The 57,671-nt window shown below is 60.7% G+C and carries 29 protein-coding genes and 2 riboswitches (2 of these 31 cut by a window edge); of the genes, 14 read left to right on the forward strand and 15 right to left on the reverse strand.

Annotated features, from left to right (window positions below; translation table 11 throughout):
* The 5 genes from FW764_RS20680 to cobW form a co-directional block, all read right to left on the reverse strand.
* Positions 1 to 11,095 carry the 5' portion of an amino acid adenylation domain-containing protein gene (locus FW764_RS20680; RefSeq protein ID WP_446435469.1) on the reverse strand. The gene continues 1,817 nt to the left of window position 1, outside the view, so the window shows 11,095 of its 12,912 coding nt (coding positions 1-11,095); its start codon is at positions 11,093 to 11,095; its stop codon lies off the left edge, out of view.
* A gap of 215 nt (positions 11,096 to 11,310) precedes the next feature.
* On the reverse strand, positions 11,311 to 11,913 hold the full coding sequence (locus tag FW764_RS20685; RefSeq protein WP_446435581.1) for a vWA domain-containing protein: 603 nt from the start codon (positions 11,911 to 11,913) through the stop codon (positions 11,311 to 11,313).
* 53 nt (positions 11,914 to 11,966) lie between these two features.
* Positions 11,967 to 12,965: an ATP-binding protein gene (locus tag FW764_RS20690; protein ID WP_446435470.1), complete on the reverse strand. Its 999-nt coding sequence runs from the start codon at positions 12,963 to 12,965 to the stop codon at positions 11,967 to 11,969.
* A 103-nt stretch (positions 12,966 to 13,068) separates the two neighbouring features.
* The gene (cobN, locus tag FW764_RS20695) at positions 13,069 to 16,830 is read right to left on the reverse strand and encodes a cobaltochelatase subunit CobN (RefSeq protein WP_446435471.1); all 3,762 of its coding nucleotides are present in this window, start codon (positions 16,828 to 16,830) and stop codon (positions 13,069 to 13,071) included.
* Positions 16,831 to 16,833: 3 nt separating this feature from the next.
* A complete protein-coding gene (gene cobW, locus FW764_RS20700; RefSeq protein WP_446435472.1) occupies positions 16,834 to 17,901 on the reverse strand; it encodes a cobalamin biosynthesis protein CobW in 1,068 nt (355 codons plus the stop codon).
* Between the two features lie 93 nt (positions 17,902 to 17,994).
* Positions 17,995 to 18,194: riboswitch (cobalamin riboswitch) on the reverse strand.
* 876 nt (positions 18,195 to 19,070) lie between these two features.
* Positions 19,071 to 19,275, forward strand: a riboswitch (cobalamin riboswitch).
* Between the two features lie 96 nt (positions 19,276 to 19,371).
* Here cobW and FW764_RS20705 point away from each other — a divergent pair.
* From FW764_RS20705 to cobM, 4 genes are all read left to right on the forward strand, one after another.
* Positions 19,372 to 19,560, forward strand: a complete 189-nt coding sequence (locus tag FW764_RS20705) for a CbtB domain-containing protein (RefSeq protein ID WP_242155723.1) — start codon at positions 19,372 to 19,374, stop codon at positions 19,558 to 19,560.
* A gap of 11 nt (positions 19,561 to 19,571) precedes the next feature.
* Positions 19,572 to 20,279: a CbtA family protein gene (locus tag FW764_RS20710; RefSeq protein ID WP_446435473.1), complete on the forward strand. Its 708-nt coding sequence runs from the start codon at positions 19,572 to 19,574 to the stop codon at positions 20,277 to 20,279.
* Positions 20,276 to 20,668, forward strand: a complete 393-nt coding sequence (locus tag FW764_RS20715; protein WP_446435474.1) for a cobalamin biosynthesis protein — start codon at positions 20,276 to 20,278, stop codon at positions 20,666 to 20,668. The genes FW764_RS20710 and FW764_RS20715 overlap by 4 nt, the downstream gene beginning before the upstream one ends.
* Positions 20,669 to 20,738: 70 nt before the next feature.
* The gene (gene cobM / locus FW764_RS20720; protein ID WP_446435475.1) at positions 20,739 to 21,485 is read left to right on the forward strand and encodes a precorrin-4 C(11)-methyltransferase; all 747 of its coding nucleotides are present in this window, start codon (positions 20,739 to 20,741) and stop codon (positions 21,483 to 21,485) included.
* A gap of 117 nt (positions 21,486 to 21,602) precedes the next feature.
* Here cobM and nfuA read toward each other — a convergent pair whose 3' ends face one another.
* Complete coding sequence (nfuA, locus tag FW764_RS20725) at positions 21,603 to 22,187, reverse strand: Fe-S biogenesis protein NfuA (RefSeq protein WP_017136914.1); 585 nt, start codon at positions 22,185 to 22,187, stop codon at positions 21,603 to 21,605.
* 213 nt (positions 22,188 to 22,400) lie between these two features.
* Between nfuA and FW764_RS20730 the strand changes: the two genes are divergently transcribed.
* Positions 22,401 to 26,777, forward strand: coding sequence for an SET domain-containing protein-lysine N-methyltransferase (locus FW764_RS20730; RefSeq protein ID WP_446435476.1), 4,377 nt, complete (start codon positions 22,401 to 22,403; stop codon positions 26,775 to 26,777).
* A 70-nt stretch (positions 26,778 to 26,847) separates the two neighbouring features.
* Here the strand turns inward: FW764_RS20730 and FW764_RS20735 are convergent, their stop codons facing one another.
* Positions 26,848 to 29,154 carry a fatty acid cis/trans isomerase gene (locus FW764_RS20735; RefSeq protein WP_446435477.1) on the reverse strand — a complete coding sequence of 769 codons (2,307 nt, stop codon included), beginning with the start codon at positions 29,152 to 29,154 and terminating at the stop codon, positions 26,848 to 26,850.
* A gap of 166 nt (positions 29,155 to 29,320) precedes the next feature.
* On the opposite strand from FW764_RS20735, the gene metH reads away from it, so the two are divergent.
* A complete protein-coding gene (gene metH, locus FW764_RS20740; protein WP_446435478.1) occupies positions 29,321 to 33,031 on the forward strand; it encodes a methionine synthase in 3,711 nt (1,236 codons plus the stop codon).
* Between the two features lie 156 nt (positions 33,032 to 33,187).
* On the opposite strand, the gene FW764_RS20745 is transcribed toward metH, so the two are convergent.
* Together FW764_RS20745 and FW764_RS20750 are read right to left on the reverse strand one after the other, a co-directional pair.
* Positions 33,188 to 36,229, reverse strand: coding sequence for an NEL-type E3 ubiquitin ligase domain-containing protein (locus tag FW764_RS20745; protein ID WP_446435479.1), 3,042 nt, complete (start codon positions 36,227 to 36,229; stop codon positions 33,188 to 33,190).
* An 87-nt stretch (positions 36,230 to 36,316) separates the two neighbouring features.
* Positions 36,317 to 40,435: a dermonecrotic toxin domain-containing protein gene (locus FW764_RS20750; protein WP_446435480.1), complete on the reverse strand. Its 4,119-nt coding sequence runs from the start codon at positions 40,433 to 40,435 to the stop codon at positions 36,317 to 36,319.
* 423 nt (positions 40,436 to 40,858) lie between these two features.
* On the opposite strand from FW764_RS20750, the gene FW764_RS20755 reads away from it, so the two are divergent.
* Together FW764_RS20755 and FW764_RS20760 are read left to right on the forward strand one after the other, a co-directional pair.
* Positions 40,859 to 45,511 carry a dermonecrotic toxin domain-containing protein gene (locus FW764_RS20755; protein WP_446435481.1) on the forward strand — a complete coding sequence of 1,551 codons (4,653 nt, stop codon included), beginning with the start codon at positions 40,859 to 40,861 and terminating at the stop codon, positions 45,509 to 45,511.
* A 50-nt stretch (positions 45,512 to 45,561) separates the two neighbouring features.
* Positions 45,562 to 45,780: a DUF2970 domain-containing protein gene (locus FW764_RS20760; protein WP_446435482.1), complete on the forward strand. Its 219-nt coding sequence runs from the start codon at positions 45,562 to 45,564 to the stop codon at positions 45,778 to 45,780.
* Here FW764_RS20760 and FW764_RS20765 read toward each other — a convergent pair.
* Positions 45,777 to 46,844, reverse strand: coding sequence for an ABC transporter substrate-binding protein (locus FW764_RS20765; RefSeq protein ID WP_446435483.1), 1,068 nt, complete (start codon positions 46,842 to 46,844; stop codon positions 45,777 to 45,779). The two genes, FW764_RS20760 and FW764_RS20765, sit on opposite strands and share 4 nt — an antisense overlap.
* A 421-nt stretch (positions 46,845 to 47,265) precedes the next feature.
* Between FW764_RS20765 and FW764_RS20770 the strand changes: the two genes are divergently transcribed.
* Both FW764_RS20770 and FW764_RS20775 read left to right on the forward strand, forming a co-directional pair.
* Complete coding sequence (locus FW764_RS20770; RefSeq protein WP_446435484.1) at positions 47,266 to 48,924, forward strand: nitrite/sulfite reductase; 1,659 nt, start codon at positions 47,266 to 47,268, stop codon at positions 48,922 to 48,924.
* Positions 48,908 to 49,402: a DUF934 domain-containing protein gene (locus tag FW764_RS20775; protein WP_058421468.1), complete on the forward strand. Its 495-nt coding sequence runs from the start codon at positions 48,908 to 48,910 to the stop codon at positions 49,400 to 49,402. The genes FW764_RS20770 and FW764_RS20775 overlap by 17 nt, the downstream gene beginning before the upstream one ends.
* Before the next feature lie 108 nt (positions 49,403 to 49,510).
* Here FW764_RS20775 and FW764_RS20780 read toward each other — a convergent pair whose 3' ends face one another.
* Positions 49,511 to 49,915, reverse strand: coding sequence for a MerR family transcriptional regulator (locus FW764_RS20780; protein WP_446435485.1), 405 nt, complete (start codon positions 49,913 to 49,915; stop codon positions 49,511 to 49,513).
* Between the two features lie 72 nt (positions 49,916 to 49,987).
* On the opposite strand from FW764_RS20780, the gene FW764_RS20785 reads away from it, so the two are divergent.
* Positions 49,988 to 51,220, forward strand: coding sequence for an NADH:flavin oxidoreductase/NADH oxidase family protein (locus FW764_RS20785; RefSeq protein ID WP_446435486.1), 1,233 nt, complete (start codon positions 49,988 to 49,990; stop codon positions 51,218 to 51,220).
* A gap of 77 nt (positions 51,221 to 51,297) precedes the next feature.
* On the forward strand, positions 51,298 to 53,022 hold the full coding sequence (gene poxB / locus FW764_RS20790) for a ubiquinone-dependent pyruvate dehydrogenase (RefSeq protein WP_446435487.1): 1,725 nt from the start codon (positions 51,298 to 51,300) through the stop codon (positions 53,020 to 53,022).
* Between the two features lie 79 nt (positions 53,023 to 53,101).
* On the opposite strand, the gene FW764_RS20795 is transcribed toward poxB, so the two are convergent.
* A complete protein-coding gene (locus tag FW764_RS20795) occupies positions 53,102 to 53,659 on the reverse strand; it encodes an NADPH-dependent FMN reductase (RefSeq protein WP_446435488.1) in 558 nt (185 codons plus the stop codon).
* Positions 53,660 to 53,886: 227 nt separating this feature from the next.
* Between FW764_RS20795 and FW764_RS20800 the strand changes: the two genes are divergently transcribed.
* Positions 53,887 to 54,123, forward strand: a complete 237-nt coding sequence (locus FW764_RS20800) for a hypothetical protein (RefSeq protein ID WP_083358026.1) — start codon at positions 53,887 to 53,889, stop codon at positions 54,121 to 54,123.
* A 60-nt stretch (positions 54,124 to 54,183) separates the two neighbouring features.
* Here the strand turns inward: FW764_RS20800 and FW764_RS20805 are convergent, their stop codons facing one another.
* Positions 54,184 to 54,528 carry a hypothetical protein gene (locus FW764_RS20805; RefSeq protein ID WP_446435489.1) on the reverse strand — a complete coding sequence of 115 codons (345 nt, stop codon included), beginning with the start codon at positions 54,526 to 54,528 and terminating at the stop codon, positions 54,184 to 54,186.
* Between the two features lie 256 nt (positions 54,529 to 54,784).
* On the opposite strand from FW764_RS20805, the gene FW764_RS20810 reads away from it, so the two are divergent.
* Positions 54,785 to 55,678, forward strand: a complete 894-nt coding sequence (locus FW764_RS20810) for a LysR substrate-binding domain-containing protein (RefSeq protein ID WP_446435490.1) — start codon at positions 54,785 to 54,787, stop codon at positions 55,676 to 55,678.
* Here FW764_RS20810 and FW764_RS20815 read toward each other — a convergent pair.
* Together FW764_RS20815 and FW764_RS20820 are read right to left on the reverse strand one after the other, a co-directional pair.
* Positions 55,675 to 56,256, reverse strand: a complete 582-nt coding sequence (locus tag FW764_RS20815; protein ID WP_446435491.1) for a GNAT family N-acetyltransferase — start codon at positions 56,254 to 56,256, stop codon at positions 55,675 to 55,677. The genes FW764_RS20810 and FW764_RS20815 overlap by 4 nt on opposite strands.
* A gap of 8 nt (positions 56,257 to 56,264) precedes the next feature.
* On the reverse strand, positions 56,265 to 57,671 hold the 3' portion of the coding sequence (locus FW764_RS20820; RefSeq protein ID WP_446435492.1) for an Orn/Lys/Arg family decarboxylase. The gene runs 849 nt beyond the window's last position; only the last 1,407 of its 2,256 coding nucleotides appear in the window; its start codon lies beyond the right edge, outside the window; the stop codon is at positions 56,265 to 56,267.

Raw genomic sequence — 57,671 nt, forward strand, 5'->3', positions numbered from 1 at the left:
GATGCGGCGCCTGCTCCAAGGCTTCGACCAGTCCGGCCAAGGCAATCTGCATATAACCGCACACCCGTTGCGCGTCGACTTGCGCCAGGGCGGTGACGTCGAAACCATCGCCCAGGTCATCCACGTTCAAGGTCAACGGGTAGTTCGTGCGCCCGTTGTTGACCAGCGTCTGCATACCTTCCCAGGCCTGCTGCGCCTGGGCTGATCGCGTGGCGCCGCCGCGATGGCGATAGTTGAGCATCGAGCTGAACAGCGGCGCCGGTGCCGCCACGCCGCTGCAACGTTGGGCCAGCGCCAAGGACGCATGCTCATGCCCGAGCAACGCGGTCAGCCGCGCATGGGTGGCACGTACGGCAGCGCGTGCGCCTTGCGCGTCGATGTCCAGGCGCAGCGGCAAGGTATTGATGAACACGCCGAGCGCACGGTCGGCGCCCTCGCCGCCTTGCATGCGGCCGACCAACACGGTGCCGAACACCACGCTGTGGCGCCCCGACGTAGCCGCCAGCACTTGGCCCCAGGCCAGGTGAAACAGGCTCGCCGTGCTCACGCCGAGCAAGCGCGCCTGGGCGCGCAGGCGGCGGCTGAGATCACTGTCCAGGCGCAGGCTATGTTCTTCAATGGCACTGCCGTCGCCGCGCACATCCTGCAGGCCGAACGGCAAGGTCGGCTCATCGACATCCCCAAGCATCTCGCAAAAGAACGCTTCATGTTCCTGCTCGCTTACGCCAAGACGCGCCTGGGCCACGTAGTTGCGGTACGGCATCGGCGCCGCTGTTGGCGCTGCGTGGCCGAGCAAGTGGCCCTGCATTTCGCGCAACACCACGTCGAATGCAGTGTGGTCGAGGGCGATATGGTGATACAGCAACACCACCACCACACGCTGGTTGGCCGGGTCTTGGGCGTACTTCAGGCAGATCAACGGCGCCTGACTGATATCCAGGCGATAGCGTCGCGCATCGAAACGCGCATGCAGGCCGGCCAGTACATCACCTTGCAGGTGCAGCTCTTCGCGCGGCAATTGAGCCTGGCGCAACACCACTTGCAGCGGTTGTGCCAGGCCCTCCCAGACCACGCCGGTGCGCAGGATGTCATGGCGGTTAATGACCTGTTGCAGCGCCTGGGCGAAGGCGTTCAGGCGCTCGACACTGTCAAACGCCAGGTGCGACTGCAACAGATACGGGTCGCCCTGCTCGGCGCTGATGTAGTGGTAGAGAATGCCCTCCTGCAACGGCGCCAGCGGGTAGATGTCCTGCACATTAGCGGCGCCGCCGGGTATGCGGCTGACGACCTCGTCGAGGGTTGCTGGGTCGAGATCCACTAAAGGCAACATATCCGGGGTGATGCGCTGGCAGTCGGCGGCGATGCGGTTGGCGGGCACCTGCACTTCGCGACCACTGCCCACGGCGGCGGCCAACGCTGCGAGGGTTGGCTGGCTGAATAACACGCGCACATCGGCGCTGAGACCGACCTGGCGCATGCGTTCGATCAGGCTGACGGCCAGCAACGAATGGCCGCCCAGTTCGAAGAAGTGGTCATGGCGGCCGACTTGCTCCACCTGCAACACCTCGGCCCAGATCCGCGCCAGGGTGGTTTCCACCGAACCTTCAGGCGCGGCATAGTCGCGGCTCAGCAACGCGGCCTGATCAGGTTGCGGCAGGGCCTTGCGGTCCAGCTTGCCGTTGGCGGTCAGTGGCAGCGTGTCGAGTTTAACGTAGGCCGCTGGCACCAGCGCCTCGGGCAGTTGCGCTTGCAGTTGCGCCCGCAGGGTTTCAATCGCCAGCGGGCAGTGTTCGGTGAACCAGGCCACCAGACGGCCCTCGCGCACCAGCACCACGGCTTCGGCGATGCCGTCGAGTGCCGTCAGGCAGCTTTCGATTTCGCCGAGTTCAACGCGCACGCCGCGCACTTTGACCTGGTCGTCGTTACGACCCAGGTATTCAATATTGCCGTCGGGCAACCAGCGCGCCAGGTCGCCGGTGCGGTACATGCGCCCGCGGTTGAACGGGTCTTGCAGGAAGCGTTCGGCGGTCAAATCCTCGCGGTTTAAATAACCGCGCGCCACACCGCTGCCGCCCACATATAGCTCACCGGCGACGCCCACCGGCACTGGGCGCAGTTGCGCATCCAGCAAGTAGACGCTGGCATTGGCGATTGGCCTGCCGATATGCAGCGCCTGCCCGGCGCGCACGCGGCCGGAGGTGGCGACCACCGTGGCCTCGGTAGGCCCGTAGTTGTTGACCACTGCAAAGCGCCGCTCCTGGGCAAACTGACGCAGGCGATCACCGCCGATCAACAGGATGCGCAAGGTCGGGTGGTGCAGGTTCTGGCTGAAGGCGTACTCGGCGACGGGTGTGGGCAGAAAGCTTACGTGCAGCGGTTGCGCCATCCACCAGGCGAGCAATTCGTCGATAGTTTCATTGCCGACGTGCGCGGGTGGCAGGTGCAGGGTGGCGCCTGCGCAGAGTGCCGGCCAGACCTCCCAGGCCATCGCGTCAAAACCAAACCCGGCGACGCTGCTGGTGTGGCTGCGCGTGTCCAGGCCGAAGGCTTCGCAGTGCCAGTGCACGAGGTTTTCCACCGTGCGGTGTTCCACCATCACACCTTTGGGCTGGCCGGTGGAGCCGGAGGTGTAGATCACGTAGGCCAGGTGTGCCGGGGTCAGGGTAGCCAGCCGCGGGTTGCTGACGGCGTGGTGTTGCAAGCGCTCGTCGAACAGGTCGACAGCGGCATGCGCGCCCAACAGGTCGCGGGTGCTGGCCTCGGCCACTACCGCTGCCGGAGCGCTGTCCTGCAGCAAGTAGGCGATACGCTCGGCGGGGTAAGCCGGGTCGATGGGCACATAGCCTGCGCCAGCTTTTAGAATGCCCAGCAGGCCCACCAGCATCTGCGGGCCGCGACGGCAGCAGATTGCCACGCGATCATCCGGCTGCACGCCGAGTGCCAGCAGGTGATGGGCCAACTGGTTGGCGCGCTGGTTGAGTTGCTGATAGGTCAGTACTTCGCTGTCTTGTTGCACGGCAATCGCGTGAGGCTGGCGTTCGACCTGGGCTTCGAACGCACCATGCACGGTATGCCCGGTGGGAAAGTCGGCGGCGCTCGCGTTGAATTCGCGCAACAGGGTTTCGCGTTCCGCCTGGGGCAGAACAGGCAGTTGGTTGAGCGCGGTTTTCGCCTGAGTTTCCAATGCCGCAACCAGTTGCTCCACGGCGTTGTGCATGTAGCCACACAGGCGCTGGGCGCCGATCTGCGGCAGCGCCAGCACACTCAGGCCAAAACCTGCGCCAAAGTCATCGACGCTGAGGGTCAGCGGGTAGTTGCTGCGCTCCTCACCGCCCAACAGCTGCACACCTTCCCAGATGCCCTGGCCGTCGCGGGCCATTTCACCGGGCGTGCTGTGGCGGTAATTGAGCAAGGCGCTGAACAACGGCACGGCCGTCGGCACACCGCTGCAACGCTGGGCGAGCGCCAGAGACGCATGCTCGTGACCGAGCAATGCACTCAAACGCGCATGGGTGGCCTTGACCGCCACGGCGGCGCTGGCGGCCACGTCGACGCGCAGCGGCAAGGTGTTGATGAACATGCCCAACGCACGGTCAGCGCCCTCGCCGGCCTGCATGCGGCCCATCAACACGGTGCCGAACACCACGTCGTCACGCCCGGACACCAACCCCAGCACTTGCGCCCAGGCCAGGTGCATCAGGCTGGCCGCGCTGACGCCCAACACCCGCGCCTGTTCACGCACACGCACCGCCAGTGCCGCGTCCAGGTGCTGTTCGGCTTCTTCGATAGCGCGGCCATCGCCCTGCACGTCCTGCACGCCAAACGGCAAGGTCGGCTCATCGACATCAGCAAGCATCTCGCGGAAGAACTGCTCATGCTCGGCCACACTGACACCCAGGCGAGCCTGGGCGACATAGTTGCGAAACGGTGCCGCTGCGGGCAACGCATCGGCCTGGTTGAACAGGAACGCGCGCATCTCCTGGCCGACCACTTCCATGGCGGTATGGTCGAGTGCCAAGTGATGGAACAACAGGATCGCCGCGACGCGGTTATTCGCCGGGTCGTGAGCGTAAACCATGCGCAGCAGTGGCGCCTGGGTGATGTCCAGGCGGTAGTGACGGGCGTCAAAGCGCGCATGCAGCTGTTCGAGGATGCCGCCTTCAGCCGCGTCCAGGGCGATTTCCTGCACCACCAATTGGGCCTCACGCCAAACCACTTGCACCGGGCTGTCCAGGCCTTCCCAGACAACGCCGGTACGCAGGATGTCGTGACGGGCCACGACCTGTTGCAGCGCGCCCATGAACGCGTGCAAACGCTCAAGGCGGTCGAACGCCATGCGCGATTGCAGCAGGTACGGGTCGCCCTGCTCGGCGCTGATATGGTGATAAAGAATGCCTTCCTGCAGCGGCGCCAGCGGGTAGATATCCTGCACATTCGCTGCGCCGCCCGGCACCGTGGCGACAATACGGTCGATAGCTGTCTGGTCGAGCGGCACCAGAGGCAGCATCGACGGCGTGATGTGCGCGCAGCCCGAAGGAATGCCATTTACCGGCACCACCACTTCACGCCCGCTGCCCACCGCCGCCGCCAGCGCCGCCAGGCTTGGCTGGCTGAACAGCGCGCGTACGTCACAGCTCAGGCCGACCTGGCGCATACGCTCGATCAGGCTCACCGCGAGCAGCGAATGCCCACCCAACTCAAAGAAATGATCATGACGCCCGACGCGTTCAAGCTTGAGCACATCCTGCCAGATCCGCGCCAGCAGGGTTTCCACCTCGCCTTCCGGTGCTTCAAACTCGCGACTGCTCAGCGCGTCTGCACTGGGGGCCGGCAACGCTTTACGGTCAATCTTGCCATTGGCTGTCAGCGGCAAATGCGCCAGCGGCACAAAGGCCGACGGCAGCATGTAGTCCGGCAATTGGCCTTGCAGATGCGCGCGCACGCTGTCGATGCCGACGGGTTCGCCAGCCCAGGTGAAATACGCCACCAGGCGCTTGTCGCCCGGCACGTCCTCACGCGCCAGCACCACCACGTCCTGGATGCTCGCAAAGGTCGCCAGGCGCGCTTCGATTTCACCCAACTCAATGCGGAAACCACGAATTTTGACCTGATCGTCATTGCGCCCAAGGCACTCAAGCAAGCCGCCCGCCGTCCAGCGACCGAGGTCGCCGGTGCGGTACATCAAGGCGCCTGGGTTGAACGGGTCTTGCACAAATTTCTCAGCGGTCAGCTCAGGCCGGTTCAGATAGCCCTTGGCCACGCCGTCGCCGCCGATGCAGATTTCACCGCTCACCCCCAGTGGCACCGGCTGCTGCCAAGCATCCAACAGATAGATTTGCGTGTTGGAAATCGGCCGCCCCACGGGCACGCTGTCGGCGTCAGCGGCAATCGCGCGCACCTCATAGGTGGTGGCGTAAGTGGTGGTTTCCGTTGGCCCGTAGCAATGCACCAACCGCAACTCGGGCGCCTGCGCCAACAGACTGCGGAACGCCGCCGGGTCGGCACGCTCACCGCCGCACAGCAGGATTCGCAGGCCAGCCAACGCCTCAGGAATCATCTGCACGTATTGGTTGAACAGCGCCGTGGTGACAAACAGCACCGTCGCACCCTCCAAGGCTTCACCGAATGCCGCCGGGTCGAGCAAGGTGGCATGGTCGATCACCTGCACTTGGCCGCCATTAAGCAACGCGCCCCACACGTCCATGGTGCTGGCGTCGAACGCCGGATTGGAGGCGAAGGCCACGCGGTCACGCTCATTGAAGTCGGCGTAGCCGTTGTTCAGCACCAGCCGCGAGATCGCGCGGTGCGGCACTTGCACACCTTTGGGCGCGCCAGTAGAGCCGGAGGTGTACATGATGTACGCGACGCTTTCCGAGGACTGAGTCAGCTCTGGGTTGCGCGGCGATTGCGCGTCCAGGTTCAGGTCGGCCAGGCTATTAAGCACCCGATGCGCGCCGCTGTCCTGCACGATGAAGGCCTGGCGTTCGGCCGGCGCATTGACGTCCAGCGGCACATACACCGCCGCGCACTTGAGGATCGCCAGTTGGCACACGAGTAAATCCAGGCAGCGCGGCAGAGCAATCGCCACGCTTTCACCCGGCTGCACGCCTTGGTTGATCAGGTGATGAGCCAGGCGATTGGCGCGGCGGTTGAGGTCGCGATAACTCAAGGACAGTGCGCCATGCACCGCCGCCACCGCTTCGGGACGCGCCAGCGCCTGGGCTTCGAACAGTTGCTGCACGGTGAGTTGCGAGGGGTAGTCGCGGGCAGTGGCGTTGAATTCCACCAGCAGTTGGTGGCGTTCGGCGGCCGGCAGAATCGACACCGCCTGCAAGGGCGTGGTGGGCGCTTGTTGCAGCGCGGTCATCAAGTGCTGCAATGCAGTGAGCATGTACTCGCCCACGCGCTGTACATCCAGCATGGCCAGGCCTTGTACCGTCAGCGAAAAACCTGCGCCCAGGTCATCGACGCTGAGCACCAGCGGGTAGTTGCTGCGTTCTTCGGAACTGAGAATCTCGATCCCGGCGGCAGCAAACGGGCTGGCTCCCGGCGCGTCACCCGGCGCGCTGTGACGGTAGTTGAGCAAGGTGCTGAACAACGGCAGCGAGCCCGGTACGCCACTGCAACGCTGGGCCAGTGACAGCGAGGCATGTTCATGCCCGAGCAACTGCGCCAGGCGCGCGTGGGTGGCGCGCACGCCGGCTTGTACGCCGACGGCGCCGAGGCTGACCCGCAGCGGCAAGGTATTGATGAACATCCCCAGCGCCCGGTCGGCGCCCTCGCCGCCGTGCAGGCGGCCCAGCAACACGGTGCCGAACACCACGTCCTGCTGGCCGGAAACCTGCGCCAATACCTGGGCCCAGGCCAGGTGTACCAGGCTGGCGGTGCTCACACCGAGTTGCCGCGCCTGTTCGCGCAGGCCGTGACTGAGCGCCGTTGACAACGGCAAGTGCGCCTCGACGATGCCGCTGCCGTCGCCATTCACATCCTGTAAGCCGAACGCCAACGTCGGCTCGTCGATATCGCCAAGCATCTCGCTGAAGAACGCTTCGTGTTGCGCCTGGGTAACCCCCAGTCGGGCCTGGGCCACGTAGTTGCGATACTGCACTGCGTCCGGCAGGTGCGCGCTGTTTCCGGCCAGGCTGGCGCTCATCTCTTCGACGAGCACCTGCAACGCGGTGTGGTCGAGCAGTATGTGGTGCAGCAGCAGAATACCGACGTAGCCGTTCGCGGCTTGGGCGTAGCCAAAATGCATCAGCGAGGCACGGGACAGGTCGAGGCGAAAGTGGCGTGGGTCGAAGCGTTGTTGCAGCTGTGCCAGCGCGTCAACGCCCGGTACATCAATGCGCTCGACCGCCAATGACGCTTGGCGCAACACCACTTGCACCGGCTCGTCCAGGCCTTCCCAGAGAATGCCGGTACGCAGGATGTCATTGCGTTCGATCACGCTGTGCAGCGCGTGAATAAACGCGTCCACCGCCCTTTGGTCGGCGAAGCTGAACTGCACCTGCAACACATAGGGGTCGCCCTCGGTGGTTGCCAGATGGTGGTAAAGAATGCCCGCCTGCAAGGGCGCCAACCCGTAGATATCCTGCACATTGGCGAGGCCGCCGGGCACGCTGTCGAGGATGTGGTCGATGGCGGCCTGGTCCAGCGCCACCAACGGCAGCATGTCCGGGGTGATGTGCTCGCTCGTCTCAGTGATCAGGTTGGCCGGCACCCGCACGTCCTGCTGCCCGCCCACGGCGGCGGCGAGTGCAGCCAGTGTGGGTTGGCCGAACAGCGCGCGCACGTCGCAGCTCAAGTCCACCTGGCGCATGCGCTCAACCAGCTTGACCGCCAGCAGCGAGTGGCCGCCGAGTTCAAAGAAGTTATCGTCGCGGCCGACCTTGTCGAGCTTCAACAGCGCCTGCCAGATAGCAGCGATGGCGGTTTCCACTGGACCTTCCGGGGCTGTGTAATCACGCCGAGCCAGCGCGTCGGCGTCCGGTGCGGGCAAGGCCTTGCGGTCGAGTTTGCCGTTGGTGGTCAGCGGGAACTTATCCAGCAGCACGAAGGCGCTGGGCACCATGTATTCGGCCAGGCTCAGCAGTAGGTGGCTGCGCAGTTCGCCAGCGCCGAGTTCACCCTCGGCGATCACATAGGCCACCAGGCGCTGGTCGCCTGGGATGTCTTCACGGGCGATCACCACCGCGTCACGCACGCCGCCGGCGGTGAGCAGGCGCGCCTGGATTTCACCCAGTTCGATACGGAAACCACGGATCTTCACTTGGTCGTCATTACGGCCCACGTATTCGACACTGCCGTCGGCCAACAGGCGACCCAGGTCGCCGGTCTTGTACATGCGCAGGCCGGTGGCCGGGTCGGCCAGAAAGCGTTCGGCGTTGAGCGCGTCACGGTTGAGGTAACCGCGCGCCACACCGGCACCGCCGACGTACAGCTCGCCGACCACACCCAGCGGCAGCGGCTCGCGGCGCTCATCGAGCACGTACAGCTGCAGGTCGGGAATGCGCACGCCAATCGGGCTGACGCCGACCAACTGGGTGTCCGCCGCCTCCAGCGCGCGATAGGTCACGTGCACGGTGGTTTCGGTGATGCCGTACATGTTCACCAGTTGCGTACCGGCGTTGATCGCGCGGGCGTACCAGGGTTTGAGCAGGCTCGGCTCGAGGGCTTCGCCGCCAAAAATCACCTGGCGCAAGGAGTGCGCCTGGGTGCTCTGGGCCGCGATCAACTGGCGGAACGCGCTGGGCGTCTGGTTGAGAATGCTGACGCCGGCCTCACAGATCAGCGCGTAGCACTCGTCCGGCGCACGGCTGACCAGCTGCGGCACGATCAGCAATTGGCCGCCGTGCATCAGCGCCCCCCAGATTTCCCACACCGAGAAGTCGAACGCGAAGGAATGGAACAGCGCCCACACGTCATGAGGGTTGAAGCCGAACCAGTGCTGGGTGGCGGTGAACAGCCGCGCCACCTGGCGGTGTTCGATCATCACGCCTTTGGGCAAGCCGGTGGAGCCGGAGGTGTAGATCACATAGGCCAGGCTGGCCGGGCTGAGACTGATGCGCGGGTTGACGATGGACTCGCCGCGCAGGCTGTTGAGGTCGATCTGCGACCGTTCGCCCACCAAATGGCGGGTGTTGGCTTGCACCAGCACGGCCAAGGGTTCGCTGTCGGCCAGGGTGTAGGCGATGCGCTCCAGCGGGTAAGCCGGGTCGATCGGCACATATCCGGCACCGGCCTTGAGGATGCCCAGCAGGCCGATGATCATTTGCGGGCCACGTTCCACACAGATCGCCACGCGGTCATCCGGGCGCACGCCTTGGGCGAGCAGACGATGGGCGACCTGGTTGGCACGTTCGTTGAGTTGGCGGTAGGTGAGGCGCTGGTGTTCGAAGCGCAAGGCGATGGCTTGGGGCTGGGCGGCGGCGTGGGCTTCGACGCAGCAATGGATCAGGGCAGTATCGGCGTAGTGTGCGGGGCTTTGGTTGAGGCTGTGCAGCAGGTAGTGACGCTCGGTGTCTGGCAAGATGTTCAGGCCGCCGAGCGGCTGATCCGGTCGTTGCTCCAGAGCATCGGCCAGGCTTTCCAACGCGGTATGCAAGTAGCCGGCAACGCGCTGCGCGCCGATGCTCGCATCGACCATCACCGTCAGCGCAAAGTCTTCGCCCAGGTCATCCACGTTGACGGTCAGCGGGTAGTTGGTGCGCTCTTCGGCGCCCAGCACCTGGATGCCTTCGGCCACGCTGATGACGGCGGCCATGTCGGCGGCGGCGCTGTGGCGGTAGTTGAGCATGGCGCTGAACAGCGGCGTGGGTGCGGCCACACCACTGCAACGCTGAGCCAGTGCCAGCGAGGCATGCTCGTGATTAAGCAAGGTGGTCAGGCGCTCATGGGTGGCCTTGACCCCGGCGCGCACGCCTTGCTCGCCCATATCCACGCGCAGCGGCAAGGTGTTGATGAACATGCCCAAGGCCCGCTCACCGCCCTCGCCTGCGCCCATGCGGCCAAGCATCACCGTGCCGAACACCACCGACTCACGCCCCGACACCACGCCCAGCACGCGCGCCAGGGCCAGGTGCATCATGCTCGCTACGCTCACGCCCAGTGGGCGCGCCAGGCTGCGCAGACGGCGGCTGAGTGCGCTGTCGACAGGCACGCGCGCTTCGTCGATGCCCTGGCCATCGCCCTGCACATCCTGCAAACCGAACGGCAAGGTTGGCTCATCGATATCCGCCAGCATCTCGCGAAAGAACGCCTCATGGGCCTCCTCACTGACGCCATGGCGCACTTGGGCGATGTAGCTGCGAAACGCAACCGGCTCACCAGCCTGGGCGTGCTCGCCGGCCAGGTACAGCTGGATTTCATGACGCACCACGTCCAGGGCGGTGTGGTCGAGGATGGTGTGGTGGAACAGCAGCATCGCCACCACGCGCTGGTTGGCTGGATCGTCGGCAAACACCAGGCGCAGCAGCGGCGCCTGGCCCAGGTGCATGCGGTAGGCACGGGCGTCGTAGCGCGCCAGCAACTGGGCCAGGACGTCGCCGCCGTGCAAGTGCGCTTCTTCGCACGCCAAGGTTGCGTTGCGCCACACCACTTGCAACGGCTCGTCGAGACACTCCCAGGCCATGGATGTGCGCAGGATATCGTGGCGGTCGATCACCCATTGCAGCGCTTGCGCGAACGCGTCGAGGCGCGCGCGGCTATCGAATACAAACTGCGCGTGCAGCACGTAAGGGTCGCCCTGCTGCGCCGAAAGATGGTGGTAGAGCATGCCTTCTTGCAGCGGCGCCAGCGGGTAGATGTCCTGCACATTCGCCGCGCCGCCGGGGATGGCGGCGACGATGCGGTCGATGGCCGGTTGATCGAGGTTGACCAGTGGCAGCATGTCCGGGGTGATCCGATAGGCCGGGCTCAGCCAGTCGCCGCCGTGCTCGGCCACCCACTCAAGCAGGCGGGGTTTGTGGGCGATCAGTTGGTCCCACAGCGCGTCATCCAGCGCTTCGTCGTCGCCCAGGATGATCAGGTCGCCCTCTTCCAGTTGCAGACGGATCGCGTGGGTGGAAATCGCTGCCAATAATTCGCTGAACTGCATGGGGGTAACCTGCCTGAAAAGTCACGGTTGAGGAGAAAGTCCGTTTTCAGCTGCCGCTTGCATCGGGTGTGCTGGCGCCCTGAAAAAACAGCGGGCGCAGCCGGGGGCCTGGAGAGGCTTCCAGCAGGCTTGGAAAATTAAGGGATTTGGCAGGCGGGGGGTGACATGGGAAGCGGGGACAAGCGGGAATCAGGCAGCGTGCACTTTTATTGCCGCTACGCGGTGTCGATAGGCTGATAATCCAGGTTCAGCGCCAGCGCCAGCTGTTTGGCCCGGCCGAAGTTGATCGGCCCGCGCTCGATGTCCACCAGCACGCCCGGGCAATCGAGCCGGGGCAAGCCGTCGATAGCCTTGAGTCGCCCATCGGTGATCACCAGCAAACGCTGCTGCTCGGCCGGATAACGCTGGCGTCGCGCCCGCAGCCACTGCCCCGCTTCGCACAACGCGGCCAGCAACGGTGTACCGCCGCCTGCACCGAGTTGAGCGAGCCAACCGGCCAAGCTTTTGGCGGCCTTCAGGCCCTGCACTTGCCACGTGGGTGAGTGGCCGCTGGCCGTGAGCAATGCCATGCGCGCGCGTTGCCGGTAAGCATCATCAAACAGTTGAGCGAGCAGGCCTTTGGCATCGGTCAACGCGCCATGGCGCCGCGTGGACGCCGAGGCGTCGACGATTACCAGCCACAACTCGTGGGCCGCGCGGCTGCGCAAGTGGAATACCATGTCTTCACGGCACTGCGGCCGGCCGCCAAGCAAGGTGCCCGGCCAGTTAATCGCGCCTTGTTTTGCGCTGCGCGCCTTGCCGTGCCTGCCTTTGTGCAGTCGCCCCGCCTGGGGCCGGGCATCCGCCCCCGCGTCAGGTCGGGGGCGAATGCCTAGGGCTTTTTTGGCCAGGCGGGTACTTCCCGGCGTGCGCCCGTAGGCAAGGCTGGCGCGGGCATGTCGCCCCACTGGCCCTGGCCGGGGGAGGTGTCTGAAGGCTGAGGCGCCTGGCCCTGATTGGGTGAGCCAGGTGGTGGGGTTTGCGCTTGGCGGCGATGGCGCAAGGCAAATTCGGCCACGGCTTCGATGTCTTCCTCGGTGATGGCTGCAGCACCGCGCCAGGCTGCATGGGCACGTGCGCCGCGCAACCACACCAAGTCCGCACGCAAACCATCAACACCGGCGGCAAAACAACGCTCGGTGATTTGCGCCAAGGCCTGGTCATCCAGCTCAATGCTGTCGAGCCGCGCCCGCGCCTGGGTGCAGCGTTCGCGCAAGGCGGCTTGCTGCTCGGCCCACGCGGCGCAGAACGCGGCGGGGGCGCTGTCGAAATCCAGGCGCCGGCGGATGATTTGCCCGCGCTCGGTGGGCAGCGTTTGCCCGCTTAATGCCACGTTGAAACCGAAGCGGTCGAGCAACTGCGGGCGCAACTCACCCTCCTCGGGGTTCATGGTGCCGATCAATACAAAACGTGCCGAATGGCGATGGGAAATGCCGTCCCGCTCGATCAGGTTGATACCGCTGGCGGCCACGTCCAGCAGCAGGTCCACCAAGTGGTCGGGCAGCAAGTTGACTTCATCGACGTACAGCACGCCGCCATCGGCCTTGGCCAGTACGCCGGGGGAAAACTGCGCACGACCTTCGCCCAGTGCGGCGTCCAGGTCCAGGGTGCCGACCAGGCGCTCTTCGGTGGCGCCCAACGGTAAAGTGACGAACTGACCACTGGCGAGCAGGTCCGCCAGGCCACGTGCCAGGGTGGACTTGGCCATGCCGCGCGGGCCTTCGATCAGCACACCGCCGATTTTCGGGTCGATGGCGGTGAGGCACAGCGCCAGTTTCAGGTTGTCGGCGCCGACCACTGCGGACAGTGGGAAATGTGGAATGTCGCTCATGCACGTTCTCGTTAAATTCTGCGGCACAGGTAATTTCCTGTGGGCGGCCTTGTTGTGGCTAGCCTGCTTGTTGTGGCTGCCGCTTGTTGTAGCGAGCGGCGCGCTAGCCGTCTTCTTCTATGTCCAGCAACAGGTTTTCCAACGCCTCGCGATAGGCCCCCGGTTCTTGCCACAGGCCACGCTGCTGGGCCTCGAGCATGCGCTCGGTCATGTCGCGCAGGGCATCAGGGTTGTGCTGCTGCACAAAGGCGCGGGTGTCAGGGTCGAGCAGGTAAGCGTCGGCAAGCAAGGCGTATTGGTGATCATCAATCAGTGCGGTGGTGGCGTCGAACGCGAACAGGTTGTCCACGGTCGCGGCCATTTCGAACGCACCTTTATAGCCATGACGCTTCACGCCGTCGATCCACTTGGGGTTGGCGGCGCGGGAACGGATAACCCGGTTCAGCTCTTCCTTTAGGGTGCGGATCTTCGGCAGGTCCGGCTGACTGTGGTCGCCATGATAGCTGGCGGCCTTGTCGCCGCTCAGCGTTTCCACAGCGGCGAGCATGCCGCCTTGGAACTGGTAATAGTCATTGGAGTCGAGCAGGTCGTGCTCGCGGTTGTCCTGGTTTTGCAGGACCGCCTGCACCTGGCTCAGGCGCTGGGCGAACTGTTCGCGGGCGGCGGTGCCTTCATCGGAACCACCGTAGGCGTAGCCACCCCAGTTCAAGTAGACCTCGGCCAAGTCCTCGCGGCTCTGCCAGAGACGACCGTCAATCGCGCCCTGCACGCCTGCGCCATAAGCACCGGGCTTGGCGCCAAAGATGCGCCAGCCGGCTTGTTTGGCCGCGGCTTCTTCATCCAGGCCAGACAGGCGTAAGGCCTCGCGCTCACTGCGCACCTTGGCCGCCAGCGGGTTCATGTCATCCGGTTCATCCAGGGCCGCCACCGCCTGCACCGCCGCATCGAACAGGCGGATCAGGTTGGCGAAGGCGTCGCGGAAGAACCCGGACACACGCAGCGTCACGTCGACGCGCGGGCGGTCGAGCAAACTGATCGGCAGGATTTCAAAGTCATCCACCCGTTGGCTGCCCGTGGCCCAGACCGGGCGCACGCCCATCAACGCCATGGCCTGGGCGATGTCGTCGCCGCCGGTACGCATGGTGGCCGTGCCCCATACCGACAGGCCGAGCTGGCGCAAGTGATCGCCATGGTCTTGCAAGTGCCGTTCAAGGATCAGGCTCGCGGATTGGAAGCCAATGCGCCAGGCCGTGGTGGTGGGCAGGTTGCGCACGTCCACGCTGAAGAAATTGCGCCCGGTGGGCAGCACATCCAGGCGCCCGCGACTCGGCGCGCCGCTGGGGCCGGCCGGTACGAAAAGGCCGCTCAAGGCATCCAGCAAACCGCGCATTTCCGCCGGCCCGCACGCGTCCAGGCGTGGCGCGACAACGATGCGAAGGTTCTCAATGACCGATTTCACGTCTTCCCAGCCGGGCTCTTCAAGTTGTTCAAGCGGCCCTTCCAGCGCCTGCTCGATCAAGCGCGCGGCATACAACTCCAGGCGCTCGCGGGTATCACCGGCGGTGCGCCAGCGCTGTTGATCGATTTTCTGCAACACCTCGGGGCGGCGCCCGGTCCAGGGCTCGGCCAACGCGCAATCAAGTGGATCAAAGCCCAGCTCGAAAGCCTTGGCCAATACGCGCAACAAACTCGATTGCGGGCCACGACCATCGCCGCGCGGGATGCGCAGCAAGGCCAACAACGTGTCGATGCGCAAGCGGCCTTGGGGCGACTCGCCAAAGATATGCAGACCGTCGCGGATCTGCGACTCCTTCAAGTCGCACAGATAGGTGTCCAGACGCGGCAACCAAACGGCCGCGTCGGCGTCGTTCTCCAGCTCAAGCTCCTGGTCGATGCGCGTTTCGCGCACCAGCTTGAGGATGTCTTTTTGCAGTTCAAGGGCGCGGCGCGGGTCGAGCAATTGCGCCTCGTAATACTCGTCCGCCAACAGCTCAAGATTACGCAGCGGGCCGTAGGTTTCGGCGCGGGTCAGCGGCGGCATGAGGTGATCGATGATCACCGCCTGGGTGCGCCGCTTGGCCTGGGCGCCCTCACCCGGGTCGTTGACGATAAACGGGTAGATGTTCGGCAGCGGCCCCAGCAACGCATCGGGCCAGCAGTTCTGCGACAGCCCTACGCCTTTGCCCGGCAGCCATTCGAGGTTGCCGTGCTTGCCCACGTGGATCACGCCGTGGGCGCCATAGGTGTGACGCAGCCAGAAATAAAACGCCAGATAGCCGTGCGGCGGCACCAGGTCAGGGTCGTGGTACACCGCGCTGTGGTCGACTTGATAACCACGCGCTGGCTGGATGCCGACGAAGGTCAGGCCAAAACGTAGGCCGGCGATCATCATGCGGCCATCGCGGCACATCGGGTCGTTGTGTGGTGTGCCCCAACGCTCCAGCACGGCTTGGCGATTGGCTTCGGGCAAGCGCTTGAACATCGCCTCGTAATCATCCAGGCCCAGGCTTTGATGGCACGGGCGCAGGTCGAGGCTGTCGAGGTCGTTGGTCACGCCACCGAGCAATTCGTGGATCAAGGCGGTGCCGCTGTGGGGCAACTCACTGGGCAGCGGATAGCCTTCGGCTTGCAGCGCGCGCAGGATATTCAGCGCCGCCGCCGGGGTGTCCAGGCCTACGCCGTTGCCGATGCGGCCGTCACGGGTCGGGTAATTGGCGAGGATCAGCGCGATGCGTTTGTCGGCATTCGGCACCCGCGCCAGTTCGACCCAGCGGCGTGCCAGCTCGGCGACGAAATCCATGCGCTCGGGTGCGGCGCGGTAGCACACCACATCGGACTGGCTGCGCTCACTGCGCCAGGCCAGGTCCTTGAAGCTGATCGGCCGGCTGATGATGCGCCCGTCCAGCTCCGGCAAGGCGATGTGCATCGCCAAGTCGCGCGGGCCGAGGCCTTGTTCGCTGGCGTCCCAGCCGGGTTGGTTGTCCTGGGCGCAAATCGCCTGGATCACCGGGATGTTGCGGCGAAACGGGCGCAGGTGCGGCGCTTCAGGGCTGGATTGGGCGAAGCCGGTGGTGTTCAGAATCACCGCCGCCTGCACTTCATCCAGCAAGTCCTCGACCACCGCCAGGCAGCCGGGCTCTTTCAAACTGGCCACCGCCATCGGCAACGGGTTAAGGCCCGCCGCCTGTAAGCGCTGGCAGAACACATCGATAAAACCAGTATTGGCCGCCTGCCAATGCGAGCGGTAGAACAGCACCGCTGCCACCGGCCAATCGGCATGCCAGTCCGCCTGCCAATCATTCAGGCGTGCGTTGGCTATGTGCGGGTGATAAATCGCGGTGCGCGGCAGGGTTTGCGGCTCGGCCCAGGCGTAGTCGCGGCCCAGGTAGCGGCTTGCCAAACAGCGATAAAAATCCAAAGCATTGCCCAGCCCGCCCTGGCGCAGGAAGTGCCAGAGGCGATCACGATCGTCTATGCCTACGGTGCTGAGGCTGCTGAGTTCCGGGTCCGGGCGGTCATCGCCCGGCACCAGGATCAGTTGCACGCCGCGCTCGGCCAATTCCACCAGGCGCTCGATGCCGTAGCGCCAGTAACCGATGCCGCCGTGCAGCGAAATCAGGATGACCTTGGCATGGCGCAGCACCTCATCGACGTACAGGTCGACCGAGGCGTGGTTTTGCACCTGCATCGGGTTGGCCAGGCGAACGCTTGGGTAGTCGTCGGGCAGCTGTTGAGCCGCTTCGGCTAACAACGCCAGGCTGGAATCACCGCTGCACAGGATCACCAGTTCAGCGGGGGTTTGGCCTAAGTCGGCAATATTGTCGTCGGAGACGAAACCGCCGGGCTGGGTCCTGAGCAGGTGCATGGGTTAAACGCTGAGCGCCGCGCGCAGTTGCGCTTCGAGGCCCGCCGCGTCCAGTTCCTGACCGATCAGCACCAGGCGCGTACTGCGTGCTTCGTCGGCGCCCCAGGCACGGTCGAAGTGCTTGTCGAAACGCGTGCCCACGCCCTGGATCAGCAGGCGCATCGGCTTGTTCGGGATCGCGGCGAAACCTTTGACGCGCAGGATGCCGTGCTGCACCACTAACTGAGTCAAGGCGTCGAGCAGCAACGCTTCGTCGGCTTGCGGCAGGTCGATGGAGATGGAGTCGAAGGCGTCGTGATCGTGGTCATGCTCGCCTTCATCGTCGTGGTGATGGTCGTGGTGGCTGTGGCGGCCGTCGATGTGTTCTTCGGAGCCAGCGCCCAGGCCGATCAGCACGTCCAGCGGCAGGCGACCGCTGCTGGCTTCGATGACTTTCACCGCTGGCGGCAGCTCTTCGGCGACTTCCAGCCGCACGCGGGCCAGGTCTTCAGGGCTGATCAGATCGGCTTTGTTGAGGATCACCAGGTCAGCACTGGCCAGTTGGTCGGCGAACAGCTCGTGCAGTGGCGACTCGTGATCCAGGTTCGGGTCGAGTTTGCGCATGGCGTCGACCTGGTCCGGGAACGCGGCAAAGGTGCCGGCGGCCACGGCTGGGCTGTCGACCACGGTGATCACTGCGTCAACGGTGCAGGCGCTGCGGATTTCCGGCCACTGGAAGGCTTGTACCAGCGGTTTTGGCAGGGCCAGGCCGGAGGTTTCGATGAGGATATGGTCGAGGTCGCCGCGACGGGCAACCAGTTCGCGCATCACCGGGAAGAACTCTTCCTGCACGGTGCAGCACAGGCAGCCGTTGGCCAGTTCGTACACGCGGCCGTTGGCTTCTTCTTCGGTGCAACCGATGGAACACTGCTTGAGAATTTCACCGTCGATGCCCAACTCACCGAACTCGTTGACGATCACGGCGATGCGACGGCCCTGGGCGTTGTCGAGCATGTGGCGCAACAAGGTGGTTTTGCCCGAGCCAAGAAAGCCGGTAACGATGGTGACGGGGAGTTTGGCCAGTGTTTTCATCGGATGCCCTTTGGGGCGGGCATACGGGACGATAGGCCCTGCGACGGCGCGCAGCAGCGGATTTCGTCACCGGATCACCCCGCCCGGTTGAAGTAGAAAATCGGTTGCGAGGCAGGTCTCCTGGCTTGGGGCGTGCGGGTCTTGCGACCGGCGCTGGCTGCGCCTTCCCGCCGTATTGGCAGTGGCGTGGCAGTCAGCTAAACCCTTTACAGTTGCGGGGGCAGCCGCGGCTTGGACCGCGTTCCCTTCTTAGCTTCGGCGTGGGCCGAAGAACCTCGAAGGTGCAAGGCTACGCAGTGCGTGGGGGATGGTCAATGATGGGGTTGGTTGGTTGGTGTACATATCCGTTCTTGCCGTAACGGCCACTAATGGTTCCGCTCTTACAGCGGCTCACTTTGGAAAAGCCCCAAAGTAAGCAAAGGGCTCTTGCCCCACCACTCGGCACCTCGCCTAGGCTCGGTGTGCCCTCACGCAGGCTGTGGACCGTGGGCCGCCGCGATGGGCCATCCTTGGCCCAGCGCGGCTAACCCGGCGTCCTGCCGGGTTACCCACGCTCCACAGCCTGCGTTCGGCCAGCGTGGTTTAACGGGGCGCCTAAGATCAAGATCAAGATCAAGAGCAAGAGCACGGCGGCCTAGTAGCCGACCTGAGTGGTTAGATCAAAAGCAAAGCCGAGGCGGCCTGAAAGCCGACCTGATCTTGGAGGCTGAACTCAATCAAATGTGTGTGGCTTGCCTGCGATGGCATCAATGGGTTGTGCCTGATACACCGAGGTGCCTGCATCGCAACGGTGCGGCGATCCGACAAGCCCGCTCCCACAGTTGGATCTCGGTACATCAGACAGAGAGTGTGCTGCTGTGCTTTTGCCCTGCTTTTGCTTCAACCACTCAGCTCGGCTACTAGGCCGCCGTGCTCTTGCTCTTGACCTTGATCTGAGGCGCCCCGTTAAACCACGGATTCAAGCCGGCGTGAGGGCACACCGAAGCGTGAGCGAGGTGCCGAGTGGTGGGGCAAGAGCCCTTTTGGTTACTTTTGGCTGGGCCGGCATTCCGGGCTCTTTTCCAACAGTGACCCGCTGTAAGAGCGGAACCCTACGAAGCCGTTACCGCAGCAACGGATATGTACCCCAAAAAAACTCCCAATTGACTCCCCTCCCACCCCCATGCTCTCCTACACATCTTGTTTCGGGTGCCCTTCACAGGGTGAAACGGGAAACCGGTAAATCATGCCTGCATGACCAGTCCGGTGCTGCCCCCGCAACGGTAAGCGAGCGAAGCGTCACAGCCACTGTGCCTGCAAGGCATGGGAAGGCGATGCTTTTTAGACCCAGTGTCCCTCGCAAGCCCGGAGACCGGCCCGAAAAATCAGATAACAAACCCGCGGTGGGCGGGCGCTGTTCAGAACCCCGCGTGCCCGGCTCGCGGGGTTTTCATGCGCTCGTTTCACCCTGACACCCAGAAGGGACGCGCCATGTCGATCATCAGCAGCACCTCGCACACCGCCAGCAGCACCACCACCCTGAGCCAACGCCTGACCGCCGCAATCGGTGCGTCGATCCTCGGCGCGTGCCTGGTGTATTTCGCCGGTTTCTCGCATATCGAAGCGGTGCACAACGCCGCCCACGATACCCGCCACAGCGCCGCGTTCCCGTGCCACTGAGACCTGCCGACATGATCAAGCGTATCGCCCAAACCGCAGGCTTCACCGGCTTGCTGGCCGCCCTGTTGCTGACTCTGCTGCAAAGCTTCTGGGTCGCCCCGCTGATTCTGCAGGCGGAAACCTTTGAAAACGCCCCGGCCGCTGCCGAAGTAATACCCCATGAACATGCACAAGGCGCCGCCGCTCACACCCACGACGCGGAAGCCTGGGAACCGGAAAATGGCTGGCAACGTGTGTTGTCGACTACCGGCGGTAATCTGGTGGTGGCGGTTGGTTTTGCCCTGATGCTGGCCGGTCTCTATACCTTGCGGGCACCGACCCGCACGGCTCAAGGCTTGCTGTGGGGCTTGGCCGGTTACGCGACGTTTGTGCTGGCGCCGACCCTGGGCCTGCCACCGGAGCTGCCAGGCACCGCCGCCGCTGACCTGGCCCAACGTCAGGTCTGGTGGATTGGCACGGCTGCGTCCACCGCTACCGGTATCGCGCTGCTGGTGTTTGGTCGCAGTTGGCTACTCAAGGTGTTGGGGGTGGCGATCCTGGCCGTGCCGCATGTGATCGGTGCCCCGCAGCCTGAAGTGCATTCGATGCTGGCGCCACAAGCGTTGGAAGCCCAATTCAAAATCGCATCGCAACTGACCAACGTCGCCTTCTGGCTGGCCTTGGGTTTGATCAGCGCCTGGCTGTTCCGCCGCAACCGCGACGGTCAATACGCGGCATGACGTTGGTGGTCGGCCTGGGCTGCCAGCGCGGTTGTGATGTCCACACACTGCTGGGCCTGCTTGACACCGCCCTCGCCGAGGGCGGCATCGAACGCCATCGCGTCACCGCGCTGGCCAGTCTCGACCGCAAGCAGAATGAACCTGGGCTGCTCGCGCTAGCAAAGGTGCTGAACCTGCCATTGCACTGTTTCAGCGCCGCACATTTGGCGGTTTTTGAACACCGCCTAAGCCACAAATCAGCAGTCGCTTTTGCCCATACCGGCTGTTACGGCATTGCCGAAAGCGCCGCCCTGGCCTTGGCTGAACAGCTCTCCCACGGCCCGGCTCGCTTGCTGATCACGCGTAAAAAAGTCGCCCAGGCCACCGTTGCATTAGCCTGCACCGATTAAAAACCCGATAATCGCCCTTCTCGATCATGAGCAATCTTCATGCTCGCCCGATTTTCAACAGGAATTCCCCATGACCGTCTACTTCATCGGCGCAGGCCCCGGCGATCCGGAATTGATCACCGTCAAAGGCCAGCGGCTGATCCGCAACTGCCCGGTGATCATCTATGCGGGCTCGCTGGTGCCGGCAGCAGTATTGGAGGGCCATCAGGCGGAACAGGTGGTTAACAGCGCCGAGTTGCACTTGGAGCAGATCATCGACTTGATCAAGACCGCCGCTGCCAAGGGCCAGGATGTGGCGCGCGTACACTCCGGCGACCCAAGCCTGTATGGGGCAATTGGTGAGCAAATCCGCCATTTGCGTGAGTTAAATATCCCGTTCCAGATCATTCCAGGCGTCACAGCGGTGGCGGCCTGCGCGGCATTGCTGGAGACGGAGCTGACCCTGCCGGATGTCGCTCAAAGCGTGATCCTGACCCGTTATGCCGATAAAACCAGCATGCCTGCAGGTGAGGATTTCGACAGCTTGGCCCGCCATGGCACGACCATGGCGATTCATCTGGGAGTCAACCATTTGGAGAAGATCGTCGCCGAGCTGTTGCCGCACTATGGCGCGGATTGCCCGATTGCTGTGGTGCACCGCGCGACGTGGCCGGATCAGGATTGGGTGGTCGGTACGCTGGCGGACATTGCCGAGAAAGTGGCCGCCAAGGGCTTCCGGCGCACAGCGCTGATTGTGGTGGGCCGGGTGTTGACGAACGATAGCTTCAGCGAATCATCGCTGTATCGCGCCGGCCACGCGCACCTCTATCGGCCCTGAAAAAAAGCGCTCCCGCACTTGATCCATTTCAGTAGAAATACTGCACAACTCATTGAATTAATTGCATAAAAAACGGCGCTCACGGGCGCCGTTTTTTGTTTGCAGTGAACACCTTACTCAGTAGTAGGCGTTTTCTTTCTGCGTGTGGTCGGTCACGTCACGTACGCCCTTGAGCTCAGGAATGCGCTCGAGCAGGGTGCGCTCGATGCCTTCACGCAGGGTCACGTCCGCCTGGCCGCAGCCTTGGCAGCCACCGCCGAATTTGAGTACGGCGATACCGTCTTCCACTACGTCGATCAAGCTGACCTGCCCGCCGTGGCTGGCCAGCCCTGGGTTGATTTCGGTTTGCAGGTAGTAATTGATGCGCTCGTTGACCGGGCTGTCGGCGTTGACGTTTGGCACCTTGGCGTTGGGCGCCTTGATGGTCAACTGGCCGCCCATGCGGTCGGTGGCGTAGTCGACCACGGCGTCGTCGAGGAAAGCTTCGCTGAAGTTGTCGATGTACGCGGTGAAGCTTTTGAGCCCCAGGGCGGTGTCTTCAGGTTTTTCTTCCCCAGGCTTGCAGTAGGCGATGCAAGTCTCGGCGTATTGGGTGCCGGGCTGGGTGATGAAGACGCGGATGCCGATACCTGGGGTGTTCTGCTTCGACAGCAGGTCAGCCAGGTAATCATGGGCGGCGTCGGTAATGGTTATGGCAGTCATGGAAACTCCTCGCAGGCTTGCCGGCAGTTTACGCCAAATTATTACGCAGGTACAAAGTCCTAGTAATTTTGTCGGAAAAGACCTGATCCTGCTGATCAAAGGTGCTTGCACACCTGCCCGTTTGCGCGAAGACCTGAGCGTACTTATATAGCCCTGCGGCAACGGCCGGCTGAATATAGTGAATCCTCTTCCACTATGGATTGTGAGGATTGAATGAATAACGCGTTGCAGGATTTCTATTTCAAAGGCTTGCCTGAACAGCAAGCGCATCTGGACCATCTGATTGATTTCGTGACGGCACACAGCTCACTTACAGCATCCGCCGCGGAGGTTTACTACTCCCCGCCGCTGAACTGCGAACTGAATCGCGAGTGCAAGGAAGCCTTTCGGGTCCTTGGAAAACTGGAAGCCGACGAAGACTTCCAGCAGTTCCTGCGGGAAAAGCCTGCACCGGATGATTCCATCCTGGGACGGGACTTTCTTTACGACCTGCTCTCAACCATGCTCAGCAGTGCGCGCTCGCCGATACCCGACGCTCCCGAGACGTTCAGGATCGCCGACCAGTCAGTGATCCTGCGCCATATGCCCACCTATTGGTACATCGACGCCGAGGTGTTGCTGGATATCAACCGGCGTGTGGGTAATGGCCTTAAAAGCGATGGCTCGGTACGGTTCGACCTGGTACTCAAGTACTACTCAATCACGCCGTCACAGCCCAAAACCCGCGAACAGTGGAAAGCGGTTCTCTATGGTTTACAAGAACACTGCACCCTGAGAAAACTCGGCCACGAAGGCAACGTCAGCGATCTGCAGCATTTGCTGGACGCGCCAGCCGACGAAAAGATCAAGGTTGTTATCCACGACATCGAAACACAAACCCGTCAATCTCTGTTCCGTTGCCTGCTGCCTGAGACATTTTCCTCCTCACAGCAGGCCATGCTCACCACCACGCCGACAGTCTTGCTTGAGCAGCTCCTCAATAATCCGAGCAACCTGGTGCTGGCCGAGCGAATCGTCAAGGCGCTGGACTGGTACGGCAGCCAAAAGGACGAAATCTGCCCCCAGCCAGTGCTAGTGAAATTGCTGTGGCGTGCACTGTGGCTGACAATCATCCCCAACCCCGACTCGCCGATCGATAACGAATTGAAGTTATCCATTGCGCCGGGTGCGTCTTATTCGTCGATCCGCCAAGACCTAATCAGCCGCTATCGTCATAGTTTGTCGATCACAGCTGACGCGGCGCTGTTAGCGGTGTGCGTCCTCAAGGCCAATGTCGCCAGCGAAGTGTGGGTGGCCGATATTCCCGACGACCTGCCCTATGCCGCCCCCAGTACTTGGGTCAACTTCAAAAGCGGCTTTCTGCTGGCCGAAGCGATTGCACCCGGCTCATCGCGCCACATGAGTTTCGAGCAGTTGCTCAACCTGGCAGGGGACCATTTTCGTGCCAGTGGCGATGACCTCAAACAGCAGGCACTGGTCGCGACGGCCAAGCTGTGGCCCGCCGTGCAATGGGCGCAGGCCAACGGCCTGATTGCTAACCGAACGTCGGGCCACTCTCGCGATGAACTCAACCAGGCCGTCGCCGCACTGGAGCAGCATGAATATGAACTGTTCAACGCGGTTCAGGATCTAGCGCTCAAACTGCCCAGTCGTTGGCGCTTTACGTCGGATAAGGAGTATGACAAAGCCTTTCGCGATGCCCTTGAGCTACCGAGAAGCGCCTACAAGACCTTGATTAAATCACTGCTTGCGCATCTGGGCAGCGCGACCCTGGATGTGGATCAGGACGAGGTCACGGTGTACTCATTGAGAGAAGCCCTGGACAAGGTGCCCATCGAGTATGAAACCAAGCGCAAGGCCGATGCTGTTCGTTACCGCACAGGTTTCATTCTGCGTATTGTAAAACCCCGCAATCCTTTAAATGTCCTCTACATCGAGGTGTTCCCCTGCGCCGGCCTGATTCGTCGGCGTCGCGATATCAAGGCCCTGCCGCTGAATGGCAATGTGGTAGAGCTACGTGACGCCATGAGCTGGTGCAAGTACAGACTGGCCACCGAAGTGCCGTTTGATCGAGAAGCCTACCGAGAGAACAAAGCGCCCAGGCCAGGCAAAAAAGCCGAGTTGATCGTTGAACAAGTCGGCGAGACACTGCCTGGCATCGACGCCGCCGGAGCGCGCCTCATCTCATTCTCGCCCAACACACTGTATTCGCCGCGCAGTGAAACACTGGCGAGCATGATCGCCCGCGAGCTGTTTTTCTGCGACGAGGAAGCCCTCCTGGAAAAAACCCGTAAAGACACGCGGGAAGTGGACATCGTCGCTGAGGTACTCGAAGACTTGGCGTTCTGGGGCAAGATATTTACCCCGTTCTGGGCCGGTATTGACGACATCTCCTCCGGCGATCCACAGCGTATCAAATCCGGCGTCGCCAGCTTGTTCATCGACATCGTGGCGTTCGCGTTACCGGTGGGGCGGTATGTGGCCGGCTCTACCCGCCTGCTCATCCAGACGGGCAAAACCGGGCTGCGCCTGGCGATGCCGAAACTCGCGAAATTGACTGGAAAACTGGTAATTGCCACTCTCCAGGAACTCAACCCCCTGGCCGCCCTACCCAGCCTGTTCAGGCTGGCTCGCTTCGGCTTGCTCAAGCTGGGCCACAAACTGATGCGCCATGCGAAACGGGGTATCGCCCAACTGCGCGATGGGGCTATCGCCGCAAGGCATATGCACTCAGTCGACCCCGACAGCTGGAAGCCCCTTCAGGCCGGTGACCGACTGTTCACCGTCGACGGTTTCCGCAATATCCCGATGCGTAACGTTGGCAGCCTCGACGCCCCTGATTATCGCCTGATCGATACCGCATCCAATCAAGCCTTCGGGCCGCGCTATCGAGAGCCGATTACGGTCATCAGCAACAGCAGCCCGCTGATCCGTCCGTACGCCGTCGACCCACAGGTGATCACGGGTCTCAAGCCAGACACGCGCGGCGTCTTTTTCCGCGCGGAGTATAACCAGAAGTTCATTTGTAACATTGATGACAAAGGCACTCTTTCGGTGTACCAGGTTCGAGAAAACTCCTACGGCTTTATTAAAGAAACCGCAGAGATCGGAGAAAACAGTTTCTCCATACGTCTCGTCGACCCGCGCACCAACCGTGAGTTGTCGATCACACTATCGTCGGTAAAACCAGGGCATTGGTATTCAAGAGAGATCACCCTCTTGGCGGGCGCCCCGGGCACTCCCAACGTCGTCACGCCATCCATCCTACTGAAATGGTCAGAAGCCAGTGAAGATGCCTTAAATAAGACCATTGCTGACTTCGTGAAAAAATACAATCTGGACCCCGCCGCATTCCGGCAATTTGTGCATACCAACTCCCACCTGACGCCCAGGGGCCAACAGATGCTCGACCGTGCGGGAACAGCCCGCGCAGCGATTAACTTCGACCATTTGGAGAGTTGGCGCACGATGTCACAAAAAGCCCGCAACGAACTGACCCTTGAAGGATTCGCCGCCGATCACAACCTGGACCCAAAAGCCTTTGCCGAACATGTGCGCCCCGATGGCACCTATCGAGCGGCTGGGAAAGTACTCGAAAAATACGCCGGCGGCGGGCAATTCACCCCTGTGACCCACCTGCACCTGGAAAACTGGCACACGCTGTATAACGCCAATAATTCAAGTTCTGCAATGGCCAGGTTCGTCGATGACAACAACCTCAACCCCGTGATTTGGAGCGCCTATGTCAACAACAATGGCAGCATGACCAGAGCCGGAAAAGATATGTGGATTTTTGGGCAAAGAGGCCCTTTGGATGTCCCGGTTGCCAGGAAACGGCTTTCGCCCCCTCCTGAGGCGCAGGGTTCAAAACGTCCGCGCCTGGACAACGAAACCGCCCCCAGCAGGCACCCATCCGGGACAATCACAGGCTCTTATGGGCATAGAATCAACAACAACGCGCCGATTCTGCAAGATCCGAATGATCTGAGGCGCAGTTTGACCCTGGAGCTTGAAGGCCCGATCAACAAGATCGAGATCACCGGAAGCAATCACTTTTTTGATGAGTTCACCGGCCCCCAATATATCGAAATCAAGGAGGCGGCAACCAAAGGCATCCGCCAATGGATTTCTGATGAAGGTAATCATCATAGGAAGCTCAATCGACTGCTGGAGGTCAAGGAACCCACTGATGGCCCGAGTCGAGGCAAGTCGGTATTTGCCAAAACCGACATTAAACGTTTCGACATCCTTGGACCGTACACAGGCAAGGTGCACCTTAATGAAGGCTCAGTGAATACCGAGATACTGACAAAGGCCGCTGTACTGGAAGACAGTGAGAAGGCTGTCGCTACCTTCCTTTTCCAGACCAACACAAAAGGTGCATCGATCAGCGGCCATGGCAATAGCAATATGCTTAGCCTGATCAACGCAGTGAAGGTGCCCGGCATACCCAACGTAGGTGTCGAGAACGTGGGGTCTCTCTGCGTCGGCAAATACATGGTGTTTATGGTGGCATGGCGGGATATTCCCGCTGGGACAGAGCTGCTTATGGACTACGGGAAAGGGTACTGGAAACACATAAAACCCTAAGTATCATCGGCGGGCGTCGCCGCTCACCCTGAGGGGCGTTCATATCGGCTAACGCCCTCTGGCAACAACCTTAGAGGTTTTCATAACGGTTCATGTCCAGCACGCCCTCTTCCACCGGCGTGGTTTCGCGAATGTACTGCGACAGGTCGTGAAAGTACTGCCAGAACTGCGGATGGCTGCGGCGTATACCCCAACGGTCAACAATCTTCTCAAATCGCTTGGCATCCTTGGCACTCTCCATCGCCGCCACAAACTCCGGCACTTCCCGCGCCCGAATATTGAACATGAAGTTCGGGTAACTGCTGAGCACGCCCGGATAGACAGTCAACGTGTCCAACCCCGGCTGATAGCGATAAGCCTCACCCAGCAAGAACGCTACATTACTGTGCGCGCGGTTACGCAACAGGCTGTAGACCGTCCGTTGACCGTTGGCCATTTCGATCCTCAGCACCGTGGCCTCAGGCAACTGATCAATCACCTTGAGCCCCGCCGCCGGCCGCGAGGTCAAGCGGCTGAGGGCCTGTTCTGCATCCTGCAATGCCGGATCAATCCCATCGCGTGAACAATAGGCACCGGTACAACGATTGATCGGATCCGGACTGGCATTCAAATCGCCATAACGCGTTAGCAACTGGTTGGCAAAATCGCGCTTCGGATCCTTTTCATCCAAGTGCAACCCCGTCGGTTTGTTGTCATCAATCGCCTCGTAGTCAAGCCAGAGTTTGAGTTTGCCGCTGTTCTGGTACCAATCGTCCAGGAAGTCGTCGCGTGTATCAGCCGGCATCAGGCGCAGGAAGTTCTGTTCGGCACCGTTGCGGATCAGGTCGAAGTACAGACGGGTCTGGGCCTGGTGCGATACGTTGCCGAACACATCGAAATTCACCGCCAACTGGTAGTAAGTGCGCTCCAGCAGCGGATAGTCGAACAGCCACATCGTCTGCGGCACTTCGCCGATCAAGCCCTTGTTCACCGAAGCGCTGTCGAAGTGGCGGAAAATACTCAACAAAGCATTGTCATTACCGGCCCACACGCTCGACCAGCTTGGGGGCGGCATATCCGCGTAGCTGTCACGGCGCAACGCCTCGTATTGGTTGCGCTTGTCGCGATAAGCCCGCCACAGGCTGAGCACGCTGCCCACGTCATCGTTCTGCCCCGGCATCGCCAGCAACGGCGTGGCCTGGCCGCGATAACGCGCATCGGTGATGTACAGGTCATGGTCCGGGTCCTGGAACAGGGTCCAGAAGTTGTCACGGATCACATCCGTGGCGATTTGCCCGCGGCACACCGGCCCGCGAATAAAAGTACGCACAAAGTATTCAGCGTTATCAAGCATGAACTGGTAACGCGCCTTGGCCGGAATCGCCTCGAACGTCTCGAACGGATTGGCCCGCCGCTCGGGGCCGTAGCCCGGCACGGCGTTGACTTGCCAGTCTGCGGCGTAGAACAGTTGTTTGATTCGCGCCATTTTTGCCGCGCTGAACGGGTACGTGATGTGGGTTTTATGCACGATCACCCCCTGCACCGGCCACAGGCGGTAATACACCTGGGTGCCTGGGTCATCGTTGGGACGACGGGTGGCGATCAGGTCGATCGGCTGGCCGCTCGGGGTGCGTGAACGTACCCACTGGAAGAAATGGCCCGGTTCGCCGTTTTCAAAGTGGATGTGCGCCAGGAATAAATGCTCGTACAGCCAGCGCGCCACCAGGCTTTCGCGGGCGCCGGGTTGGTTGAACAGGTTTTCCCACTGCTGCACCTGCAGGGCTTCCTGAGCGCTGGGCACCAGGCCTTGCTCATCAATCGGCGCACCAGAGGCGAGCCAGCGTTGCAGGGTCTGGTACTGCTGGTCGGTCAGGCCGGTGACCGCCAGCGGCATGCCTTCCTTGGGATGGCTACCTGCGTAGGCATCGAACTCGCCGGGCATGGCGCACAGGTTCGCGCGGTTCAGGCCCAGCACGATATCGTCGGGCAACTTGGCATTCGGCTGCAGCGGCGCGTTGTGCCCCAGCTCCAACATGCGCGCCATCAAGGCGGCCTGGCTGCCTTGGGCGTCCAACACCGAATAGAAGCCCTTCTGCTGCCAGGCCTGCGTACCGAACGCGTCATAGAACAGGCGCGTAGTCGGCGTGGCCTGGCTGCGCTCGCCGTCATAAACCGGGGTTTTGTTCGCGCCACGGGCCACGCCCTCGGCGCTGCCCAGGTTGAGCTGGCAGGCGGAGTCGTAGCAGGCGTGGCAGGCCACGCACTTCTCGGTGAAAATCGGCTGCACATCGCGAGTATAGGAAATCGCCAGGGCGGGACTATTGACCGGTAACGCGTCTGCCTGGGCAGTGCTGGCAATCAAGGCCAGGACGGCGCTGATGATAAGGCGAAGTGACATGTATCCGGTCCCGATTCAATGCGTGCGATAGATAATTGGCGGCGATTCTACCGGGCCATGGCCGCCACCAACATGAACGATATTCATGCAAAACCTGGGCATGCTCTAAGTCGGCACAGGTTTGCTATGATTCACCCCCTTCGAAATGCCTGACCAGAGTAGTCCCATGTCCGATCGTAGCGCTCGTCTGCAAGCCCTTCACCAATCCCTCAAGGAACGTATCCTGATCCTCGACGGTGGTATGGGCACGATGATCCAGAGCTACAAGCTTGAGGAAAACGACTACCGGGGCAAACGCTTTGCCGACTGGCCGAGCGACGTCAAGGGCAACAACGACCTGCTGGTGCTCACCCGTCCAGACGTGATCGGCGGCATCGAAAAAGCCTACCTGGATGCCGGTGCCGACATCCTGGAAACCAACACGTTCAACGCCACCCGCATTTCCATGGCCGACTACGGCATGGAAGAGCTGGCCTACGAATTGAACGTAGAAGGCGCGCGACTGGCGCGCAAGATCGCCGACGCCAAGACCCTCGAAAACCCGGCCAAACCGCGTTTCGTCGCTGGCGTGCTCGGCCCGACCAGCCGCACCTGCTCGCTGTCGCCGGACGTGAACAACCCCGGCTACCGCAACGTGACCTTCGATGAGCTGGTGGAAAACTACACCGAAGCCACCAAAGGCCTGATCGAGGGCGGCGCCGACCTGATCCTGATCGAAACCATCTTCGACACGCTCAACGCCAAGGCCGCGATCTTCGCCGTGCAAGGTGTGTTCGAAGAGCTGAATGTCGAACTGCCGATCATGATTTCCGGGACCATCACCGACGCCTCCGGCCGCACCCTGTCGGGCCAGACCACCGAAGCGTTCTGGAACTCCGTCAGCCACGCCAAGCCACTGTCGGTGGGCCTGAACTGCGCCCTAGGCGCCAGTGAGTTGCGTCCGTACTTGGAAGAGCTGTCGAACAAGGCCAACACCCACGTTTCGGCGCACCCCAACGCCGGCCTGCCCAACGAATTCGGCGAGTACGACGAACTGCCGTCACAAACCGCCAAGGTCATCGAAGAGTTCGCCCAGAGCGGTTTCCTGAATATCGTCGGCGGCTGCTGCGGCACCACACCGGGCCATATCGAAGCCATTGCCAAGGCCGTTGCCGGTTATGCGCCGCGCCCGATCCCGGACATTCCCAAGGCCTGCCGCCTGTCGGGCCTGGAGCCGTTCACAATTGACCGCAGCTCGTTGTTCGTCAACGTCGGCGAGCGCACCAACATCACCGGCTCGGCCAAGTTCGCCCGTCTGATCCGCGAAGACAACTACACCGAAGCCCTGGAAGTCGCCCTGCAGCAGGTGGAAGCCGGCGCCCAAGTGATCGACATCAACATGGACGAGGGCATGCTCGATTCGAAGAAGGCCATGGTCACCTTCCTCAACCTGATTGCCGGTGAGCCGGACATCTCCCGCGTACCGATCATGATCGACTCCTCCAAGTGGGAAGTGATCGAAGCCGGCCTCAAGTGCATTCAGGGCAAGGGCATCGTCAACTCCATCAGCATGAAAGAAGGCGTCGAGCAGTTCATTCATCACGCCAAGCTGTGCAAGCGCTATGGCGCCGCCGTGGTGGTGATGGCGTTTGACGAGGCCGGCCAGGCCGACACCGAAGCGCGCAAGAAAGAAATCTGCAAACGCTCCTATGACATTCTGGTCAATGAAGTCGGCTTCCCGCCGGAAGACATCATCTTCGACCCGAACATCTTCGCGGTTGCCACCGGTATCGAAGAGCACAACAACTACGCCGTCGACTTTATCAACGCCTGTGCCTACATCCGCGACGAACTGCCGTATGCGCTGACCTCCGGCGGCGTATCCAACGTGTCATTCTCGTTCCGCGGCAACAACCCGGTGCGTGAGGCGATCCACTCGGTGTTCCTGCTGTATGCGATCCGCAACGGCCTGAGCATGGGTATCGTCAATGCCGGCCAGTTGGAGATCTACGACCAGATCCCGGCCGAGCTGCGCGATGCCGTGGAAGACGTGGTGCTCAACCGTACGCCGGAAGGCACTGACGCCCTCCTCGCGATCGCCGACAAGTACAAGGGCGACGGCAGCGTAAAAGAAGCCGAGACCGAAGAGTGGCGCGGCTGGCCGGTGAACAAGCGCCTGGAACATGCGCTGGTCAAGGGCATCACCACTCACATCGTTGAAGACACCGAGGAATCCCGCCAATCGTTCAGCCGCCCGATCGAAGTGATCGAAGGCCCGCTGATGTCCGGCATGAACATCGTCGGCGACCTGTTCGGCGCCGGCAAGATGTTCCTGCCCCAGGTGGTGAAATCCGCCCGCGTAATGAAGCAGGCCGTGGCCCACTTGATCCCGTTTATCGAGCTGGAAAAAGGCGACAAGCCGGAGGCCAAGGGCAAGATCCTGATGGCCACGGTCAAAGGCGACGTGCATGACATCGGCAAGAACATCGTCGGCGTGGTGCTCGGTTGCAACGGCTATGACATCGTGGATTTGGGTGTAATGGTGCCTGCCGAGAAGATCCTGCAGGTGGCCAAGGAGCAGAAGTGCGACATCATCGGCCTGTCCGGCCTGATCACGCCGTCCCTGGATGAAATGGTGCATGTGGCCCGCGAGATGCAGCGCCAGGACTTCCACCTGCCGTTGATGATCGGTGGCGCGACCACCTCCAAGGCGCACACGGCGGTAAAAATCGAGCCCAAGTACAGCAATGACGCCGTGATCTACGTGACCGACGCCTCGCGCGCCGTGGGGGTGGCCACGCAGTTGCTGTCCAAGGAACTGAAGGCCGGTTTCGTCGAGAAAACCCGCCTGGAATACATCGACGTGCGTGAGCGCACCTCTAACCGTAGCGCGCGCACCGAACGCCTGAGCTACCCGGCGGCCATCGCCAAGAAGCCGCAGTTCGACTGGAGCACCTACACGCCGGTCAAACCGACCTTCACCGGTGCCAAGGTGCTGGACAATATCGATCTCAAGGTACTCGCCGAGTACATCGACTGGACGCCGTTCTTTATCTCCTGGGACCTGGCCGGCAAGTTCCCGCGCATCCTCGAAGACGAAGTGGTCGGTGAAGCCGCCACCGCCCTATACGCCGATGCCCAGGAAATGCTCAAGAAGTTGATCGACGAGAAACTCATCAGTGCCCGCGCCGTGTTCGGCTTCTGGCCGACCAACCAGGTGCAGGACGATGACCTGGAAGTCTACGGTGACGACGGCCAGCCGATTGCCAAGTTGCACCACCTGCGCCAGCAAATCATCAAGACCGACGGCAAGCCGAACTTCTCCCTGGCCGACTTCGTTGCGCCAAAAGACAGCGGCGTGACCGACTACATCGGGGGCTTTATTACCACCGCCGGCATCGGCGCCGAAGAAGTCGCCAAGGCCTATCAAGACGCGGGCGACGACTACAATTCGATCATGGTCAAGGCCCTGGCCGACCGCCTGGCCGAAGCCTGCGCCGAATGGCTGCACCAGCAAGTGCGTAAAGAACACTGGGGTTATGCCAAGGACGAACAGCTGGACAACGAAGCGCTGATCAAAGAGCAATACAGCGGCATCCGCCCTGCCCCCGGTTACCCGGCGTGCCCTGACCACACCGAGAAAGCCCAGCTGTTCCAACTGCTTGATCCCGAGGCCCGCGAAATGCAGGCCGGGCGCAGCGGCGTGTTCCTCACCGAACACTATGCGATGTTCCCTGCGGCGGCAGTCAGCGGCTGGTACTTCGCCCATCCGCAGGCGCAGTACTTTGCCGTGGGCAAGGTCGACAAGGACCAGGTGGCGAGCTACACCGCTCGCAAAAACCAGGACCTGGCCGTAAGCGAGCGGTGGCTCGCGCCGAACCTGGGGTACGACAACTAACCCCGCGCAACGACGATCTGTTCCATCAGCTGGAACAAGCGCTAAAGCGCGAGAACGCCACAAAAATCCGAGGCCATCACAGGTCTCGGATTTTTTGTCGCATAACGTCAGGCCCGAAAGCCTGAATGAAGGAAGCGAGCAGGCCTGCCTGCCTATTCACTGCTGCTGCGAGGACGGACCCGGCTGCGGCGACTCAGGCCGGGATGGAGCCGTACCCATAGCACTGGTCGATGGTTGCGGTGCCTCCCTTCGAGACAATTCAAGCAACAGCCGCACTTGCGCACTGCCGTCCTCGATCAACAGCCGGTTCAATGCCTCATGGTAACGCTCCTCGCTTTCTGTGCCCTGCACCCAGTCAGCGTGTTCATCCTCCACTGCCTCATGGCGCCTGGCAGCATCGCGCTGAAGCGCTTGGAACTCATCGGGATAGCGTTCTCGCAGGTAGTTGTTCCAATAATCACGGGCAATCAGGCTTTCATAAAACGCATCGGACGCTTCCGCCCGGAGCACCTGGCTACGCGCGTTAGTTAACACCGTTCCGCTGATCGGTCTGATGTATGCAATATGCTTGGGCTGCCCCGGCAGTTCCAGCCCGTCGGGCCAACCGCGGGTCATACCGACCCGGTACGCCAGGCGCAACTCGGCTCGATCCCGTCCTACGGCTTGGCGCTCAGCTAATGTATCAACCTGGTCCAGCCGGAACAATTGCCGGGACAGGTCCAACAAACGCTGCCCTCTGAGCATCAGGTTCTGAGTCGGGACGTCACGCAGTATATCCGCCTCGAACACCAGCACCTCCATTGAGCTGAACGTGAGGATACGCCCGTCCAGGCAGGTACCATGGGTCTCCGCGGACACGAACAACACCTCTCGCATTTGCGCATTGTTGGCGGCCACTTCGATCACGTCCCATACCCGCCGAGTAAGATCAGCAACGTTTAACCGGTACTCATTGGTATCGCGTAGTAGCTGGATTAAATGGAAGAACCGCCCATGACCCGGCTCTTGGGCCAGTTGCAGCCACAACTGCCGCCGGGAGGCGACCAAATCGGTAGGTGAGTGCGCCAACCAAGAGGTCAGCACGGCTTCTGCCGTATCCCCTTCCGGGTCAAGAATGGGTTCCAAGGGTTGGTAGACAGCCCCTACGTCAGCGCCATCATCATCGTCATCGTCATCGTCACCATTCGAACCAGGGGCGCCTTCATCGCTTTCAAACCCACGAATCGTCCCGTCAATTTCTCTCCGACTCCAGCCCATCACCGCCCCTCCCTGATGCCGATTGCTGTAGTCCTGCAATTCCTCGAAAGTTTCGCGTGTAAGATCCTCGTTCTGGGAAAGGTCCGTACCCCTTACCAAATCCTCGTGCCGACCATCGAGCAATGCGTCCGGCAAAATCTCGATATTATTGCCACAGAGGTTCAACGTTCGCAGGCGGGTGGCCCTCAGTGCGCCGCTGGGAAAGCGACTTAGGCGGTTGTAACTCAGATCCAGTGACTCAAGCTGGCCGAAGTCAAGGGTACTGAACTCACTCAGGTTGTTTGCGCGCAGATCCAACCGGCGCAGGCGTGCGCCGCTCAATTGGCGATACAGAGGCTGGAGATCGGTGATGGCATTAGCGGCCAAGTCCAGTTCCTCAAGCTCGGTCATGCGCTCCACGCCCTCGGGAACGGCCGTCAGTTGATTGCCACTCAGACCCAGTTTACGCAGCGCGGGAAAGCACCTGAGGAAGCCATCGGCACTCGACGCCGAGAACTGCACTCCGGTTAAATCCAGCGTGTGAACATGGCTAAACTGCACAGTCAATTCAGGCAGATTGATAACTTGCAAGCCGTGCAGGCTCAGTTCATAACCGGCGTCGGCCGACACGCCGGTTTGCCAGCACTCAATGATCTTGAGTGCGGCAAGCCGCCGTTGGTCAGCCACCAGGCTCATGTCCGGGCCAAGTAAATCGGGGTTATACAGCCAGCCGTTAGTTTGACGCGTCAGGGTCTCGTATTGCTGATGCCATGTGGTCAATAGGGTGTCTATTTCTGAGTCACTCCCCCCCACCTGACGTAGTTGCTCGAACCATTGGAGCGCCTTTTCCTCGGTCACCGACGGCGTCAGTAGCTGCAAGCGACTGACAAAACCCGCAGCCCCTTCGGGGGCTGCGATTTGCCGGGGCAATGGCAACAAATAACGGGCCACCGTCAGGCCGGTTTCCTGCGGGGGGAAGTCGGCTGGCTGGGCCTGCTGTTCAAACCGAGCCAACGCGCCCTGAGGCAAGCCCTGGGCGGCCTCGATCCGCTGACGCGCCGAGTCCAGCGCGACCTCACCCGCCGGACTGAACCGGTTACCCGCCAGGTGGGTTTTCATCAGTAACGCATCATTGGCCAATACCTGAGTCGGCAAGCTCGTCAGCTGATTGTCCCGCAGGTCCAGCCAGGTCAATTGCGGCAGACGCTCGGCGCCGGTCGGCCACGCCTGCAATTTTGTCCCGCGCATGCTCAGCGCCTTGAGCTTCGTCAACGCGCTGACATCCATGTCCGTGAGCGGATTGCTGTTATAGCTCAGATCCAATACCTCAAGGCTATTGAAACCATTGAGCTGTGCCTGGAAAGTCGGCATGGCCAGGCTGTTTTTGAAGAGGTTGAGCCGGGTCAAGGCGGGAAGGTCGCCCACGTCAATGGGTATTTCGGTCAAACCACTTCCGCTGAGGTCAAGGGTTTGCGTTTCACTGAATGCGCGGATAAACCCGCGTGTCTGCTCGGGGGTTTCTCCCAGCCAACGCATGCGTAACGTGCGCACGTGGGCAAAACTTGCTGCCGGTAACTGGGGCAGTTCAACGGTGCTCACCGGCAACGCAGGGGGCATCATTTGCCCAGCCGGCGCAGGCAATTCAAACACCGACGTTAGGCTCGGTATTCCATAACGCTCGCCCACCGCCCCCCACCAATTGGTTTCAAGCGCACTGATCACGTGGGCATTTGGCCCCATCAGCCATGGCGCTGAACGTATCCTGTAGTGCTGTGCAGTATCGGCAGACGGGGAGTAAAAACCCGCAAAAATTTCATTGTACCGCTCGCTAAGGTCCTCAATAGCGTCAAACCGTGCTTCAGCCGTTTGCGCGGTAACCATTAATTTTTCACGCAGTGCGTTAGCCAAGCTTGAATTTAAGATCAGAGACTGCAACTGGCCCCGGACGTAACCGTCGACCATCTGGTGCAGGTCAACCAGATGCCCCTGCTCGCTCGGGTAGTTTCTGACGTATTCATAGGCAGGCTTGAACGTTTTGCGGGAGAACTTTTACCAGTCCATCGACAGCCCCGCCCACAGCTGTTCATGCCCGCTATACAGTGTGGCAGGGAGTTCACCGATTGCCGTGCGAGCTAAATCGAGGCGCTCCAGGCGAGGAAGGCTCTCAACACTGATCGGCCACTTCGACAGGCCATAAGACGCGTCGATGTGCAGCTGTTTCAACTGCACCAGCGCGGACAGGTCCAAGCCATTGAGTGCCGCCGAAGAAAATCCGCGGTAATTGATATGCAACGCCTCCAGCGAAGGCAGGCTGTTGAGCGTTGAAGAGAAGTCCGGCGCCAGCGGCTCTGCCGCCGTGCTGAACTTCAGGGTTTTGAGGCGAGTCATCCTGGTCACCGCCGGGGGCACCGTCGTCAGCGACGATCTGGCCCCCATCAATGGCAGCCCCCATAATTGAGCAGTGTCGCCAATAGACAGGGTTTGCAGATTGGGAAACCGCGCGAGGAAAGCCTCGGTGCTGGCATCATTCATCCTCTGACCGACCAGCCCCAACTCACGGATATGGGTGTAATCAATCGTCAAGGGTGGAAGTTGTTCATCGACGACAATGTGCAAGCAATCGGCGTTGCTCACCGTCCCCACCAACGGTTCCCTGCGCCAGGCTTCCTTGAGCTGATTGGCGACTTGGGTTCTATATCGGTACACATCAGTGTCAGACGGCGTGGTCCCCTCTGGCCCGACCCACTCGTCGAGTGTCGACACCAGCTCGGTGTATTGGCGCAGGCGGTTTTCCAGTTGGTTGAATATCAACTTGTTAGTCTTGCCTTGCGCTTGCAACCGCAAAATATAGTCACTGGCTTGAGTATCGCTCAGGCCGTAAAGATGTTGCGCGCGTGACTCAAGATTCGCACTTTGGCCCGGGGCTCGTCCGCTGGCGTAATACCCCACCAACGTTTCGTTGACGCGTACGGGCGGCTTGAACTGTTTGCGTTTGGGCTCCAGCAATTGTGGCGTTTCACTGCGGTAAAGGTCAGCGAACTCGATGATTTTTTCTTGCAGTTGCGCGCTCTGGCTAACCTGCGGCACACCGAGCCCCCGACGCGCGTCATCGGGCATGGCATGCATCAGCGAGGCATAAAAATTGTCGCCCTCTGCAGGCAGGCTATTGAGTTGCTCCCCACGTTCATTTAACGCCTGGAAGCGCGGGCCTTTCTTTACCAGGTACCGCTTGTCCCGCGCCGTGTCACTGCCGATGCTGTCCAGCAGCGGGCCACTGTCACTGCCTTCGCGAACCTCCAGGCGCAAGGTGTCCGGCCAACCCGGTAGTTTTTCCAGGGTATGCAGCGCCAGCCGTCGACTGTTCGCCGAGGCCATGGTTTCGCTGCGTAACCCCGCATACGCCCGGGTCTGCAGACCTTGGCGCGCATACCAGCGTGCCTCCTCCAGCACGTTCAAAGGCACCAGGCGCGTCGCCTCCAGGTACTTCAGGTCATCCGCGGAAGCGTGGGCAAGTGTTTCCAAGCCCGCGGCTTCGCTGAGCCCGGGACAGGTACGTTGGAGCAAACGGACCTGGGCATCCACCGGTTCAGTGCCCGCGTAAAGGCTGTCGAAAATGGCCGGCTTGCGAGTCTGCGCATAATCCGCGATCTGCCTGGTGAACTCTGCCCGCCTGGACTCACGCACGCGCGCGCCCTCAGGACCCAGCAGCTTGACGATTTCCTGCTCGTCCAATGCCACCAGAATATGCTCAGACAATTCCCCCCCCATCACGTCGCGTCTGCTTATCCGGATGGGTGCCTTGGCCGTAGCGCCTTCAGGCAAGCGCCCGGCACCATATTTGACCGACTCTCCCCACAGTCCTGGCCCCTCGAACACCTCTAGTACCCGCGCCTTTGGCCATCTTGGCATTTCGGCTACCAGGGGCAGCGTATATAAATACCGTTCATCAATCGGTCGGGTGCCACGCAGTTGGTCGATCACCTGCTCCGTCCCCGCATCGGCCTTGAACAAGCGCATGGCATCCAGCAACTCAGGGGGCGGCACCGCGAGGTCCATGTGCATTTTACGCAGAGCGCTGTCGCTGACGCCGCTGACATCCGCCACCTTGATCAACTCCGTATCGGAAAACACCTCGGTTTCATGGCCTATGCGCCGTAACAGGGTCAGGCGATCCCACTCCAGCGGCCGCTCAAGGGTGTGACGCCAGGCGCCTCGACCGTTGCTTTCAAGAATCGGTTGGTAAACCTCAGCATGGGTTGGATGCTTGATGCGCCACTTCTTGATCGACTCATCAAAGACCTGTTCATAGACCTTCTTGGCCTGGCGGATATAGGTCTTGCCATCGAGCTTATGTTGCCCCAGGGCATTGGGGCCTGAGCTGGCGTCCAGCGAGACGGTGCTTTCATAGCCACTCAGGTCTGGCCTCCAAAGACGGGTTTCACCGTTCGGCAGGGTCACCGGGCTCAGGCTTTCAATGAGCGGTTCCGGCTTGGCCGCCCTGAATTTGCTCACCGTCGCCCCAACACCTGCCATCAGTGCGATCTGGGCCAGATTCTGCGCCACATCAATCAGGTGCGCTTTGGCCGCCTGCAGGTCGCCCTCGGCCCACTCGATAGAGCCCTCAAGCGTTTCGTACAACAACTGCCCGGCCATCACCACCATCATGACCTCGCCCAGCACCGGGACAAACATCGAGACCATGTTCAACCCCAGCATGCCCACCTCCAGCAGGTGCGCAAGCTTTTCATCGCGCGCACGCGCGTCGACATCCGCCGTGGGCACCGCGTGAGCACGCGCATCGGCGATGACCTGCTCGCGGTGTTGCTCGTAGAAGTACTTCCAAGGGTCAATATTTGCAGCCCAAATGCCATGCCCGCGACGCTGCAGTGTCGAGGGGGCAAGGTACGGATCGCTCTTGGGCTCCAGTTTCGCCGGTGCCTCGGGAGGGAGTTCCTTGATACCGGTGATGAAATGCGGCGTGGTGAAATCGAGGATTTTTTTCCACGGCGATCGCCAGATATCGGTCGGTGAGTCGGCGGCCTTCTGGGTGAACTGGCTGAAGTAATAGGCTCTCTTCTCATAGGGTACGAACCGGCTGAAAAACACCTGGTAAGGCGTTGGCTTGGCATCAGCGGGCTTGGCGCTATCGCGGGCAGTGAACAGGCGCTTGAACTCGCCAGCCATCTGCGACCAACGGTAGCGCTTGAGTGGGTGCTCGGGGTCCTGGGGAATGTAAAGAATCAACTCATCGGGGTAGCTGTATTTTTTGCAGATGACGAAGGCCATGCAGCCAGTCATTCTGAGCTTCATCAGGCTCAGGGTTCTGAACCAGACTTGCTTGTCACCCATCCAGGGGTGAATTTCGCCATTGATCACCGCCAAAATCATCCGGTGATCGGCCGGTTCAATATCCCCCATCAAAAGCGCCTGCTCGGCGGCGGCCTTTACGGCGGCCTTCTGGCTGGCGATAAAGTGCTCGCGCAGCGTGACTTGCGCCGCGGCCTCCTCCGGGTAGAAAAAACCCTGCAAATACGCCTGGTACTTGGCGCCGATATCCAGGTTGCGGCACAAGGTCAGAAACTGGCTGACGCTCAAGTTGACCGCCACTGCATGATAGGTGTCGGGCTTATCGCTCGCCTCGATGAACCCCGACGTTTGGTGGTACGCGCCGTCCTTGCACTCGTAGGCCTCGAAGTTATGCAGGGCCGCCTCCAGCATTGACAGCTTCAAGAACTGAAAAGACGAAACCTCGATTTCGATAATTCCGACGGCCAGCGGACGTCGCAAACAGAGCAGGGTTTTGTCGACATCGACTTGCACCTGGTATTGGTCCTTCAAGGCTTTAAGCAGCAAGGGCCGGGCAAAGTCATTGATGTCCTGGAAGGTGGACATCGTTTTATCCAGCTGGGTTTGCGCGGTAAAACTGGCCAACACGCTGGTGGTCACTGCGCTGCGTTGCTCAGGCGAAGCGTTCTGTAACCAGCCGGGCGCCACCGTGCCGGCTTCCTTAAGTGCTTGTTTGCGTGCCGGCGTGGCATCAATCAGCCACTTCGGGCTGGACTGCTCCAGAAAATCGCCGTGCAGGCTCTGGGTGGCCATCAGTGTTACGACCTTAGGTGTATCGCTCGTTGGCGGAACGGGCGAAGAAGACGGGGTTGAATCGGCCATCGTGTCACTCCTTTGAAATGGAACGACAGAACATCACGGCGCCCGCCGCGCCCGGTGGTGAATATGTGGCGTTTTTTTTGTGTTTCTGCACGTACCCCATTACCGCTTCCACAGCGACCCGATGGAGTTTGCTGTGCCGGATCGCTCACCGATCATTGAGCCGGTGACCGAAACACCGAATGTGCACACAAAAAGGACTTCGTTATGCCCGCCCCAATATCTTCACCCACGCCCACCGCCCTGGATCAGTTACCCGCCCAGGCCGTCCATGCCCGTTTCGCCACGCGCCCGGCCTTGTACTCAGTGGTATTCAATGCCCTGCGCGGCCGCATCCTGGCGCAGTATCCCTCGCTGAAACTGGACTTACGTGCCGTCAAGCTCGCCAGCCCGGACCCTTCCGGCCATTACACTTACAAACTGTTGATGGAAGTCGCTGTCGCCCACGTCCTGAACCCACAGTTGCTTGACCTGCGCGCTCGACGCGAACTGCCGTACTTCCTCACTCAGGCCCCTCCAAAAATCCTCAAGCCCGACACCCTGCCCCTCATCGACATGCAGGTCATCGCGCAGATACTCGACGAATTACCCGCCTCGCTTTACCTGCATTTTCAGAACGACCTAGCTGACTATTGGAGCACTCTCAATAGCCACGGGAGCAGCCGCTGGCAATGGCTGAGCGAATTTCTCAACGGCCAGATGACCGCCGCGGCCGCAGGCCCCTCGGACCTGACCGAAACGCAGCGGGACATGCTGGCTGTGACCGCTGCCTGGCCGGGGCGCCTGGAGCGCCTGCCCCGCTCCAAGCCCACCACGTATGCCTATTTCATTGAAACCACGCTCTCCAAAGCCGGTAAAGAAGTCTGCCTGCTGACGCCGGACCTACTGCTGGTACGCGATACACAGGTGCTGCTGTGCAGTGTGGCCGGGGCTATCGAGCCGTTTGACTGCATTGATGCTTTTGGTGCCGCCTGGGGCAGCAGAATGCAGCGTCAGTTCCAGTGCGACAGCATCACTTGGAGGCGCAATGAGCCGGAAGACAATGTGTTCGAACAACAGGCAGGGCTTATTCTCAATCAGCAGATTGAGGACCTGGCAATCGTGTCATTTCAGGGGCCAGACGAAGTCGCGCTCGGACGCACCCTGGAAAAACTGACAGACCCTGCCCTTCTGTTCACCCAAGCGCCCATGGCGCCCACTGCGCGCCTGCAAAAGGTCAACGCGCAGTTGCCAGCGTGGCTCAAACAAGCCAATGCCGATGATCGCTTTGCCTACCACCGCCATCTGCAGGACATGGCGCGGGTGATAAAACAGAACGCAGGCCAGTCTTTCAATGAAGGCATTGATGACATCCACACGTTCAGCCGCGACGCATTGCGCAAACAGATGCAAACCGATCACGCGGATTACGACCCCGACGATCTGGTGTTGGACTTCGCCGTGGCCGCCGGCTACCCGGGCGGTTCCGGCATTATCGAGCATGTGCGGATGTCGCTGACCGAGTTGGCCCTGAAGAATCTCTCCGGCAAGCCTAAAGGCACCCTGACGCTCTCCTCCAAAAGCGCCAGGACGCTGCCGGCCTGGATGAATGAAGACTATTTACTGGGCAGCCAAGGCTTGATCCAGCGCGTCGACCTCGGCACAGCCTACCCGCAGAAAATCAAGGACCTGTTGCTGTCCGACACCAGAGACGCACGCCAACGGGAGACGCTGTTTACTCGCGAACTCAAGATCCAGCTGCCGATGCTGGCACTCGAATATGCGATCCGGCAGCAATACGGTGTGACCACTACCGGCTATCGGTATGTAAAGGCATTGATGGGCGAAACCCCGACTGACAGGGTCGTAGACGGCCAAGAGATCGTCCTGCGTCCACTTGGCCTGTGCCGAAAAGCCGGTGCTACGCCCGATACCGTCAACAATATATTCGTGATCGAACCCCGAGACGCGAGCATCGGCCCACACCTGCTTTATCGACCGTTGTATACCCAAGCCCTGTCTCAATACCCGACGCGCCAGGCGCTGCTGGAGGCACTGGCCACGCCCGGTGCGCTGCAAGACAGCGTATTGACTTGGCTACCCGACAAAGCCCGCCCCATCTACGATAATGGCGGGTTCAAAGAGCCCCACATCATTCGCTTCCTGCCAGGGGATGAGTTTTCAATCCCTGAAAAACCCGCCCCCGCGACACTGGCCGTCGATGAAGGCGCCGACGAATGGCTTCAATCACAGGTCAACGGCAAGCTGCTCAGCCATTTATTCGGCAGCACCGCACGGGCCATGGTTGACCTGGCGGATCGCGAATCGGTGTCTAACAGTGAAAGCCGCTGGGCCATTGTGATGGAAGGTGCCTGGTTGCTGTTCAACACCTTATTGCTGCCACTGGTGCGCGGCCCGGCCATGTTGGTGGGTTGGTTCCTGGTGCTGGTCAGCAGCCTGGAGCAGGATCTGGCCGGCCTGGACAGCAATGACTCGACCACCCGTGAACGGGCGCTGATTGATTTGCTGCTCAATACCGCGATGGTGTTGTTGCACGCTGCCAGCGGCTCGGACAGAGCCCGACCACCGTTAGCCGAACTCGCCCCGCAAGACAGCGCCCTGCACGTAAAAGCCTGGCGCCGCACCGCGGGCCTGACGCAGCAGGAAGGCACTGCGCAAATTCAGCATGGTTCAGTGGCCCTGCCAGGTGAACCTCCGGCGACAGGCCATACGGCCTTGGACTTCAGCCGCTCGCTTGCCAGCCCCCAAGCCAGCGCGAAATTGCTGAAAGCGTTGCTCGATGTCCACGTACCATGGCCCGAGACCCTGCCGCCCCCAGAGGCAAGCGGGCGCCTCAAGGGGTTATACAACATCAACAATACCTGGCACGCCAGCGTCGGCGGGCTGTTGTTCCAAGTGAGTGTGGTGCCGGGTTTCGGCGAGGTTTATCTGGTTGATCCGCAGCATCCGCTGCACCCCGGCTTCAAGCTGACCAGCGACGGCCAGGGACATTGGAAACTGGAGCGAAAGGCCCGGCTGGAGGGTGGCATGCCCAGGGAAAAGCTGGACAAATGGCAGCGACAACACCGAGATCGGATACGCGCACTAAAGAGAGAGTTAGACAGTCTGCAAGCACAGGCTCTGCCATTGGCGTTAGAGTCAATTCCGAAGAAGGAAGCACTGGACGCCGCCCGCACCCAGCTCGATGAGCAGAAAAAAAACCTGAGAGAGGATTGGCTAAGGCTAGGCACCTCGGTCGAGGTTCCAGGTTTGCACGCCAGACTTGCTGAGCGCCATGAGCAAAGGCAACTCATGACCGCAGAGGCCAGGGTAAAGTGGCATAGAGCATTCGAAGACTTCCGACAAGACGGGGAAGTGACTGTGCTTAAAATGCAGCAGATCGAAGCCAAGGCTGAGGAACTGATGCAAGTCGACAGAACCGACCCGGCGCCCAGGATATCAAGAGACCGCGCAATCCTCTGTGTCTATGAGTACTGGGGCGAGCTATATGACCTGATATCGGAAAAACTTTCAGACACCCTTGAAACCGAACGCGGCGAAAATGACACCGAACTCGGTAACCGAGTCAATATCGAGTTGCCCCACAAAGTGACAAACGCCTATAAAACGTACATCAACACGAAAAGGCAGCAGCTTGAGGCGCTCACGCAGATGATTGAGCCCGAAGAAAAAATTGAGACATTGCTTCACCAGGCGGACCCTGCACTACGCAAATCGCTATTGGAAGATAGACCCACCGATAAAGACATTTCCTCGGCCGCCACAAAACAACATGCACTGCTCGTGCTTGCCCAGTTGGTATTGGATCGCACCCATCGTTCCCGAGAGCCGGCAGAGTTCTCATTCATCAGGGAGCTCACCGACCCAAGAACCACAACCAGCGTATTGGCTCATATTGAAATGCGTACCACCAGCGGCTATTCAATAGTCGAGCAAATTGACGTACTCAAGGGCGTCCTGGAACGCTATGAGCAGCTGGAGAACGCTGTCAACGCATTAACTGAAATGAACTCCGGCGTTGTGCGAGGGGAATATCGAACAGCGTTCCTGGAACACCTTGTTGACGCCCGCGCCAGCCTTGAAGCACAGCTGGCCGACTTGATACTCGCGGATGAAGGGATCGCCTATCAGCCAAACTTCGTACCTCCCACACGCTCGAAGCCTGCCACCCGAAAAGTATTCAAGACACGCAAAAAAGGCACACTGGTGGGTGATGTGCGTGAGCCTCAACCGCAAGACCCCGGCCAATTTGCCGACATCAAAGACCCCATCACCGGTCAAATTGTCGCCACCTACCTCGAACACGCGCCCGAAGGCGTGTGGGTTGAGGTCGAGCTGGCAAGGCCCGTAATATCGAAGCCGGCACCGGCGATACGCTCGTTGGCTGCGATTAAACGCAACGCCGAAACCGTAATAGCCGATAGGGCAGGAATCGTACGCAGGATACGCGACCAGCAACGCAAACTGCAGGACCCCACACGACGCGAAGAACTACGCCCAGTAGAGTGGGAGGACATGCTGATCCAGCAAGCCGGTAAAGTGAAAGCCCTGGCCGATGAACTCCAACGCGACCACAGCACGACCGCAGGGGCTGACGCGTTGATAACCTCGTACCTTGACGAGTCGCAGTCCCTGACAAAACTGGCCCGCGAGGTGTGCGGTGAGGGCTACAAGCAGCAACGCCCTCAAGCCGCTAAAGTTGCCTATTTGCTCAAGCACGGATTGGTTGATATCAACCTGGCCAAACGTCGCCATCCTTTGAAGGCGGGCGATTACATCGACGAATATACGGTCCGGGATAAAAGCAAAATAAAAGCCGGGAAAAATCCCGAGGACTCCATCTTGTGGTACGCACACTTCCATTACCCGGCCGTTGATACCCCCACCTTGGAAAGCAGCTTTGGCCACCTGAAAACCAAGGAAGAGCGGCTCGTTACACGTAAGGTATTGATGGAACGGGCACGTGCAAATAACCGTGAGGTTATCTATCTGGATAAAGCCGTGATCAAAGCGCCATTGGATCAGAGGCTGTTTCTACATCTGGAACAGCCTGAGCCAAGGGAAACACCAACCGCCTGACTGTCAGAGTGTCTATGCTCTATCGAGTAGACCTTCCTGACGAGGGCAATATGGACGATCCACTCAATAACAAACCACCCACCTTCTGGCAAATGCTCCACAGCGTGATGGCTGCGGCCTTCGGTGTGCAAAGCGGCAAGAACCGCACCCGAGACTTTACCCACGGCAAACCGAGCCATTTTGTCATCCTGGGTATTGTGTTTACGGCGGTGTTTGCGTTGACGCTGTTCGGCATTGTCCAGTGGGTGCTGCACCTGGCCGGCGTCTAGCGCAGCAACAGTTGCAGGCTGAACGGGTAACGGTAGGACGCGGGCTTGCCCACAGCCGACAGTGCCCGGAAATCCACCGGCGGTGTCGGCCCCAACAAGCGCTGCGCCTGGTCGCGATCAATCAGCTGGAATAAGGCTTCCTGCCGATCGTGCCCGCCGTAAGCGCTGATGTCGACGCCCTTGGCAGCGTCGCTGACCAGCACCATCGCCCAGCCGCCCAAGGTGAAATGCCCGGCGACCAACGTCGTTAGCCGCCCGTCCAGGCGTGCTTTTAAAATGTCCGGCGAACTGTTGACCGCACTGAACAGCACGTCTTTGCCAGGCACCCGCCCACTGCCTTGCAACGCTTGCATCGCGCCCAACGCCATCTCATCGTTGGCCGACCACACCAACGCCGTCTGCGGGTAGCGCTTGAACAACAGCGTGGCCTGCTCGAAGGCGCGCTGGCGGCTCCATTCACCGTAGACCAACTGGCGCAGGCGCACGCCGGGATGCTCGTCCATGGCGCGGCGCAAGCCCTGCTCACGCCGCTGCGCGGCCGGGGTGTTCTTGGCACCGGAGAACGCCAGCAAGTCGAGGGTTTGACCCGTTGCAACCGGGCCATGCTGGCGCAGCAGGTCGGCGAGCATCAGGTAACCCGCCTGCTCGTCATCGGCTACCAGGCTGCCGATCCAACCAGCGTCGTTGCGCGCATCCAGCAATTGCACCTGATCGGCGGTCAGGGCGTTATTGACGATGAGCAATTTGACCCCACTGCCTTGGGCCATGCGCAAGATCTGCGGCGCGACGTATTGCTCATTCACCAGCACCAGGTAATCAGGCCGCTCGGCACCTTGCAGCGCTTCACGGGCCTGCACCAGGGTGTTTTCGGCACTGCGCTCGGAATAACGCACACGCAAATCCAGGCCGAGGTCCTTGGCAGCGGCCTGCATGAATTGCGCGTAGCTGACCCAGAAGGTTTCCGTGGACGTGCCTGGGTTGAGAAATACCACTGACGTCGCATGGGCCATCGCCCCGTACGCCGATCCCACTAACCACACACACGCAATCAAAACCTTCAACATGGTTATTTGAGCCTTGAGCATTGAACCGCAGCATAATGGCAATGCGACACTGAATCGAGGCTCAATCAAGCGTTTTACTGGTGGCTGACCCAGAATACGGCCGTTCCCACCACCAGGATGATCAAGAACAGAATGGCCCAAGCATCAACGGTACTGTCAGGTTTACGGGCTTTAGTCGAATTGCTCATCGCATCGCCTCTTGTCGGTTTTATAGGTGATTGCACTAAGACTCGACGACAGTAAAGATCATGATTGCCCGCATGACAAATGTGGGTATCGCGATAACCCTTCTCATTAGTCATTTTGGTTATGTGCATATACTCAAACATCACTTTTGCGCATAAACGCAAACTGGTATCGTGCGCCGGCTCCGTTGGGAGTGCGCGGCCGTGCGCGCAGATTTGCCGAGAACAGGACCTATATGTACGTATACGACGAATACGATCAGCGCATCATCGAGGACCGCGTCAAGCAGTTCCGTGATCAGACCCGACGCTATCTGGCAGGTGAACTGAGCGAAGAAGAGTTCCGCCCTCTGCGCCTGCAAAATGGCCTTTATGTTCAGCGCTTTGCGCCGATGCTGCGGGTTGCCGTGCCCTATGGCCAACTGACCTCGCGCCAGACGCGCATGATGGCCAAGATCGCCCGCGACTTCGACAAAGGCTACGCCCACATCAGTACCCGCCAGAACGTACAGTTCAACTGGCCGGCGCTGGAGGACGTACCGGACATCCTGGCTGAGTTGGCGACCGTGCAGATGCACGCGATTCAGACCAGCGGTAACTGCCTGCGCAACGTGACCACCGACCAATTTGCCGGTGTTGCCGCCGACGAATTGATCGACCCACGCCCCTGGTGTGAAATTGTCCGTCAGTGGACCACCTTCCACCCTGAATTCGCCTATTTGCCACGCAAGTTCAAGATCGCCATCAATGGCTCGACTTCGGACCGTGCGGCCATCGAAGTGCACGACATTGGCCTTGAGCCGGTGCACAACGCAGCCGCAGAGCTGGGCTTTCGCGTGCTGGTCGGTGGTGGCCTCGGCCGTACGCCGGTGGTGGGAGCATTCATCAACGAGTTCCTGCCGTGGCAGGACCTGCTGAGCTACCTTGACGCCATCCTGCGGGTCTACAACCGCTATGGCCGCCGTGACAACAAGTACAAGGCCCGGATCAAGATCCTGGTCAAAGCGCTGACCCCTGAGGTATTTGCCCAGAAAGTCGACGCTGAAATGGAACACCTGCGCGGCGGCCAGACCACCCTGACCGAAGCCGAAGTACACCGTGTGGCCAAGCACTTCGTCGACCCTGAGTACCAGGCCCTGAGCAATCAGGACGCCGAGCTGGCCGCCCTTGACCAGCAGCACCCAGGTTTCGCCCGCTGGCGTACCCGCAACACCCTGGCGCACAAAAAACCGGGCTACGTGGCAGTGACCCTGTCGCTCAAACCCACCGGCGTTGCACCGGGCGATATCACCGACAAACAGTTGGACGCCGTTGCCGACCTGGCCGAGCGCTACAGCTTCGGCCAACTGCGCACCTCCCACGAGCAGAACATCATTCTCGCCGACGTTGAACAGAGCCAACTGTTCACGCTGTGGGGCGAGCTGCGCGAAGGCGGTTTTGCCACACCGAACATCGGCTTGCTGACCGACATTATCTGCTGCCCGGGCGGCGACTTCTGCTCCCTGGCCAACGCCAAGTCGATCCCGATCGCCGAATCGATCCAGCGCCGTTTCGACGATCTGGACTACCTGTTCGACATCGGCGAGCTGGACCTCAACATCTCCGGTTGCATGAACGCCTGTGGTCACCACCACGTCGGTCACATCGGCATCCTGGGCGTGGATAAGAAAGGCGAAGAATTCTACCAAGTGTCCCTGGGTGGCAGCGCCAGCCGCGATGCGAGCCTGGGCAAGATCCTCGGCCCGTCCTTCGCCCAGGAAGCCATGCCCGAGGTGATCGGCAAGCTGATCGATGTGTACATTGAACAGCGCACCGAAGATGAGCGTTTCATCGACACCTACCAGCGCATCGGCATTGACCTGTTCAAGGAGCGCGTCTATGCAGCGAATCATTAAGAACAACGAAGTCCTCGACGAAACCTGGCACCTGCTGCCCAAGGACGCGAGCTTTGACGGCATTTCCAACTGCGACGACCTGATCGTGCCGTTGGCCCTGTGGCGCGAGCACGCTCACGCCCTCAAGGCCCGCGACGGCGGCCTGGGTGTGTGGCTGGACGCCGATGAAGAAGCCGAAGAGATCGGTGATGACGTGCAGCACTTCCAAGTCATCGCGCTGAACTTCCCGGCCTTCACCGACGGGCGTAACTACTCCAACGCCCGCCTGCTGCGTGACCGTTATGGTTACAAAGGCGAGCTGCGCGCGATTGGCGACGTGCTGCGCGACCAACTGTTCTACCTGCGCCGCTGCGGGTTCGATGCCTTCGCCTTGCGCGCCGACAAAGACCCGTACGAAGCCCTGGAAAGCCTCAAGGACTTCTCGGTGACGTACCAGGCGGCCACGGATGAGCCGTTGCCGCTGTTCCGTCGTCGCTAAGCGTTAGCCCATGAAAAAGCCCTGGCATGCCAGGGCTTTTTTGTCTCGGTTTTGATGATCGTTCCCATGCTCTGCGTGGTAATGCCGAGCGTGGCCACGGTCATACGATCATGCGGTATGTTTGATCGACGCCAGTACCTGCTTTTGCCCCATGGAACACGGTACACCTTGCGGCTGCGCGCGCACCGCTTCGATAACACCGAGCAACTGCGCCTTGCTGTGCGTCAACTGCACCTGCATCGCTTCAATTTGCTGTACCTTGCGCTCCAATGCCTCAATCAGTTCGTCACGCTTGTGCTCGCCCGGCGCCGGCATCAGGGCCTTAAGCTCCTGCAAGGTGAACCCGGCCTGCTGCGCGCTTTGAATCAACTGCAGGGTCTGTAGCGCTTCGGCTGAATAGCGCCGATAGCCATTGGCCTGGCGCCCCACCTGACTGATCAGCCCTTCGGCCTCATAAAAGCGAATACGCGACGCCGCCAACCCGCTCTGTTTTGCCAGCTCACCAATATTCATCGCCACACTCTGCTTGACATTAAAGTTAACTTTAAGCTTAGCCTGAGGCCTCCCGCACTCAGGAGTCAACGCATGTCACCTTTCGAAGCCTTACAACTGCCCAACGGCCAAGTCCTCGCCAACCGCATCGCCAAGGCGGCGATGGAAGAGAACATGGCGGACGCCAAGCAAGCGCCGTCGCGCGAATTGAAGCAGCTGTACGAAGCCTGGGCGGACGGTGAGCCGGGTTTGTTGCTGACCGGCAACGTGATGATCGACCGTCGCGCCATGACCGGACCCGGCGGCGTCGCGCTCGAAGATGAGCAGCACTTGGACAGCTTTCGCGAGTGGGCCGATGTGGCGCGCGCCAAGGGCGTGCACTTCTGGGTGCAACTCAGTCATCCGGGGCGCCAGACCATGGCCAACCTGGGCCAGCAAGCGTTGGCACCCTCCGCTGTAGCCCTTGACCTGGGCGGTTTTTCGAAGATGTTCGCCAAGCCCAAGGCGATGACCGAAGACGACATTCAAGAGGTGATCAAACGCTTTGCCACCAGCGCGCGCCTGGCCGAGAAAGCCGGGTTTACCGGGGTGCAGATCCACGGCGCGCATGGCTACTTGATCAGTCAATTTCTCTCGCCACTGAGTAACCAACGCACCGACCGCTGGGGCGGCTCCTTGGAAAACCGCGCGCGCCTGCTGTTGGAGGTCATCAACGCGGTTCGCGCCAACGTCAGCGCGTCCTTTTGCGTGGCGGTGAAGCTCAACTCGGCAGACTTCCAACGCGGCGGATTTGCAGAAGCCGATGCGCGCGCCGTGGTCGAGATGCTCAACCCGCTGCCCATCGATCTGCTGGAATTATCCGGTGGCAGTTACGAAGCGCCAGCCATGCAGGGCGACGCGCGGGACGGCCGCACGCTGGCCCGTGAGGCGTACTTTCTGGAGTTTGCCAAGGCATTGGCGAGCGTCGCCAAGATGCCGCTGATGGTCACCGGCGGCATTCGTCGCCTGCCCATCGTGCAACAGGTGCTGGACAGCGGCATCGCCATGGCCGGCATCGCCACCGCCCTGACCCTGGAGCCGCAACTGATTAAACACTGGCGTGAAGGTCGCGATCTGAACCCGCAACTCAACCCCATCAACTGGCAACGCAAACCCCTCGCCGCCCTCGCCACCTTGGCCGTGGTGCGCTACCAGATGCGCCGGCTGAGCCGTGGCCACCGTCCCCAGCCCGAGGTAACACCCTGGCTGGCGCTGTTGCGTGACCAATGGTTCATCGCCCGCCGCACCCGCCAATACCGCGCCGCCATGACGCAATCTTCACATTAAAGGGTGAACATCCGCCGTGGTCGAACGGTCCTCTAATGATCAGAAGCTTTTAAACTCACTGACGATTGGAGTTCTTCATGGCGAAAATCAACCTGGCCCAGCAATTGGCGACCACCCTTGAGCAGGCGGGCATCAAGCGCATCTGGGGCCTGACCGGCGATAGCCTCAACGGCCTGACCGACGCCCTGCGCACCATGGACAGCATCGAATGGATGCACGTACGCCACGAAGAGGTGGCCGCGTTCGCCGCCGGTGCCGAAGCCGCCACCACCGGTGAACTGACGGTGTGCGCCGGCAGTTGTGGGCCGGGCAACCTGCACTTGATCAATGGCCTGTTCGACTGCCATCGCAACCATGTGCCGGTGCTGGCGATTGCTGCGCAAATTCCGTCTTCGGAGATCGGCCTGAACTACTTTCAGGAAACCCATCCCCAGGCGCTGTTCAAGGAGTGCAGCCACTTTATCGAGCTGGTGACCAACCCCGAGCAAATGCCCCACGTACTGCATCGCGCGATGCGCTCGGCAATCCTCAATCGGGGTGTCGCGGTCGTAGTCATCCCCGGCGATGTGTCGCTGCTGGAAGTCGAAGACAAACTCAAGCCATGGCCGGCCCTGCACGCACCGCGCACCTTGCCGGCCGAACAGGACCTGCAACACCTCACCGAGATCCTGCAGAGCAGCGAGAAGGTCACCCTGCTGTGCGGCAGTGGCTGCGCTGGTGCCCACGACCACGTGGTGGCCCTGGCCGACACCCTCGGCGCGCCGGTTGTGCATGCCTTGCGCGGCAAAGAGCATGTGGAATGGGACAACCCATTCGGTGTAGGCATGACCGGCCTGATCGGCTTCAGCTCGGGTTACCACGCGATGCTCAACTGCGACACGCTGATCATGCTCGGCACTGACTTCCCCTATCGCCAGTTCTACCCGAGCGATGCGAAAATCATCCAGGTCGACCGCAACCCGCAGGCGCTGGGGCGTCGTGCCACGCTGGACCTGGGCATCGCGGCCGATGTCAGCGAGACCCTCAAGGCGCTGCTGCCACGCTTGACCCGCAAGACCGATCGCAGCTTCCTCGAGAGGTCGTTGAAGCATTACGACAAAGCCCGCCAAGGCCTGGATGACTTGGCCGAACCCTCAAAGGCTGACCGGCCGATCCACCCGCAATACGTGGCGCGCTTGCTCAGCGAGTTGGCGGATGACGATGCCATCTTCACCGCTGACGTCGGCTCGCCCACTGTCTGGGCTGCGCGCTACTTGAAAATGAACGGCAAACGCCGCCTGATCGGCTCGTTCAACCACGGCTCGATGGCCAATGCCATGCCGCAGGCCATCGGCGCGCAGGCGGCCTTTCCCGGGCGACAAGTGATTTCGATGTCCGGCGACGGTGGCTTCGCCATGTTGATGGGCGACTTCATCTCGCTGGCGCAGTTGAAACTGCCGGTAAAAGTCATTGTGTTCGATAACTCGTCACTGGGTTTCGTGGCCATGGAAATGAAAGCCGCCGGTTACCTGGACACCGGCACCGAGTTGAAAAACCCAGACTTCGCAGCGATGTCCAACGCCATGGGGATTCTGGGGATTCGTGTAGAGCAATCCGAAGACCTTGAGCCGGCCTTGCGCCGTGCCCTGGCCCACGACGGACCGGTGCTGGTGGATGTGGTCACGGCGACTCAAGAACTGGTGATGCCACCGAGTATCAAGCTCGAGCAGGCCAAGGGGTTCAGCTTATACATGCTCAAGGCGGTGATGAGCGGGCGAGGTGATGAAGTGATCGAGCTGGCACGCACCAACTGGTTACGCTGAACGTGATTGTGGGGGGATTTATGTACATATCCGTTGCTGCAGCAACGGATATGTCCTCAATAGCCGCCACCTCCCCCCATCAGCCCAACTGCTTCTCAACCCATTTCCCATAAGCATCAATAAACGCCTGCAAAAACGGCTTGGTCTTCTCCGACACCTTACCCGCCTCATCAAACACACTGCCCGCGCCACCCAGGTACGCTTCCGGCTGCTGCATGCACGGCACATCGAGGAACACCAGGGACTGGCGCAGATGATGGTTGGCACCAAAGCCCCCAATCGCCCCCGGCGACACACTGATGATCGCCCCAGGCTTGCCGCTGTAGACGCTTTGCCCGTACGGTCGCGAACCAACGTCGATGGCATTCTTCAACGGCGCAGGCACGGAACGGTTGTATTCCGGGGTCACAAACAGCACCGCGTCGGATGAACGTACCTGTTGGCGGAAAGTACTGTAGGCTGCGGGCGGTGATGCCCCGTCGATGTCTTCGTTGTAGAGCGGCAAATCGCCAATTTCGACGATGTTCAACTTGAGAGTGGCAGGGGCCAGTTCGGCCAAGGCCAGGGCGACCTTGCGGTTGATCGACTCTTTTCTAAGGCTGCCCACCAGGACGGCAATCGTGTAGACCTTGCTCATTGAGGTTTTCCGACGTCTGACTAAAGGAGCTAGTAGTTATAGAGTCTTCGCGGCAGGTTAACCAGAAGGTTTTGATAATCTTAAAGCCGTTTTCAACGCACTCACACGCGTAGGAAGCGTCTGAAAACTTCAAAGAATAGTATTTTTTTTCCATAGGTAAACTACCCCACTCCATGACGGTCTACAGAACCGCAAATCGAGTGTTTATCTCCAGAGGTTCTAAACAGATGGCTGCAGTACTTGTCGGACAGTTTCATGCCAGAGACGCGGAAGGACGCGTGTATTCGGTGCATGAGTTCCAGGAATCCAACCCGGCGCAAGGCGACCTGGCTGGCTCGGCGCCCTCCACTACCTACAAGCTGGCCATTGGCGATCGTGTAGAAAAGCTGGACGGCGATGAATTCAAATTGATCCAGTCGGGGACCATTATTGTCCGCGAATCGCAAACGGTCCTCGCTTCATAAGATCTCGCCTTGTCTGCCTGCTCAGTCCTGGCCATTGATGGCATAGACTGGGCAGGGCGATCACGGCCGGAGTATCTGCGTCACCTCAACGTCCTGCTCGCCGTCCATCTGCTTGAGTGTCACCATCAATCGCCCCCGCTCCCCTTCCACCGCATACAGCGAACGCTTGTAGCCCGGCGCGCCATACGCGGGATAGGCCACCACTTGCCTGACCAACGCAATCTCCAGCACCGCCCCCACCTGCTCGCTTACCTGCTCCTGAGAACGGATAAACGCCTCGAACGTGAGGTTTTCGGCGGTGTGTTCATCGTGATGATCGAAGAGATAAGCAGCCACGCACCCGACAGTCACCAGGACCAGCAGTTGCTTGGCCGTTACCCCGAGGAGTTTCGAGGGTAAAGGCATGTGAGACAGACCTGTTTTTGTTGTATTGGTCGTTTTTAATCAGAGCAGCCATTCTAATCAGGTCAACGGGTAATGCCAGATGAATCAATTGTCGCCGCAGGTAATCTCTTTATTAGCCCCGACGCCGCCCAGCGTAGAGTCCTTGCCCAACGAAAACTGGTCAGAGGGCACGTGGGCCTTTGCGGTCGCGATCAAGGCTCGCGCTGTTTTCTCTGTAACCATTGAAACCCCACCGCACTGAACATAGACTCCGGCGATGCGTTTACGTCATATCGAAGTAATTCAGGCCATCTTGCAGACCGGACACCTCGGCACGGCCGCCGAATGGTTGCAACTTCCCGTGGACGATGTGGACGCGACCCTTAAGGATGCCGAGCAGCAATTGGGCTTTATGCTGTTTGCCAGCGTGCGCGGGCGTTTGCAAGCGACGCGTGAAACACTTGAGCTGCAGGCCGAAATCACTCACATCTACGAAGCGCTGGAACCGGTACAACGCCTGGCCAGCCGCTTGAAACACCATCACGCCGCGACCTTGCGCGCACTGTGCACCCCGCCCCTGGCCAATCAACTGTTGCCACAAAGTATCGCGCTGCTGCGTCGACGTTTCCAGGACACGCCGTGCAACCTGTCGAGCCAACCGACGCGGGAAATTGTCAGGAGCCTGCTCTTGCACGAAGCCGATGTGGGCCTGAGCCTGCACGACCCGCAACACCCGCAAATCCAAAGCACCGTGCTGGCCGAGGGCAAATTGCAACTGCTCGCGCCGCATGGCTGGCTCAAACCCAAGCAAAAGTACATCGCGCTGCAGGACCTGGCCGGACAGTCGATGATCGGGCTTGAGGGGCATGACCCGTTGAGCCGCCTGCTGGACGCCAAGCTGCACGCCCTGCGCCCGCTGCCGGTGGTGCAGACGCGGGTGCAGACCTACCAGATGATGCGCAGCATGGTAGAAGCCGGGGAAGGCCTGGCGATTGTCGACCCATTCACCGCATTCGGTGCGCGCGAGGTTGGGCTGGATGCGTGCCCGGTGTCGCCGCCGATCATGGTCAGGCTGTACGCATTGACCCTCAAGGAGGGCGTGACTTCTCCGGCATTAAATACGTTGCTGGAAATTGTCACGCAGAAGGCCGACAGCTTGCTGGTGAGTTAAACCTGTTCGAGTTCCGACTTGAACAACCGATACCAGAAAATCGCCACTTCGCGGGTGTGCGGATCAATCCCGCGATAACGCAGGTGGTCGATCCCGCCCATCACATAGCCACAACGTTCATACAGACGGCAGGCGCCGAGGTTGTTGTTTTGAGTTTCGAGCATCATACCCGGCAGGTTTTTCTTGCGGCTCCAGAACTGCGCCACATCCAGTAAAGCCTTGGCCACACCATAGCGTCGCGCAGGCAAGGCCACCGCCAGTTCGTCGACGTGGGCAAAACCGTTCCAGTTGGTACTGACGACAACATGCCCCACCGCGCGGTCATCCAAGTACGCCATAAAGATCGCGCTGTCGGCTGCATCGCGAAAACTGGAAAACTCTTCCGGGTCGATGCCATAACACTTGCGGTACGGCACGATGCGTTCCACAGCCCATTGATCGACACGCCTGCCCATCTCCGGCACGCCATAGGCACTGACCTCAAAGCTGAAATCATTGCCCCACACGTAGGCATCAAAGCCTTCGTCGGCGACCCGTACGCTGAGCCCCGGATACTTCGGGTTCATTACAGCTTGCATAAACATCCTTAACCCTTGATGCAATCGACAGTGTAACAACCACCCGTGCCGTCATCTTCGTGTTGCAACCCATGAACATCGGCGACAAAGCCGGGAAAACCGCTATCGAACGTGCGGGCAAATGCCAGGTAGTCGATGATCGATCGCGTCGACTCGGTAAAGCGCTCGCCCGGCATAATCAACGGAATGCCCGGCGGATAAGGCACCAGCATCACGGCGGCGGTACGCCCTGGCAAGGCGTCAATCGAAACCGCCTCCACTTCACCCTTGACCAATTGGTCGTAGGCGTCGGCCGGTTTCATGGCAATTTCCGGCAGTACCGTGTACATCCGCTTGAGGTGTTTGGCCGTGGCATTGCTACGGTAACAGCTGTGCAATTGATCGCACAGGTCACGCAAGCCCAGGCCATGATAGCGCGCCGGGCCTTGGGCAAACACTGACGGCAAGCAGCTTGCCAAGCTCACATTCGCGTCATAATTGCGCTTGAACTCCAGTAATTCGGTAAGCAAGGTACTCCATTTGCCCTTGGTAATGCCCATGGAAAACAGCACGAGGAAGGAATAAAGCCCAGTCTTTTCCACTACCAGCCCACGCTCCCAGAGGAATTTACTGACTACCGCAGCAGGAATCCCGCAATCGCTCAAGGCGCCACCGGCGTTCAGGCCGGGCATCACCAAGGTCACTTTGATCGGGTCGAGCAGCACGTAATCTTCGGCTACCTCGCCAAAGCCGTGCCAGTCATCCTGCGGGTGCAATAGCCAATCCGCCGTGGCAACACGGTCGATGCCGGCCACCGACGGTGGTTGCCAGATGGAAAACCACCAATCCTCGGCAGCAATATGCTGACGCAAATTCGCTAACGCACGCCGAAAGCTCAGGGCCTCATCGAACATTTCCTGCAGCAGCGACCGGCCGGCCGGGCCTTCCATCATCGCCGATGCGACATCCAGCGAAGCGATGATGCTGTATTGCGGTGAAGTGGAAATATGCATCATGAACGCTTCGTTGAAACGGTCGCGGTCCAGTTGCCGTGCGCCGCCATCCTGCACATGAATCATTGAGGCCTGGCTGAAGGCCGCCAGCAACTTGTGGGTTGAGTGGGTGGTAAACACCAGCGGGCTATCCGCGGTGCGCGAGGTCCCCATGCCGTAACGCCCGGCAAAGAACTCATGAAAGGCCGCGTAGGCGTACCAGGCCTCGTCGAAGTGCAGCACCTCGACACTGTTGCCCAATTGGCGCTTGATCAATTCGGCGTTGTAGCACAGGCCGTCGTAGGTGGAGTTGGTGACCACCGCCAACTTTACTTTGGGCGGTCGGCCACGCGTCAAGGGGCTGGCTTCGATTTTGGCACGGATCGACTCGGGGCTGAATTCGCTCAAGGGAATCGGGCCGATAATCCCCAGCTCATTGCGCTC

The organism is Pseudomonas sp. 1152_12 (assembly GCF_052850675.1).

Excerpts from the sequence above, each read along its gene's own strand:
- FW764_RS20690 (WP_446435470.1), bottom strand. The coding sequence starts at position 12,965 with ATGAGCGACATTCCACATTTCCCACTGTCCGCAGTGGTCGGCGCCGAC.
- cobN (WP_446435471.1), bottom strand. The coding sequence starts at position 16,830 with ATGCACCTGCTCAGGACCCAGCCCGGCGGTTTCGTCTCCGACGACAAT.
- cobW (WP_446435472.1), bottom strand. The coding sequence starts at position 17,901 with ATGAAAACACTGGCCAAACTCCCCGTCACCATCGTTACCGGCTTTCTT.
- FW764_RS20705 (WP_242155723.1), top strand. The coding sequence starts at position 19,372 with ATGTCGATCATCAGCAGCACCTCGCACACCGCCAGCAGCACCACCACC.
- FW764_RS20710 (WP_446435473.1), top strand. The coding sequence starts at position 19,572 with ATGATCAAGCGTATCGCCCAAACCGCAGGCTTCACCGGCTTGCTGGCC.
- FW764_RS20715 (WP_446435474.1), top strand. The coding sequence starts at position 20,276 with ATGACGTTGGTGGTCGGCCTGGGCTGCCAGCGCGGTTGTGATGTCCAC.
- cobM (WP_446435475.1), top strand. The coding sequence starts at position 20,739 with ATGACCGTCTACTTCATCGGCGCAGGCCCCGGCGATCCGGAATTGATC.
- nfuA (WP_017136914.1), bottom strand. The coding sequence starts at position 22,187 with ATGACTGCCATAACCATTACCGACGCCGCCCATGATTACCTGGCTGAC.
- FW764_RS20730 (WP_446435476.1), top strand. The coding sequence starts at position 22,401 with ATGAATAACGCGTTGCAGGATTTCTATTTCAAAGGCTTGCCTGAACAG.
- FW764_RS20735 (WP_446435477.1), bottom strand. The coding sequence starts at position 29,154 with ATGTCACTTCGCCTTATCATCAGCGCCGTCCTGGCCTTGATTGCCAGC.
- metH (WP_446435478.1), top strand. The coding sequence starts at position 29,321 with ATGTCCGATCGTAGCGCTCGTCTGCAAGCCCTTCACCAATCCCTCAAG.
- FW764_RS20745 (WP_446435479.1), bottom strand. The coding sequence starts at position 36,229 with ATGGTCGACGGTTACGTCCGGGGCCAGTTGCAGTCTCTGATCTTAAAT.
- FW764_RS20750 (WP_446435480.1), bottom strand. The coding sequence starts at position 40,435 with ATGGCCGATTCAACCCCGTCTTCTTCGCCCGTTCCGCCAACGAGCGAT.
- FW764_RS20755 (WP_446435481.1), top strand. The coding sequence starts at position 40,859 with ATGGAAGTCGCTGTCGCCCACGTCCTGAACCCACAGTTGCTTGACCTG.
- FW764_RS20760 (WP_446435482.1), top strand. The coding sequence starts at position 45,562 with ATGGACGATCCACTCAATAACAAACCACCCACCTTCTGGCAAATGCTC.
- FW764_RS20765 (WP_446435483.1), bottom strand. The coding sequence starts at position 46,844 with ATGTTGAAGGTTTTGATTGCGTGTGTGTGGTTAGTGGGATCGGCGTAC.
- FW764_RS20770 (WP_446435484.1), top strand. The coding sequence starts at position 47,266 with ATGTACGTATACGACGAATACGATCAGCGCATCATCGAGGACCGCGTC.
- FW764_RS20775 (WP_058421468.1), top strand. The coding sequence starts at position 48,908 with ATGCAGCGAATCATTAAGAACAACGAAGTCCTCGACGAAACCTGGCAC.
- FW764_RS20780 (WP_446435485.1), bottom strand. The coding sequence starts at position 49,915 with ATGAATATTGGTGAGCTGGCAAAACAGAGCGGGTTGGCGGCGTCGCGT.
- FW764_RS20785 (WP_446435486.1), top strand. The coding sequence starts at position 49,988 with ATGTCACCTTTCGAAGCCTTACAACTGCCCAACGGCCAAGTCCTCGCC.
- poxB (WP_446435487.1), top strand. The coding sequence starts at position 51,298 with ATGGCGAAAATCAACCTGGCCCAGCAATTGGCGACCACCCTTGAGCAG.
- FW764_RS20795 (WP_446435488.1), bottom strand. The coding sequence starts at position 53,659 with ATGAGCAAGGTCTACACGATTGCCGTCCTGGTGGGCAGCCTTAGAAAA.
- FW764_RS20800 (WP_083358026.1), top strand. The coding sequence starts at position 53,887 with ATGGCTGCAGTACTTGTCGGACAGTTTCATGCCAGAGACGCGGAAGGA.
- FW764_RS20805 (WP_446435489.1), bottom strand. The coding sequence starts at position 54,528 with ATGCCTTTACCCTCGAAACTCCTCGGGGTAACGGCCAAGCAACTGCTG.
- FW764_RS20810 (WP_446435490.1), top strand. The coding sequence starts at position 54,785 with ATGCGTTTACGTCATATCGAAGTAATTCAGGCCATCTTGCAGACCGGA.
- FW764_RS20815 (WP_446435491.1), bottom strand. The coding sequence starts at position 56,256 with ATGCAAGCTGTAATGAACCCGAAGTATCCGGGGCTCAGCGTACGGGTC.